This is a genomic window from Rufibacter psychrotolerans (genome assembly GCF_016924645.1).
GTDB lineage: Bacteria > Bacteroidota > Bacteroidia > Cytophagales > Hymenobacteraceae > Nibribacter > Nibribacter psychrotolerans.
In genome coordinates this window covers 1-57,671 of the sequence record NZ_JAFFJV010000023.1, presented here as the reverse complement: position 1 = coordinate 57,671, position 57,671 = coordinate 1, and the positions used below count along the sequence as shown (strand labels likewise).

Annotated in this window: 34 protein-coding genes and 1 tRNA gene (1 of these 35 running past the window's edge); 18 read left to right on the top strand and 17 right to left on the bottom strand. The window is 55.7% G+C overall.

Translation table 11 applies throughout. From position 1 onward, the window contains the following. From JT718_RS18815 to JT718_RS18775, 9 genes are all read left to right on the top strand, one after another. Positions 1–1,989: the 3' portion of a baseplate J/gp47 family protein gene (locus JT718_RS18815; RefSeq protein WP_205504342.1), read on the top strand. The gene continues 1,779 nt to the left of window position 1, outside the view; only the last 1,989 of its 3,768 coding nucleotides appear in the window; the start codon falls outside the window, past its left edge; it ends in the stop codon at positions 1,987–1,989. Positions 1,990–2,052: 63 nt separating this feature from the next. Then, positions 2,053–5,400, top strand: a complete 3,348-nt coding sequence (locus tag JT718_RS18810; RefSeq protein ID WP_205504341.1) for a baseplate wedge protein — start codon at positions 2,053–2,055, stop codon at positions 5,398–5,400. A gap of 293 nt (positions 5,401–5,693) precedes the next feature. Continuing rightward, complete coding sequence (locus tag JT718_RS18805; RefSeq protein WP_205504340.1) at positions 5,694–9,596, top strand: carboxypeptidase-like regulatory domain-containing protein; 3,903 nt, start codon at positions 5,694–5,696, stop codon at positions 9,594–9,596. Positions 9,597–9,600: 4 nt separating this feature from the next. After that, positions 9,601–10,890, top strand: coding sequence for a contractile injection system tape measure protein (locus tag JT718_RS18800; protein WP_240337174.1), 1,290 nt, complete (start codon positions 9,601–9,603; stop codon positions 10,888–10,890). A 15-nt stretch (positions 10,891–10,905) separates the two neighbouring features. After that, on the top strand, positions 10,906–15,924 hold the full coding sequence (locus JT718_RS18795) for an eCIS core domain-containing protein (protein WP_205504338.1): 5,019 nt from the start codon (positions 10,906–10,908) through the stop codon (positions 15,922–15,924). A gap of 59 nt (positions 15,925–15,983) precedes the next feature. After that, on the top strand, positions 15,984–17,306 hold the full coding sequence (locus JT718_RS18790; protein ID WP_205504337.1) for an ATP-binding protein: 1,323 nt from the start codon (positions 15,984–15,986) through the stop codon (positions 17,304–17,306). Between the two features lie 194 nt (positions 17,307–17,500). Then, a complete protein-coding gene (locus JT718_RS18785) occupies positions 17,501–20,320 on the top strand; it encodes a S8 family serine peptidase (protein ID WP_205504336.1) in 2,820 nt (939 codons plus the stop codon). Positions 20,321–20,326: 6 nt separating this feature from the next. Further along, positions 20,327–22,006: an amidohydrolase family protein gene (locus JT718_RS18780; protein WP_205504335.1), complete on the top strand. Its 1,680-nt coding sequence runs from the start codon at positions 20,327–20,329 to the stop codon at positions 22,004–22,006. A gap of 190 nt (positions 22,007–22,196) precedes the next feature. Continuing rightward, positions 22,197–23,117, top strand: a complete 921-nt coding sequence (locus JT718_RS18775) for a class I SAM-dependent methyltransferase (RefSeq protein WP_205504334.1) — start codon at positions 22,197–22,199, stop codon at positions 23,115–23,117. 260 nt (positions 23,118–23,377) lie between these two features. Here the strand turns inward: JT718_RS18775 and JT718_RS18770 are convergent, their stop codons facing one another. Both JT718_RS18770 and JT718_RS18765 read right to left on the bottom strand, forming a co-directional pair. Then, positions 23,378–24,103 (bottom strand): LytR/AlgR family response regulator transcription factor, encoded by a 726-nt coding sequence (locus JT718_RS18770; RefSeq protein WP_205504333.1) that lies wholly within the window; start codon positions 24,101–24,103, stop codon positions 23,378–23,380. Continuing rightward, complete coding sequence (locus JT718_RS18765) at positions 24,072–25,178, bottom strand: sensor histidine kinase (RefSeq protein WP_240337173.1); 1,107 nt, start codon at positions 25,176–25,178, stop codon at positions 24,072–24,074. The genes JT718_RS18770 and JT718_RS18765 overlap by 32 nt, the downstream gene beginning before the upstream one ends. Positions 25,179–25,630: 452 nt before the next feature. On the opposite strand from JT718_RS18765, the gene JT718_RS18760 reads away from it, so the two are divergent. The 3 genes from JT718_RS18760 (at position 25,631) to JT718_RS18750 (ending at position 30,964) form a co-directional block, all read left to right on the top strand. After that, positions 25,631–26,560 carry an ABC transporter ATP-binding protein gene (locus tag JT718_RS18760; RefSeq protein ID WP_205504381.1) on the top strand — a complete coding sequence of 310 codons (930 nt, stop codon included), beginning with the start codon at positions 25,631–25,633 and terminating at the stop codon, positions 26,558–26,560. After that, positions 26,557–30,174, top strand: a complete 3,618-nt coding sequence (locus JT718_RS18755; RefSeq protein ID WP_205504332.1) for an ABC transporter permease/M1 family aminopeptidase — start codon at positions 26,557–26,559, stop codon at positions 30,172–30,174. Before JT718_RS18760 ends, JT718_RS18755 begins: the two co-directional genes overlap by 4 nt. A 235-nt stretch (positions 30,175–30,409) precedes the next feature. Next, entirely contained in the window at positions 30,410–30,964 is a 555-nt protein-coding gene (locus JT718_RS18750; RefSeq protein ID WP_205504331.1) for a transposase, read from the top strand. 244 nt (positions 30,965–31,208) lie between these two features. On the opposite strand, the gene JT718_RS18745 is transcribed toward JT718_RS18750, so the two are convergent. The 9 genes from JT718_RS18745 to JT718_RS18705 form a co-directional block, all read right to left on the bottom strand. Then, positions 31,209–31,292: transfer RNA gene (locus tag JT718_RS18745), tRNA-Leu, on the bottom strand. A gap of 50 nt (positions 31,293–31,342) precedes the next feature. Next, positions 31,343–31,876, bottom strand: coding sequence for an iron-sulfur cluster co-chaperone HscB C-terminal domain-containing protein (locus JT718_RS18740; protein WP_205504330.1), 534 nt, complete (start codon positions 31,874–31,876; stop codon positions 31,343–31,345). 251 nt (positions 31,877–32,127) lie between these two features. After that, positions 32,128–32,649, bottom strand: coding sequence for an ankyrin repeat domain-containing protein (locus JT718_RS18735; protein WP_205504329.1), 522 nt, complete (start codon positions 32,647–32,649; stop codon positions 32,128–32,130). Between the two features lie 22 nt (positions 32,650–32,671). Continuing rightward, positions 32,672–33,775: a ferrochelatase gene (hemH, locus tag JT718_RS18730; protein WP_205504328.1), complete on the bottom strand. Its 1,104-nt coding sequence runs from the start codon at positions 33,773–33,775 to the stop codon at positions 32,672–32,674. A gap of 12 nt (positions 33,776–33,787) precedes the next feature. Beyond that, positions 33,788–34,543 (bottom strand): glutamyl-tRNA reductase, encoded by a 756-nt coding sequence (locus JT718_RS18725; RefSeq protein ID WP_205504327.1) that lies wholly within the window; start codon positions 34,541–34,543, stop codon positions 33,788–33,790. After that, positions 34,456–35,022 carry a glutamyl-tRNA reductase gene (locus JT718_RS18720; protein ID WP_205504326.1) on the bottom strand — a complete coding sequence of 189 codons (567 nt, stop codon included), beginning with the start codon at positions 35,020–35,022 and terminating at the stop codon, positions 34,456–34,458. The genes JT718_RS18725 and JT718_RS18720 overlap by 88 nt, the downstream gene beginning before the upstream one ends. Before the next feature lie 85 nt (positions 35,023–35,107). Then, positions 35,108–36,628, bottom strand: a complete 1,521-nt coding sequence (locus JT718_RS18715) for a catalase (protein WP_205504325.1) — start codon at positions 36,626–36,628, stop codon at positions 35,108–35,110. Positions 36,629–36,946: 318 nt separating this feature from the next. Further along, on the bottom strand, positions 36,947–37,243 hold the full coding sequence (locus JT718_RS18710; RefSeq protein WP_317195530.1) for a putative quinol monooxygenase: 297 nt from the start codon (positions 37,241–37,243) through the stop codon (positions 36,947–36,949). A gap of 134 nt (positions 37,244–37,377) precedes the next feature. Then, entirely contained in the window at positions 37,378–38,154 is a 777-nt protein-coding gene (locus JT718_RS18705) for an SAM hydrolase/SAM-dependent halogenase family protein (RefSeq protein WP_205504324.1), read from the bottom strand. Between the two features lie 110 nt (positions 38,155–38,264). Here JT718_RS18705 and JT718_RS18700 point away from each other — a divergent pair, with 110 nt between their 5' ends. Next, a complete protein-coding gene (locus tag JT718_RS18700; protein ID WP_205504323.1) occupies positions 38,265–39,305 on the top strand; it encodes a PhoH family protein in 1,041 nt (346 codons plus the stop codon). A 123-nt stretch (positions 39,306–39,428) separates the two neighbouring features. On the opposite strand, the gene JT718_RS18695 is transcribed toward JT718_RS18700, so the two are convergent. Beyond that, positions 39,429–40,469 carry a threonine aldolase family protein gene (locus JT718_RS18695; RefSeq protein WP_205504322.1) on the bottom strand — a complete coding sequence of 347 codons (1,041 nt, stop codon included), beginning with the start codon at positions 40,467–40,469 and terminating at the stop codon, positions 39,429–39,431. Between the two features lie 254 nt (positions 40,470–40,723). Between JT718_RS18695 and JT718_RS18690 the strand changes: the two genes are divergently transcribed. Both JT718_RS18690 and JT718_RS18685 read left to right on the top strand, forming a co-directional pair. Further along, positions 40,724–42,835: a ComEC/Rec2 family competence protein gene (locus tag JT718_RS18690; RefSeq protein WP_205504321.1), complete on the top strand. Its 2,112-nt coding sequence runs from the start codon at positions 40,724–40,726 to the stop codon at positions 42,833–42,835. Between the two features lie 100 nt (positions 42,836–42,935). Then, positions 42,936–45,494 carry an ATP-binding protein gene (locus JT718_RS18685; protein WP_205504320.1) on the top strand — a complete coding sequence of 853 codons (2,559 nt, stop codon included), beginning with the start codon at positions 42,936–42,938 and terminating at the stop codon, positions 45,492–45,494. Positions 45,495–45,548: 54 nt separating this feature from the next. Here the strand turns inward: JT718_RS18685 and JT718_RS18680 are convergent, their stop codons facing one another. Then, entirely contained in the window at positions 45,549–46,880 is a 1,332-nt protein-coding gene (locus JT718_RS18680) for a sigma-54-dependent transcriptional regulator (protein ID WP_205504319.1), read from the bottom strand. Between the two features lie 101 nt (positions 46,881–46,981). Continuing rightward, positions 46,982–47,305 carry a hypothetical protein gene (locus tag JT718_RS18675; RefSeq protein WP_205504318.1) on the bottom strand — a complete coding sequence of 108 codons (324 nt, stop codon included), beginning with the start codon at positions 47,303–47,305 and terminating at the stop codon, positions 46,982–46,984. A gap of 723 nt (positions 47,306–48,028) precedes the next feature. Here JT718_RS18675 and JT718_RS18670 point away from each other — a divergent pair. Together JT718_RS18670 and JT718_RS18665 are read left to right on the top strand one after the other, a co-directional pair. Then, complete coding sequence (locus tag JT718_RS18670; protein WP_317195529.1) at positions 48,029–48,832, top strand: hypothetical protein; 804 nt, start codon at positions 48,029–48,031, stop codon at positions 48,830–48,832. A 389-nt stretch (positions 48,833–49,221) separates the two neighbouring features. Next, a complete protein-coding gene (locus JT718_RS18665; protein WP_205504316.1) occupies positions 49,222–51,132 on the top strand; it encodes a RecQ family ATP-dependent DNA helicase in 1,911 nt (636 codons plus the stop codon). A gap of 163 nt (positions 51,133–51,295) precedes the next feature. Here JT718_RS18665 and JT718_RS18660 read toward each other — a convergent pair whose 3' ends face one another. Then, the gene (locus JT718_RS18660) at positions 51,296–52,507 is read right to left on the bottom strand and encodes a phosphoglycerate kinase (protein ID WP_205504315.1); all 1,212 of its coding nucleotides are present in this window, start codon (positions 52,505–52,507) and stop codon (positions 51,296–51,298) included. Between the two features lie 821 nt (positions 52,508–53,328). Here JT718_RS18660 and JT718_RS18655 point away from each other — a divergent pair. Further along, positions 53,329–56,031 (top strand): glucuronyl esterase domain-containing protein, encoded by a 2,703-nt coding sequence (locus JT718_RS18655; protein ID WP_205504314.1) that lies wholly within the window; start codon positions 53,329–53,331, stop codon positions 56,029–56,031. Between the two features lie 247 nt (positions 56,032–56,278). Here the strand turns inward: JT718_RS18655 and JT718_RS18650 are convergent, their stop codons facing one another. Both JT718_RS18650 and JT718_RS18645 read right to left on the bottom strand, forming a co-directional pair. Further along, positions 56,279–56,842, bottom strand: a complete 564-nt coding sequence (locus JT718_RS18650; RefSeq protein ID WP_205504313.1) for a DUF4256 domain-containing protein — start codon at positions 56,840–56,842, stop codon at positions 56,279–56,281. A 167-nt stretch (positions 56,843–57,009) separates the two neighbouring features. Continuing rightward, entirely contained in the window at positions 57,010–57,486 is a 477-nt protein-coding gene (locus JT718_RS18645; protein ID WP_205504312.1) for a DinB family protein, read from the bottom strand. Between the last annotated feature and the right edge of the window lie 185 nt (positions 57,487–57,671).

Below are 57,671 nucleotides of genomic sequence, written 5' to 3'. Positions count from 1 at the left end.
CCAGCGCAGCCGTTCATGCCATTCGGGCCGCTGCCGCAGAAAGATGCCTCGCTCATCATCGGTCACCCTGATGTGTATCTGAAGAAGAACGCCACCCTTTCGGCGCTCAGCATCAACTGGAAAGACAAACCCAGTGCGGTCTCCACCAAGTCCATCACCATCCAGAGTTTGCAGCAGGGGCAGTGGCAAACCAAAACTGCCTCGGCGGATCTGTTTGCGTTGCTGGCCGTTTCGCTCACCGCTGAGGACCAACTGCCGCTGGAGTACGGTCTCCGGCCCGACTACACCGCCGCCAGCGTGAAGGGATTCCTGCGCCTGAAACTGAACGATGACTTCGGGCACAAAAAATATCAGAAAGACCTTACCGATTACCTCATTGACAAGGCCGGAGGAGAGGCTAAAGCCAAGAAAGACGCCATCCAGGCCATCCTCAGCTCCAGTACCGAGGCCGCCGACAAGGTCAGCCAGATCCAGACCAGCCTCAACACCATGGCCCCGGCCCCCACGGAACCCTACACGCCGGTCATCGAGCAAATCGCCCTGGATTACTCCGCCACCGCTTCCTTGGATCTGACTTCCAAGGACAGCTTCGCCGGAAGGCAGGTGCAGTTCTTCCATGTGTATCCGTTCGGGCAGAAAGAGGAGCATCCCGCCCTGAAACGACCGGATCTGCGCGAGTCTTCCGTTTTGGGGCTGGTTCCCGTATTTCAGCGCAAAAACGTGGATGATCCTTTCTTTGAGGTGGAGGAAGAGGACGGTTCCATCCAGGACTGGCTCACGCATGAAGGGGAGTTTTACCTGGGCGTGGAGGGAGCCACGCCGCCGCAGACGCTTTCGGTGCTGTTCCAGCTGTTGGAAGGCTCGGCCAATCCGCTGGTGAAAAAGCCCGAGCAGCACGTGCATTGGAGCTACCTGGTGGGCAATCATTGGGTGTCGTTCCACAAAGAGCAGGTCAGTGATTTCACCGGGCAGTTGACCCGCTCGGGCATCATCCGGTTCCAATTACCCAAAGGAGCAAACCATGAACATAGCCTGCTACCCTCCGGCCAGGTGTGGCTGCGGGCGGCGGTGCATACGGCCAGCGAGGCGGTCTGCAGGGCGGTGGCGGCGCTGCCCCAGGCGGCGTTGGTGGTGTTCCAGGACCAGGACAACGCCCCTGATTTCCTGGCCCGTCACCTGCCTGCGGGCAGCATCAGCAAACTGGTGGAGCCTTTGGCCGGGGTGAAGAAAGTGGAGCAGCCCTTCGCGTCTTTTGGCGGAGCCCTGGCCGAAACCCCGCCCCATTATTACCGCCGGGTGAGCGAGCGCCTGCGGCACAAGGACCGGGCCATCACTATTTGGGACTACGAACACCTGGTGCTGGAGGCGTTCCCGCGCATCTACAAGGTGAAATGCCTGCCCCACACCCGCTACGAGCCCGCCGGTACCACCGGAATTTATAATGAAAAGGCGCCGGGCCACGTGACGGTGGTTTCCATTCCGGATCTTCGGCAGCGCAACGCCGTGGACCCGCTGCAGCCGCTCACCAGCGTGGGCGAGTTGGAGGAGATCAAAGCGTTCCTGCGCCAGCGGCTGTCTTGTTTTGTTACGCTGCATGTGCGCAACCCCATTTTTGAGCAGGTGAAAGTGAAGCTGGAGGTGAGCTTTTTTCCGCAGTATGATGTCTCGGCCTACTCCCAATTGCTTCGGCAGGAGATCACCCGGTTCCTGTCGCCGTGGGCGTACGGCGAGGGGCAGGACCTCCGTTTCGGGGGCAAAATCTACAAATCCACCTTAATTGATTTTGTGGAGGAACGTCCGTACGTGGATTTTATCACCCAATTTCGGCTGTACCATTTGCCGGGGCAGGGGCTGCCGGAGCAGGAAGTGGAGGAAGTCAGGGCCACTAAGGCGTGCTCGGTGCTGGTGTCGGTACCGGAGGAAGAGCACGGGATCACCGTTTTGGAAGAGGAACCCGAGGAACTGGAGAAAGAAAAGTGCGGCTGCTGAGAAACAAGTCCATCTGAAACACCCCACCGCAAATCCGCAGCAGGATTTCAAACCACAGGCAGGATGCAAGAGCCCATCACCATACCGCAGAATCCCCAACTGCTTCCCAGCGAAGACTATTACTTCCTGCGGCAGAAGGGCTTGGAGTATATTGAGCGGTTGGGTAGCCAGCACTGGACCGATTACAATATTCATGATCCCGGCATCACCATCCTGGAACTGCTCTGCTACGCCCTCACCGACCTGGGCTACCGCACCAGCTTTGACCTCAAGTACCTGCTGGCCGAGTCGCTGGCCGCCGGTGGCCGCGACCAGGCGTTTTTCACCGCCGCCGAGATCCTGACCAACAGCCCCTGGACCGTGACGGATTACCGGAAGGTGCTCATTGATTTGCCCGGCGTGCGCAATGCCTGGCTGTTCTGCAAGGAGTGTCCCTGCGAGGTGCCGGTGTATGCCAACTGTGAAGCCGGCACGCTCACCTACGCAACTAACGATCAACCCGTGATTCCGAAAGGAACGTACGACGTGCTGCTGGAAATGGAGGAAGACGCCCAGTTAGGCGATTTCAACAACGGCAAAGTGAAACAGACGTTCTCGGTGTTTCTCGCGGCCCAAAACCGGTTTGTGACCACGCTGCTGGAGGTTCGGTTTCCGGCATGGGCGCAGGTGTTGGAAGCGTACCCGCGGTTCAGAAATTTCCTGGCCGAGAAAAGTGCCCTGGTGGAGAACGGCGTCACCGTGACCAAAATCGCGAAACTGAACGCGCCGGATACAGACTTACTGGGCGGCACCGTTTCTGCCCGCGATCTGCGCCTGCCGCTGCTGGTTTCACTGGCAATCCGGTTCTTCCCCGATCAGGACGTGCCCGCCAATGAGGAAACGGTGGTGCTAGAAAACGTGCCTTTCACCGTTTTCCCCGATAGGGAAGATCTGCGCCGAAATTTCCCGGTGGCTGATTTCAGGGCAGAATTCGAAAATACGGCCCAAAATAGCCTGCTGCGCAACTATCACCGCAAATTGGCCCGTGTCCAAAACCTGCTCCAGGAAGCCAAAGGCACGCTGCACGCCCAACGCAACCTCTCGGAGGATTTTTGTCGCATAACAACGGTGGCGGTAGAGGACATTGCCGTCTGCGCCGATGTGGAACTCACGCCCGAAGCCGATGTCGAGAAAGTGCTGGCCTCCATCTTTTTCGAGATAGAGCAGTATTTCAATCCGGCGCTTAGGTTTTATGGCTTGCAGGAACTGCTGGACGAAGGGATGCGCGTGGAAGAGATCTTCAACGGTCCCACGCTGCAGCACGGCTTTCTCAAAACCAAGGAGGTAGAGGCGGCCCAGCTCCGGAAAAACCTGTACACCTCAGACATCATCAACCGCCTGATGGAGATTGAGGGCGTGGTGGCCATCCGGAACCTGGTGCTGACCCGCTACGATGCGCAGGGCCGGGCCGTGATGCCCAGCGATCCCTGGAACCTAGCTTTAACGTTCCGGCACCAGCCGCGGCTGTACCTGGAGCAATCCAAATTCCTGTTCTTCAAAAACGAACTGCCGTTCCTGCCCGCCAACTGGCAGGAGGTCTGGGCCACCCTGCAGCAGTTGCGCAGCACCGCAGACACAGAGAAATGGAACCACGGCCCCCTGGACCTGCCCGTGCCCACCGGCACCTTCCACGATCTGCAGGACTATTTCCCGGTGCAGTACTCGTTCCCGCTGGCCTACGGCATTGGCTACGAGGGCTTGCCCGAGCAAGCCACCCCTTTGCGGAAAGCCCAGGCCAAACAGCTCAAAGCGTACCTGCTGTTTTTTGAGCAGCTGCTGGTGAACTACCTGGCCCAACTAGCCAACAGCTACCGGCTTTTCAGCCTGGATCCCACCCAGAAACGAAGCTACTTCAGCCGGTTCCTGGACAATGCCCTCATCCAGAACATAGAAGGAAGCGAGGGGCTGTACGAAGGGCTGGACCTGAACCGACTGAACCAACTGGCCGAGACTAAGGAGGAAGGCCTGCGCCGCCGAAACCAGTTCCTAAGCCATCAACTGGCCCGGTTCGGGGAGCAGTTCTCTGAGTATGCCCTGCTGCTGTACACCTTTGACACTAACAGCGGAAACAACGGCGGTCCCATGGCCTGGGAGCGGCAGGTGCAGGAAAAACTGCTTTCTGATAAAGCCCTGTTTTTACAGAAACTGCCCCACATCAGTGCCCACCGGGCCCGCGCCAGTGACTACTACAATCCGCCAGCCTTGGGCGCCGCTGACAATGCCTCGGGCTTGGCACAGCGTCTGGTGCTTCTTCTGGGCTTGCCTGAAGACACCGTGCTGTTTGTGGTGGAGCATTTGCTGCTGCGGCCGCGCTACTACGGGCAGGTGCTGCTGCCCGTCTGCCTGCACCCCAACTGCGTAACCTGCGGCGAGGAAGACCCCTATTCGTTCCAACTCACGCTGGTGATGCCGGGCTGGTTGCCGCTGTTCCGCCACCTGGATTTCCGGAGGTTCGCCGAGCGGCAAATCCAACTGGAAACCTCGGCCCACCTGATGCTCAAGATCTGCTGGGTGGGCAACGAGGTGTGCCGGGGCGAAGGCGACGAAGCCATCCTCTGCCAGTTGCGCCGCAGCCTGGAAGATCACCTGACCGATCCTACCAGACTGGAGGAACTGGAACTGCCGCTTTGCCGCTACGCCGAAGCGTGGCTGGAGGCCTACAACGAAGCCTTCGGGCAGGAATACGTCATCGGCAATTACCAACCCCTCACTACCCAAGTGCTGGAGCGGCTGTTTGACGAATTGCTGCCCACCCACGGCCCTGACGAGGAACTAGAACCGGAGCTGCAAGACACCTTCGCGCAGGCGTTGAAAACCACCCTGACTACCTGTTTTCTGGGCAAGGAAAGCTGTTTTCAGTTCAACCTTTTCCGGAAACACTGGGCCGCTTGGGGCGCCGAGCTCCTGCTATTGGAGCCCAACGAACCTGCCCTGGAGAAACTGGTGGAAGCCCTTTTAACGACTCATTTTCTGGAAACAGGCGAAAAACAGAAACCCGAGACCCTCTGCCAATGTGCCGTGGCCTTGGCCTCCGCCTACGGCGATGGCCTGCGCTCCTGGCTGGAGATAAAGGAAAACCAGGAGACTGTGTTCAAAGCCGCCGAGTGGCGGAAGCAGATCGCTGATCTGTTCACGCTGTCGCCCACAGACAAGCCTGAGATCTGCCCCGCCTTGCCCGGCACCTTCTTTACCAAACTGAAGCACCTGCTGGTGGACTACTACCGCAACAAGCTGAACTTCCTGCAGACCCACGCCCGGCTGGTGCGCCTATTGGGGGAACTGAAAAGCATCTACCCGCCCGCCACCCTCCACGACTGCGAAGACGGAAACGATGACAACCCCGTACGGCTGGATGCCACATTCCTGGGGTGAGAGCTTTGAGCCTATTTTGTGGCTGTTTTAGGAAAATCGGCCTGAAAACAGAAAAGGCAATTGGGATTGGGCTTAGGGGAGCTCTTCGGGAATGGAGTACAATCGAAGAGAGGGCTGTTTAGGGGCTGTTTTCTTGGAAAAGGGCTTAAAACAGAAACAGGACATAAGAAGGCTCCAGTGAACGAATCGGAAAGACAATTGGAAAACCAGGATAAGCAGGAACGGAGGCTTTGAAGCTACATCGGACATGAGAGAAACCCGCCGCCGCGGAGGACATTTTAATACCCATCGCCATGGAACCCACCCAACTCACCTATCCGCAGTTTGTCGCCAACCAGGTGCTGAAAAAAGACCACCTGAACGACTTGTTCCACTACCTGGATGAGCAAAATCGGCTCACCCGAACGAACCTGATCGGGATAGGCGTGGTGTGCGGGCTGGAGGTGAAACCCAACGAGGCGCTCACCCAGATCACCATTCCCCAGGGCTGCGGGGTGACCTCGGCGGGGTACCTGGTCTCTTTGCCCGAGGTTGTCCTGAAGCGGTCCAAACCCTATGAACTGCCGGAGCAGCTGGACTATCCACCGTTCTACACCAGCGCCGTGCCCCGCCAGCCGTTTCCGCTGTGGGAATTGCTGCCCTCGGGCGGAACCCAGGACCTGTCGGCGGCTTTCCTGCGCGACAAAGTGGTGGTCATTTTCGTGGAATTGCAGGAAGAGAACCTCAAAAAATGCTCTCCCTATTCCTGCGATGACCGGGGCTCGGTGATTGAGGTAACCTACCGCTACCTGTTGCTGGAGAAATCCAACGCCGATCTGCTGAGGGAAGCAGAGCAGGCCAACGGACCCAGCCTGGAGCAGTTGCAGAACCTGCAGCAGGCGCAAGCCCTCATGGCGGAGTTCAAACTCAAACGCTTTGACGTGCCGGTCCAGAACCCGGGTATTTTCACCACGCAGGAAGTCATCAACCGGTTCCGGGATCTGCTCACCAAGCCCACCGTGGAGCGGATCAAAGAACTGTTGCTCAATGCCTATTCGCTGTACCAACCGCTTTTGTCCGGAGTTTCGGATACGGCCTTGCAACAGTTGGGGAACTCCTACACCTACGCGGGGGACAAACTCTCGCTCACCAATCCGCTGCTCTATTCCTATTACTATGATTTCTTCTCGGATTTACTGGAGGCCTACAACGAGATCAGAACCCGAGGGCTGGACATCACCAGTATCTGCTGTCCGGACGAGGACCTTTTTCCCCGTCACCTGTTCCTGGGCCTCGCCACCGAAGACACCACCCAAACCTACAGCCAGTACCGGCACTATTTCATTCCCTCGCCGGTATTCAGCCACCAGCAACACCTGGGCACCGAGCTGCGGCAGTTGTTCCAGCGCCTGATCCGGATGGTGGAGAATTTTAGCGTACCCTTCACCGCCGGCGCCGGGGACAGGCGCGGAACGGGCATCCGGATCACGCCCAGCTTTCTAGGCAAAACCGATCTCTCCGGGAAAGCCATTCCGTTTTACTACAAGATCCTGGACGGCAACCCGCCGTTGTACCAGCTGTGGAGCCCGCCGAAGACGCGCCAGAACAAGGCCAAGCACAACCTATCGTACCATGCGGCCAGTTACCCCGCCCCGGTGGAGGACTTCGTGCTGAATCCGCTGGAGTATGACCTGGAACAGTACAATTTCTTCCGGGTGGAAGGCCACGTGGGCCAGCCCTGGCTATATGCGCTGGGCCGGGTGCTCCAGCTCCGCCACCGGTACCGGCTGCCCTTTGACGTGCTGGTCCTGAAAACGGGCCGAAATCACAAAAACGTGCAGGATTGGCGCACCCACGCCTGTTCCTTCCAGGACCTGGAGGCCATTTACCTGACCCTGCGGGAAGAGCTGCGCTGCCTGCTGCAACGGGAAGTCGCCTATTTCTACAAACTCCGACCTGATAAGCGCCCCGTTTCCACCGTAACCGATGTCACCGGCAACCGTCCCGCCGCGGTGGTCTCCACCTTGCTGAACTCCAGGCTGTCCTATTTTGGCCGGGGAACCAATGGCCTGCTGTATGACGAGAACTCATTGGGGGCGCTTTATGAGCATGCTTTTCTGGTGAACAACCCGGCCGCCACCTACAGCCGAGTGCTGGCCCTGGGGCAGGACCCCAAAGTGCAGGCTGTGTTGCTTCTGATCCAGTACCTGGTGGAAATGGCCGAGTTCCTGGTGCAGGCGCCTAACTTGATGCAGTTCAACCTGGAGGCGTTCCAGAAGGTGAATCAGAACCTGGTGGCCTACGCAGGTTCCTTTATCCGGCAACTGAAAGAAATGCTGGCCCAGCCCGCAAGCCGGAACCAAGAGAACCTGTGGGAACTGGAAGACATCATTGACCACCTAGATGTGCTCATCAGCGCCTGCCAGAAAGAGGCGTTCAGTGCCCTGCTGGAGACGTACCGCAAGCGGCTAGAGGATATCCAGAAACAGCTCCTGTTTGGCAATTACATCCGGAAGCACCCAGGCATTACCCATAAAGCGGGCGTACCCGTGGGCGGCACCCTCCTTTTGGTTTACGCCGGCGAAGACGGGGAAGAAGAGCCCAAGCCTAAACAAGGGCGTTTTCTGTTGCGCGGCCAGGTGGTTGACGCCAACCAGAATCCCTTGTCCGGGGCAACGACGCTGGTGAAGGATACTAATTGCGGGACCACCTCCAACGCCGGGGGGCATTTTCTTTTGTACGCGGAGACGCTGCCCGCCACCCTTACGGTCAGTTTTGCGGGGTTTCCCACCCGGGAAATGGTGGTGAAAGAGCCCGATATGCCTGTGCTGGTGATCTTAGGGGAGGAGCCCGACCCAGAAGAATCAGCCGAGGTTCCGTTGGGGCACGTGTTCGTGGATTTTTACCTGCCGTATCTCTGCTGCTCAGATTGTCCGCCGGTGCAGTTTGCCCTGGAAGCGCCGCCGCAGGAAGAACCGGCCGATCTGGCGGTGGAGGTGTCTGAACCGGATTGTGACCGAACCGGCCGGTTCTTTACGGTGACCCTGCAGATCAGCGGCGGCACCGCGCCTTACACGGTAGAAAACAAACCCGCCAACCCCATGCCGTATCCGGTGCAGATTCCCGGCGGCGAGGGCAAAACCGTTATCGTGCGCGACAGTGACGGCCAGGAAAAAGCGGTGCAGATACCCGCCCATGAATGCGAGCCCGAAGCAGAACGGCTGCGCGTAGAAGTAAGCGAACCAGAGTGCGATGAAAGTGGTCAGCAATTTTCCGTGACGCTCACTATTTCGAGCGGGCAGACCCCATACACCGTCAACGGCCAAGCCGTGGCAGGGACGGAGCACGTGGAGACTATCCCCAGTGGCCAGGGAAAAGACCTGGAGGTGAAAGATGCGAGCGGGCAGGCGTTGAGCGTGCAGGTGAATGCCCACCGGTGTCCGCCCGCCGAGGAACCCTGTGACCTGCCCTGCGACGGCAAAGCCGAGCTATGCTGGTACCCGCTGTGGTTCCCCATGCCGGCCCGCGGTCAGGTGCTCTCCATAGAGGCTTCGGCAGGGCTGCTGAAAGTGGTAGACACCGAAAACAACCAAACCCATGAGGTGGACTTCGCCAGCGTTCTGAGGGAGATTTTCCACCAGGTGGAGCAGGAGGAATTCCACGAACGCGTGCAGAAACTGGTTGACGTGCTGAACGACCAGATGGCCCAGAAAATCGGCAACGCCGAGACCTTTATCCTGCGCTACAAACCCGAGGAGCGCGTGTTGGGCGTGGAGCATTACGTCTGCCACACCTTTGAACTCACCACCAAACAGACCCTGAGCCTGGGCGGCGACGCCTTCTCGCTGGAAACCCGCTACACCGATCAGGAGTGGCAGATCAGGGACCTGAGAAGGCGCACCCGGGCCACGGGCAAGAAGTTTGGCTGCGAGGAAATGGACAAATGCCGCCACACCCACAAGGTTCTTTGCGAGCAGGAAATCCCCAGAGACGCGGTGAACCTGGTGGTGGAACGGCAGGAAAACGGCATCGGCTTCAAGGTAGATACAGAGGAGGCCTTTGAGCAGGTGCTGTGGCTCTTCGGGAGCGGAACGCCGCTTTTCTCGCAGGATCCTAGCGGCCGGTTCGCCACACACACTGACGAAAGTCCGGTATGGTTCCTGGGCGTGCGCGGCGACTGCTACGTGGCGAAAGAAGGTTCTTTGCTGAACGGGTAAGCCGATGGCCACGCACCTGATCCGGAAACAGATAGTGGAGGTGGAGCTTCCCTTCCTGGAACCCGCCCCGGACCTTCAGCAACGGGTAAGCCGTTTGGTGCAGGAACAACTCAACCCCGCCTTGAACGAGCAGTTTGACCTGCTTTCGGGACCAAACCAGATTCTACGCCTGGACCAAGTTTCTGTGACGGTGCAAATTTCCAACACTTCTGCCTTGGAGGACCAATTGGTAGAACAGGTGCTTCAATCGCTGGAAAAAGTGTTGTCTGATTCGGAACTGAAGGAAGGAAAAGGGCTGACGTTGACGTTGGGGGAAAGAAACTTTTCTACTTCTGGAAAACCGCAGATCGACGAAGAACCAACACCGCTTACTAAAATTTCTGAGGAAGAGTCGCTTTGGGAAGCATTCGTGTTTTTCCTGCGAAAAGGGTATCTGCCGTGGTGGGCGTTTCCGGGCCGCTTTGAGGAATTCACCGCTAAAACGCACGATCTGCTGCAGACAGAACCTGGGCCACTTCTGAGGAGATCACTGACGCAGCTTCTCCAAACGAAAGAAGTGGTAGAGCGTTTGGCGTTTCAGTTTCCGAAGGATTTTCTGCGGGCGGTGCTTCAGTTCTGTGAAGAGAAATCAGGCTTCTCCCACCAACTACAGCAGGTCGTTTCCTCGCTTCCGCCGCAGGTACAAGAAACCTGGAAAAAAGCCGGGTTAGTTTTGCTGCCCGAGCCCAAAGCGGCTAAACCTAAGCTGCCAACACCTCAGGAGGATTCTTCCACTGGTCCCTCTGAAACAGAGGAAAAAGAAGGGCTCTACCTACAGAATGCGGGATTGGTGCTGCTCGCACCGTTTTTGGAGACGTACCTGCACACCGGGGGCTTGGTGGAAGACCACCTCGTAATAAAACCTTTGGAGGCGGTGCATTGGCTGCAGTTCCTGGTCACCGGGCAGACTCGCACCCCTGAGCCGGAGTTGCTGCTCAACAAGCTTTTGTGCGGAATTCCCCTGGATACCCCGGTGCCTGCCGAAGTGGATTTGCCCCCGATTTGCGAAAAAGAGGCCCAAAACGTACTGGAAGCGGTGATCCGGTATTGGGTTGTGCTGAAGAACACCAGTCCCGCCGGGCTGCGCGAAGGATTCCTGCAGCGGTCCGGGCGACTCTCCCGCAAACCCGATGGCGACTGGCTTCTGCAGGTGGAGCAAAAAAGCTATGACATGCTGCTGGGTTCGCTGCCCTGGAGTTACTCGCTCATCAAACTACCCTGGATGCCCCAAGCCCTATGGGTGGATTGGGCCTAATTTCCCAAAAACGGCATGAAAACGGGTTCTGAGAAATCTTCCTCGTCCGCGCTGCTGCAACGGAGCCAGCAATCGCCTTTCTTCAGTAAACGGGGGGAGGACAGCTTCTTTGCGGCCTCGGGGGTGCAGCGCAGCATTGAGGTGGGCCAGCCCGGTGACCGCTACGAGCAGGAAGCCGATGCCATGGCCGAGAAGGTTTTGCAGAAACCCCCAGCCGGATCAGCCGAAAAACAGGACCAGGAGAAACTCCAGACCAAACCGCTCGCCCAGGGCATTTCCCCGGTTTCCCCTCGGCAAAACCAGGACAGAGAGGAGATCAACTATCAGGAGGAAACTCAGCCAGAGATAAGCCGGAAGGAAAGTCCCACGACCGGGGAACCTGCCACCGTGACTCCCGCGGTGGAAGGGCAACTCCATAGTTCCAAGGGTTCGGGTGCCCCGCTGCCCACCAAAACCCGGCAGGAAATGGAAGAAGGCTTCGGGGCAGATTTCTCCGGGGTACGCACGCACACCGGGCCCGAGGCCGCGCAGCTGAGCCAGGACTTGGGCGCCCAGGCCTTCACCCACGGGCAGGACATTTACTTCAATTCCGGGAAATACGCCCCCGAAACGCAGGCGGGTAAAAAACTGCTGGCCCACGAACTCACCCACACCGTGCAGCAAACCGGCGGGGGAAATGTGCAGAAGAAGGATTTCATTCAAAAAGAGGAACAACCTAAAAAGAGCTTAGGTGAAGCTTCTGCAGATGAGTTAAAGGCCTATGCAGCGGAGCCGACGAGTAAAAAGGGTGCAAAATTTGACACTGGATATATTACAAAAGGGGGAAAAGGAAGAATTGAATTCCACATCACGAAACTTAAAACAGAGAAATACTACATCACCGAGCAGGAGGCAGCCTGGTTGGACGAGTTCAAACCCATTACCGCCCCCAAGGGAGAGCGGGCAACCAAGCAGGCCTCGGTTTGGAAAAGCAGCGTCAAGGAGGGAGTCACCAAAAAATTGAAGACCCTGGGCAAGATAAAAGAGGGGGAGGAAGATAAACTGTTCACTTTTAACCTGGTCCAAAGCAAACAGAAAGGCATAGTAGGCACCCTGCACCAGATTGTGCAGGAAGTCATGGTACCCTTCTGGGATTTCACCGGAAAGCCTGCGCATTATGATATTGAACACATGATAGATTGGCAGATACTGGGGAGTAAGGCCGATAGGATAGATAACCTTATTCTGTTAGAAAGATCCAAAAACCGAAAGCTAGGTACAGTAGTACGGACTGCCATTGAAAAGGACCTTACCAGCATTGGGGTGCATTACAGCAAGAAATTCAAAAGGGTGCCCTCTAGTGGTGCCGATATCAGAAAGAAATATACTACCATTATTGATGACATGAACCTGAGCGGGGATGACCTGGATCCTAAGCATTATTACTATTGCAGTGAATTAGCTTCGGAATCGGGCGAGGGAAATCCCTTTAAACAGGAGTTCGTCACTGTGAAGGAAAAAGAAATCCCCCTGAACCATTTCCTACTTTCCACCAGTGACAAGAGAGCCTCTTACATTCTTCCCTATACCACCAAAACCACCAATATTGGCGCCTTCAAGGTTGACGTAGATTATGACTCCAAAGCCAAAAAGCTCAAGTCTATTGAACTTACCTATCTGGACGCCGGCGACCAAACCCCGCTGAAAGCTAAAAAATTTAAAAAGCAGCAGGTAGACGTAGATGAGCAAGCGCAGGACCGGTACATTATCCAAGGCAAGGGACCCAAGGCCGTCATGGGACCTGTCCTCAAAAGCCTCACCCTAGACAAAATGAGTCCCATTTTGATCAACGAGGAAGACGTGGTGTTCAATGGGCTGGACATTAGCGTGAAAGGAAAAGTAGATCCGTCCATTTCTGTCCTGAAGGGGGTGGATATCTCCTTTGAATTGGAAAACAAAGAATTCACTGTTCGGGCAGAAGTGCCCCTGGATAAAATAGCGAAAAACATCCCTAAGCCTTTTCAGGTAGAGTACTGCTCCATTGTGCTTGCGGCCAGTACCAAAAGCGGCTTTTCCGTGGCCGGGGGGCTGGGCTTCAGCATTGAGAACCTGGGCCGGGGCGATATTTTCGCCAAGGTGGGCAAAACCGTGGGCTTTGACGGCACCTTCAGCTTTGATTCCCGCTGGTTCAGCAAGGCCGACATCAAAATAAGTTACGACAACGGCGACTGGAGCATTGGCGGCGACCTGCAAGTGAAACCCGATGCCGTGAAAGGCCTCAAGAGCGCAGGCCTGAAAGTAAGCTACACCAAAGACGTGTTCTCCGCCGAGGGCGACGCCAAACTGACCGTACCCGGGATAGACACCGTGAAACTGGCGGCCCAGTTCAACGACACCGGCGAGTTCAAGTTCCTGGCCAGCGTCAGCCTGAAAGCCCTGCCCGGCCTCAAAAGCGGTTCCGTGGAAGTCACCATGATGGCGAAGAAGGGCGAAGACCTCAAACTGGGCGTGAAAGGCGAGGCCGAGCCAGACCTGCCCAACGTTCCCAACCTGAGTCCCAAACTCACGGTGTCCTATTTTGACGGCGTTTTTGACGTGCGGGCCACCGTCAACTATACAAAAGGCCGCTTTGACGGAGGGCTGGAGGTGGGCGTCACCAACAAAACCGTCAATGAGAAAGGGGAGCCGCAGGGCGAACCCGACCAGGCCGGGGCGGTGGTGGTGTTTGGCTACGGAAAACTCAAGGTAAAACTGTTCAAGGACATTACCGGCGAGGTGCAGGTACGCCTCACCCCCGAGAAACAGGTACTGGTGGCCGGCGAGGTGGTGGTGAAAGACCTCAAACCCTTTGGGGAGGGATATCATTTCAACAAAGAATTATTTCCCTTCCCCAAGGTAACCATCCCCCTGGTCGGTATTCCGGGTATGAGTGTATCGGCGTTCATTACCGGTGGCGTATATTTCAAGTTTGAATGGGATCCTCTGGTGCTGAAAGAACTAAAAGTGGGGTTCAAGGAGATCAACATCAATGAAATAGAAAAGGTAACACTGGATATTTCCGGATCAGTTGGATCCATGGCCAGCGCCGAAGTGTACATGACGGTTGAGGCCGGGCTGGAAGCGCGGGTCTTGATTGCTAAATTAACGGGGGGCATTGGCGGTGAGGCTGGCTTAGGGCTGAAGGCCGAAGCCGGCGGGGGAGTGAGCGCGGGTTGGAGCATGGAAAAAGGCCTTCTTTTGAAAGAAGTGCGGGCTTTCATGAATGTAACCCCGAAAGCTATTTTTCGGCTCACCGGCTATATAAGCGTAGACCTGGACCTTTGGATCACTTCTGTGAACCTGTATTACCATAAGTGGATTCTAGCCGAAAAACAATTGGGCATGGGGAACCTGGGGTTGAAACTTGATTTTCCCATCAAGTTCAAAGAAGACAACTCCCTCATTCTGCCCGAGGTGAAAGACATGAACTTGGAAAAACCTAATTTCTCCGGCGATCAGGGGAAGGAAATCCTGAACAGTGCCATCAACGGCGAGGCCGAGAAAAAGCTGGAGGAGAAAAAGCGGCAGATCAGGGAAACCATTAAAAGCGACCTGCGCAACCCCGAGACCCAGAAGGAGATGACGCCCACGCAGTACACAAACAAAATGAAGAAGAAGTACGCCAAATCGCCGGACCTGCAGGAATTTGTGGTGAAAACCATACAGGAGGAATCGCGCGCCCTGGAGTACGAGCAGTTTGAGCAGGAGAAGGCCGCCATCCGGGGATTTAAAACGCCGCTGGCTAACAAGCTCTCCTTCGTGGATCTGTTTACCATGTGGCATCAGTATGTCACCCAAGCCGATGTGGATGCGTTCAAAGTCGAACTGACCAAGGAAGACCAGGCGAAAAAAGCCCAGGCCAGTTTACCCGCCTCCAACGCCTCCATGAGCAGCGCCCCGCCCCAGAACCAAACCTCAACCCCGGTGAACCCCAAACCCAAAAGCCTCCGCCGGAAACCCATACCCAAAGAAGAACCGGACAACGACAGCGCCTATTTTAGGCCCGTTTTCGCCAAAATACCCCAAAAACAATCCCCCGAAATCGTTAGTTTAGAGGAAGATTATTCTAACCTTGAAGTACACGAAACTGCCTGGTTCATACCCCAGCCCTCACATGCAAACGAAGGAGATTTTCCCGACTCAGAGGAAGAGCCTTTGGACCTAGACCGTGAACTGATGCCGGTGCTTGACGAGGCAGGCGAGCCGAATAGCATATTTTCTGATTCCTTCGGCGGTGATAAAACACCGCGTTCTGGATCTCCCTTTGGTTTCCCCATCGGTCTCGCGGGAAACTCGCCTTATGCGCAGAGCCGTATTGCCCCATCCTTCATTTCAGACGATATGAGAGTTTATTCGCGGCGAGCCAAGCCCAACCTCAAAGACCAGCAGCCCTTTTTCGGGGGCAAGGGAAAGTCCCAGGACAGCGCGCATCCCTTCGTGACCAAATCGGGTATCCAGCGGAAAAAGGAAACGGTGCGGAAAGCCGCCGAGGAAGAACAGAAAAACCAGATGCCGCCGGAAAGCACCAAGCGCGACGAAGACACCGTGCAAACCAAGGGCAAAGAAGACGAGCAGAAACTGCAGACAAAATGCAAACCCGATGAGTTGCAGAAAGCGGAAAAGCCCGAGAAGGAGAAAGAGAAACCCGTGCAGAAGCAAACCATTCGGCGGAAAGAGAAATCCGTTTTGCGGCAGATTCAGGCAAAAGAGCCCGAAAACGGGAAGGTGGCCTCGCCGGAGGTGGAGCAAAAGCTGCTGGCTTCCAAGGGGAAAGGCTTCGCCCTGCCGCCCGCGCTGTTGCAGGAGCTGAACCAAAAGATGCGGTTTGACTTCTCGGCGGTGCGCCTCCACACCGATGCCGAGGCGGCCGCCCTGGCCGAGGAGCTGAATGCCCTGGCTTTCACCCATGGGCAAGACATTTACTTCAACCAGGGGCAATATGCTCCCCATACCCAAGCCGGCCGCCAACTGCTGGTGCATGAACTGACCCACGTGATGCAGCAATCTCAGGAATAAAAGCTGCGTTTCCGCAAAACAGACTCTCCCGTACCTGTGACCTAAACCAACCGCTACCCGTGGGATTTCACCAACAGCTCCTGGATTTCACGTCCCTGGTCATTGACCACCGGCTGCGCCACTTCACCGGCAGTGTCAACGGCGAACTCCTGTATGACAAAGCCCAACTGCGGGCTCTGTTGCAGGCCGATTGTTTTCAGCGTGTTTTCAGGAAAACGGCCCTGAAAGACGAGGAGCTCCTGATAGTGCTGCTAGCCCTGGCGCCGCACCTGAACCCCGGCTTCTACACCAACATCATCCTAAATTTTCTGCCCGACGGTGGCGATTTCCCCGAATTTGGGGGCGTGAAAGGCACCAACCACCGCGGCATCCTGCCCACCGGCGAAACGGCCTTGTTTGTGCTGGCCGGCGAGAACGTGGAGAAACGCCTGAAAGTGCAGGAACTCCTAAGCCATACCGGGCCACTGGGGCAAAACGGTTTCCTGCGGCTGGAGGCGGTGAAACCCGGCGAACCGGTCATGAGCGGCCGCCTGCTGCTGGACGAGGAAGTGGTGGAACAACTCACCCTGGGCAAAGTTTCTCCGCCCCGGTTCTCCACCGAGTTTGCCGCCGAACTACTCACCACCGAGCAAGACTGGACCGACCTTATCCTCAATGAACATACGCGTTGTCAGGTCCAGGAAATCCTTACGTGGCTGCAGCACAATGACACCCTGTTGTACTCATGGGGCATGCGCAAAAAGATCAAACCCGGTTACCGCACGCTCTTCTACGGTCCGCCCGGCACCGGTAAAACGCTCACCGCCACCTTGCTGGGCAAACATACCGGGCTGGACGTTTTCCGGATAGACCTCTCGCAGATGGTGTCTAAGTACATTGGGGAGACCGAGAAGAACCTGGCCCGCATCTTTGACAAAGCCCAGCACAAAAAGTGGATCTTGTTCTTTGACGAGGCCGATGCCCTCTTTGGCAAACGCACCAACGTGCGCGATGCCCTTGACAGGTACGCCAACCAGGAAGTCTCCTATCTGTTGCAGCGCATTGAAACATACGCGGGCGTGGTGATTCTGGCCTCCAACATGAAAAGCAACCTGGACGAGGCCTTTCTGCGGCGCTTCCACTCCGTCATACATTTTCCCAAACCCTCGGCGGCGGAGCGCCTGGTCATCTGGAAGAACTCGCTACCCAAGCAACTCAAACTGGCCAAACAGGTGGAACTGGAAAGCATCGCCCAGAAGTACGAACTCACCGGGGCCGGCATCCTCAACGTGGTGCAGCGGGTGTGCCTGGAGGCGCTGGCCCAGAAACGGAATACCCTCACCGAGGAGGGCCTGCTGGCGGGCATCAGAAAAGAGCTGGAGAAGGAGGGTAAAATGGGCTAGACCCAGCGGGATGGCTTTCTCACCAGAATCAACTTTCTGTGCTTGAACTTGCCTGATTGACAGAACTTTCTGTATCTTAATGGAAGGCAGCCGCCAGTCTTTTCTTCGCTTGAGTCCATTGCCATTTTCAGTGCATTTTCCCGAAAGCGTGCCTTAAGCGCTCGGGTTGTTTCAGACGCTTAACCTGGTACACCATGATCACCCACTGGGAAGTAATTCAAGAAGTGGCCTGCCGGTACGGCAGCAAAGAGCCAAAGTTTGAGGAAGGCGCCCGCAAGCTGGCGCTGGTGAAAGAGGGCAAGATTCCGCTGGTCAGCATGGAAGATGACCTCACCCGGGTGCAGTACCGCATCGCCCGCGAGGGAGAATCAATGCCCCAGGCGCTGGAGCGGGTCATGGAGCACGCCAATTTCCAGGACAAATTCGTGCTGGACAAACTGTCTGAGATGGCGCGGGCCGTGTGCCGCCTTCTGCACAAGGGCAATCCCGTGGGGACCGGTTTTCTGGTGGCCGAGGACATTCTGCTCACCAACCACCACGTGCTGGAGACCGCAGCCGCGGCCAAAGACCTGCTGGCCGAGTTCAACTATGAGCTGGACGCGAACCAGGTGCCTAAAGACTCGGCCTGTTTCCGGTTAAATCCCGGCAAATTCTTCCTGACCTCCACTTTAACCGAACAAGCGGGGGAGCCCCACTCGGGTTTGGATTTCACCCTCATTGGCGTGGAACGGACGGGCGAGGCGGGGGAGAACCTGAGCAGCTTTCCGCCGGTGTTCCTGGACGGCAACCTGGGCAAAATCATTAAGGGCGAAGGCTGCGTGATCATCCAGCACCCCAAGGGTTTGCCCAAAAAGATCGTCCTGAAAGACATTGCCTTCTTCTCCGAGACCGGCACCCGGCTGGTCTATGAATCAGATACGCTGCCGGGCTCGTCGGGCTCCATGGTGGTGGGCCTGGGCACCTGTGAGGTGATCGCGTTGCACCATTCGGGCCTGCCCCGCACCGACAGCCAGAACCGCGTGCTCACCAAAACCGGAGCCGTGGCGTCGCCCACCACCCCCGACGGGGAAATCGCCTGGCTTGGGAACGAGGGCATCAAAATCAGCCGGATTGTGAAAGCCGTTGCTGAGGCGGTTTTGCCCCCCACCATGGAAAACGGCCGCAAGACGCTCCTGACCAAAACCCAGGCCGTGGCCCAGGAGATCAGAAAAGCCACCGCCGGGAGTTCCCCTTCACCGGCATTGGCTTCGCTGTTGGTTTCTTCCGGAAATGCATCGGACTCAAGCTTTACACCTAAAACCACCGCCCCTGAGCCCAAAGCACCCACCTCCCCAGAAACCACCCCCTCCCGAAAAACGGCTGATTTTCTGATTTCGGCCCTAAACAAACCAGAAACCATTGAACAGCTGGAAGCTTTCCTGTTGCAGCGGTACGGCGCTGGGGTAGTCCTGCAGTTGTCCATGCCCGCCTCGGCCACGGAAGGCGAGGTAGAGTTATTTCACCTGCAGGTTTCCTTCCAAGACAATCCGCAGGAAGAGGCCCAGAAACTTGTTTCGTTCCCCCAGATTTTAACCGCCGAGGTGGATATGCCGCTGCGCCTGAACGCCGACCCCAATCTGGTGTTGGGCTCCGGTGAAACCAGTTCCGTGCTGGAGTCCACGGGGAGTAAAACGTTGAAGTCTGACACCGTAGAGGAGGCCGATTTCCTGAAGGCGAACCGGCAAAGCGACTATGTCAAAGACAAAACGCCGCTGGAATTCAGGAAATGGAATTGGGCCGCCACCGGGTTTGACCAGGCGCTCACGGCGCAGAACCTGCGGCTGCCGGTGGAGAAGGGAATCAGGGTGGTGCAGTTTGACACCGGCTACTCCCGTCATCGCAAAGTGCAGGGCGGTTTTGACTTTGAGTTAGATGTCAACTTTGTGGAGGCTTCCCGGGAAACCGATGCGCTGGACCAACTGACCCAGGGTTTCGGGAAGTTTCCGGGGCACGGCACCCGAACCGGCAGCCTCTTGATTGGGCGGGAAAACACGCTCATTCCCCAGGAAGGGAACGTGGGCCTTTTGACCCGCTCGGGCGCTAAACTGGTCCCGTACCGCATCGCCGATTCGGTCATCATCCTGGACCGGCAGCAGCAGTTGGCGGCGGCGCTGGACCGGGCCATCAGCCAGGGATTTGACGTGATTACCATGAGCATGGGGCTGCCGCCCACCACAGGCACGGCCCAGATGGCGAAAAAGGCCTATGACAAAGGCGTGATCTGGTGTTGTGCCGCGGGCAACGTGGTGCAGGCCGTGGTGGCGCCGGCGGTTTTTCCAGGAGCTATCTCGGTAGCGGCCTCCAATCCGCTGGACCGCGACTGGGCCGGCTCCAGCCGGGGTGACCGGGTAGATATCACCGCGCCCGGCGAGGCTGTTTACGTACCCATCTGGAAAGAAAACCGGTTGGGAGACCCCTTGCAGGAGGCGTTCGCCTACGGGAACGGCACCAGTTACGCCACCCCGCACGTTGCCGCCGCCGCCGCGTACTGGCTCGCCGCTTACCAGGATACCCTCAACTCCCCCGCCTATGCCGGCTGGCGAAGGGTGGAGGCTTTCCGGCAGGCGCTGAAAAGTTCGGCCCGCAGGAAAAACCGATTGCCCCGGAAAGGCTTCGGGGCCGGAATCCTGGACATGGAGACGCTCTTGGCCACTCAGCCTCTGCCGCCGGAAGAGCTGGAATACGCCTACAACAGCTGGAACGAGCACGCCTTCTTTGCCTCGCTGCAGGGCTACCAGGAACTGGTGAAAACCTATTGGAACAGGGTGCACGGCTGGATCTTCGGGGTGCGGCGCGGAAACCAGGAAGCGTTGATGGGGGAGGAAGCAGGTTTGTCTGAGTTCTCGCAGGAGCTGGAGAAGACTCTGTTTCCTGCAGGGTTTCGGTCCGTGGAGTCAGAGGAGGCTGTGGGGGCACCCACTTCGCTGGAGCGCTACCAGTTTCTCCATGAACTAATCCTTTCATCCGCTAAATAGAGGCCCATGGAGAAGCTATTCGACTTTCATTTCCATCTGCTGTTCAAACACTACATTGGCGTAGACCTCCAACGGGGCGAACTGGACCTGAACGAGGACCTGAAAACTACCGGCGTCGCCAATCTGTTGAACGATGTGCTGGGCGGGCCCTTTGACAGCCAGTCCTCGCCGGGCAAAGTGAAGAACAGTGCGCTGGCGTTGGGTGTAACGGGCATCCTGAGCGTGGAGCACGCCTTTGCCAACCGCATTCTGCAGGTGGCGGGCGTGGACCTATCGGGCGTTTTGCCGCTGAAATTCTCCATTTTTGAGCAAACCAGAAGGAGCCAGGTTTCCTATTACCAGGAGTTCAAAAACCAGGTGGACTTTCACCTGAAGCAAGAGGCGGAACTGAAGGAGAGATACGGCATCAGGTTCTTAAAACGGGAGGACTGGACCGGCAAAACGCCGCAGGAAATTGAAACGGGTTTGGCCGCAAACGGCACCAAATGGCTGGCTTTTTCCATGGAAGGCGGCCACAACCTCTCCGACGTGCCCATCCGGAAAGGCGCGCTGTCCCGCAACCCGGAGGTGCAGCTGCGTGAAATCCAGGACCGCACCGACATTGACTTTATCAGCCTGAACCTGTGCCACCTGAGTTACATTCCAGAGCAGCCCCTGGGTGGGTTCGCGCAAGGGTTGAACAAGATGTCGCAGCTGGCGTTCCATAGCGAAGACTTCATGCCCAAACTGGGGCTGGGCCTCACCGAGCTGGGGAAAAAGGTCATCACCCAGGCCCTGACCCACGCAGCCAAGCCCATTCTCCTGGATGTGAAACACATGAGCCTGTACACCCGGCTGGATTTCTACCAGTACCGCGAAAAGCTGCTGGTTCAGTACCCGGCCGCCGAGCGCCTGCCTATTATCTCGTCGCACACCGGGTTTACCTTCACCACCGTGGCCGATTACCTGGAGCGGAAGCAGTTTCGGTCCTCGCATTCGGTGGTGGCGGGGGTGCCTATCAGCCTGGTGGAGCCGGAGAACCGGAAAATAGGGCGGACCAATGACCTCATCAACCGCGGGCTTTTTGCCAATCCGTGGACCATCAATCTGTTTGACGAGGAGATTGTGGAGATCATGCAGTCGGGGGGCATGATGGGCATCAGCCTGGACCAGCGCATTTTGGGCGCCTCCAACCCGGCGGTGGACAGCGCACGCGACCGGTACTACGAGGGCGAGTTTGTGGCCCGGGCCGAGTGGGAGCGGATGTTTAGGGACGGAAAACTGCCCGGCGAGGAACGGGCCGAGCCCCGGAAGAGCCTGACGCCCTCCAAGCAGGAGCGCCACGTGATGCTGCTTTGCCTGCACCTGGTCCACGCGGCGCGGGTGGGCTATGCCAACTTGAACTGGGTGGAAGGCACCTCGCCCTGGAACCACCTCTGCATCGGCTCAGACTTTGATGGGCTCATCAATCCCATCAACGGGTGCGAAGACGTGACGCAGCTGGGCAGGCTCAGGGGCCAGTTGATGGTCTATCTGCCCCAGGCCGATAAATACCTCCTGCCAAACCCCGAGGTGAAAGCCCTGCGCTACAACCCCAACGGTACGGTGAACCGGGCGTTCCTGGAACAGGTGATCCAGGATTTTCTCTTCGGCAACGGGCAGCGGTTCATGATCCGGTACCTGTGCAACTGGCATACGGTGCTGTAGCGCTGGTTAGCTTGTTTTAGGGCTGTTTTCAGGAAAACGGGTCAAAATCAGCAACGGGAAGTTTGCGCCGTAAGTGAGTTACGTAGGGATAGTTGAATAGTAAATTGTATTTAACCCTATTATTGTATAACTAAAGGAGTGATAAGCTAAAAGAGGAACCCCTTTATTAAAGACCTACTAATTCAAATAAATGATACAAAAACTCAAGCACACAGTTAGAACCAAAATGGGCAATGCGGTGCAGCCCTTGGTGGAAGGAATGGTAAAGCAGCGCCTGTTGCCCATGGACGGCCGAATTCTGGACAACTCCTTCATCACCGGTAAATTGTTGCCCTACAACACGGCCACCGCTGACTATATGGTACCCGTTGAGAAAGACGAAAGAGCCTCTGCTTCCTGCTTGCCCGTTCCTCCCCAAAAGTATTGGGAAGGCTACGCCGAAAGGGAGGAAGAATATCTGCAAGGCGGCGCAAAGGACATGGGCGTGATGCTAAATATCCTGAAAAACGCGAACGAAACGCCCCAAACCCTGACCAAAGTGCTGGATTTAGGTTGCGCCGCCGGGCGCATGTTACGGCATTATCCTATCACCCAAGGTAAAACTGAGCTCTGGGGCAGTGACATTAATGCTCAGTACATCAATTGGTGTCAGCAGAACTTTGAGGAGCCTTTTTATTTCCTGACTAATACCACGGCTCCGCACCTGCCCTTTGAAGACAACTCTTTTGACCTGGTGTACTGCGGCTCGGTTTTCACGCACATCACCGACCTGGCGGATGCCTGGTTTCTGGAGATAAAACGCATCCTGCGGAAAGGTGGGTACGCCTATCTCACCATTCACGACGAGCACACGCTGGACCTGATGTTCACTAAGTATAAAGACGATCCTTTGTTCTGTGACTTCGTGGAGGCGGTGCGGCAGTTTTATGAGAAGCAGACGGTGCAGGGGCAGGAGTATGTGTACTTCACCATCTGCTCAGACCCGGCCTCACAGATCTTCTACAATAGGGAGTACCTGGTGAAGAAATGGTCCAGGTTCGCGAGGGTAGTCTCGGTCACCCCGGCAGCCCACGACCACCAAACCGCCCTTCTGCTGCAAAAACCAAACTAACTACAGCAAAGGTATGTGCTGTTTTGGAGTCTTTTCTGGCAAAACGGGTGAAAAACACTGTGAGGCGAGCAAGTACGTTTTCCACCCGTTTTGTCAGAAGTAAAGGCAAACAACGTCCCATTCACCTCTAGCAAACCACAGCAAAATCTTTTTAGTGGAGCATTAGTAAGATAGTATCAGATTTTACGATGATCATGAACACTTACTTATTTCTAGTGGAATTTCAATCATAACAGGGAAGCTAGGAAGGACCTTTCTACTTAAATCCCCTTCAGCCTTCTATAAAATGCATCGGCGTAGGTATCACTGATGGGGATGATTTGATCCCCGATGCTAATCCTGTTTTTCTCAATGTGGTCAATCTTGTCAATGGCCACCATAAAAGACCGGTGTACGCGCGCGAAATTCTGGGGCGGCAGCAGTTCTTCCAGTTTGGCGAAACTGGTGAGGGTCATGATCTTTTCCTGGACGGTATGCACCCGGAGGTAGTCCTTCATTCCTTCTATGAAAAAGATGTCCCGGATGGCAACTTTCTGGATGCGGTGACCCACCTTCAGGAAAAGGTACTCGGGCTCGTTTTTAGACTCGGCGGTTACTTCTTTCTTTGCAGGTACCTGACTGGCGCTATGTTCCTGGTACAGCCTTAGCACCCCTTTGTAAAAACGCTCAAAAGAGAAAGGCTTCACCAGATAGTCCTTCACCTCCAACTCAAAGGCTTTGAGCGCATATTGGTCGTAAGCCGTAGTCAGGATGATCATGGGTTTGGGGTTCAGCAAGGGGATGAAGCTGAGCCCATCCAGGTCCGGCATGTTGATGTCCAAGAAGAGCAGGTCTGGTTTGTCTTTTTTCAGGTTTTCCGCTGCTTCCAAAGGACTCATGAAGGTGCCCTTCAATTCCAGGAAAGGAACTTTGGCTACGTATTCTTCCAGAATCTCCTGGGCCAAAGGCTCGTCATCAATGATGTAGCAGTTGAGTTTCTCTTTCATGGATGTGCGCGTGCGTACCGTTAATTTCCAGATTTACCCCAAACGTTTCACCGGTGTGATGGATCTCCAGGCGGTGTTGCCCCGGGTATTGTAATTGCAGCCTCTTCCGGACATTGGCTAATCCGATACCGCCGGGTTCCTCTACCTCCATCTTCTTCTGGTTAGTACTAATTGGGTTCTGAATTTGAAAGGTAAGCGAATCAGCTTTTATTTCCACCTTGACCTTTATCGCGCCGGGTTCCAGCCGGGCAGGACTGTGTTTGTACGCGTTCTCCAGGAGGTGAATGAACAACAGGGGAGCAATTTCACAGGTTTCCGGCGTACCGTGTACAGTCAGGTCCACCACTGGTGAGTTTTTGTACCGGAGCTGCTGCAAGCCTATATAATCCTGCAGGTAGTTGATCTCCCGGGTAAGTGGCACCGTGGGCGCGTTGGATTCATAAATCATGTAACGCATCAGGGAGGCCAGGCGCAAAACGGCCTCAGGAGCCGTGGGCAGTTGTTTGTAGACTAGCGTGTGGATGTTGTTGAGGGTGTTGAAGAGGAAGTGGGGGTTTATCTGTGATTTCAGGTAGTGCAGTTCTGTTTCCGCCGCCTGTTTCTCCAACTGCTCTTTTCTGATGGTATTCAGCACCAGCGTCTCGGTGACCCGGGCCAGCCAACCGAGAAAGAGAAAAATGGGAACTATGGTCAACAACGTTACAGGATAATATCCCAAGAACAGGTCCCATGTACCAGAGGTTTTAGGATGTAAAATTACGAATGGGAAAGGGCCGGTGAAGAAAATTGCTGCCAGCTTTAGAAAATACTCCTTCCTCTTTTTCTGTCCTGAGTACTTGGTCAGGAGATAGAAGTGGCTGTAAAAAACATACAAAGCCGTCAGCATAAACCCTGTTGTTAGGGGTAGCCAGTAAGATTGGTCATCCGTCCGTAATTGCAGGCCCACCAAAAAGGTGAACAGCGTCCAGACGAAAAGGTGAATCAGCCGGAAGATTTTTTTGACTCTCTGCATAAAACAAAGATACCTTTTCCCCGCCGCCCCTGTACCTCTACTCGACCAGTTCCTCTTCTTCATCTATGAAAGGCAAACCCCAACCTGCCAGTGCCCTCAAGGATGAAAAGCCGACCTTCGTCGATTGGTTTCTAGTAGCTGCATATCAGTTTTTGCGCTCAGTTAGGAAGTCGGTTCTTTTACCCAAGAAAGGAGCGGGAAAAGGATTGTCATTCTGATTTCTCAAAGGCAGGTCTTGCATAAAGAGCCCTCGCTCGCCTCTGGCGAGTGTGAGTCATTAGGCGGCGTCCCGCCGCTAAGGAATGGATTGAATTTGCAGACAAGCGGCCAGAGGCCGCGGGTAACTCACACTCGCCAGAGGCGAGCGAGGGGGTACTAGCTAAATGAATCAGAGTTGCTTTTAAATGGCTGTGAACTACCTGGATTTGGCATGATTCTCCAAAAACAAGCCAGAACCAAAAACTGAAATAATAAACCTACCTCTGGAAACATTCAACTGCACAAGCATGAAAAATATGGAAAACCACACCGAGAGCCTGCTAATTAGGAACGTTTCTAAAACCTATGCCAACGGCGTTCAGGCTTTGACGAACATTTCGCTGACCATTCCGCCCGGCATGTATGGTTTACTGGGGCCTAATGGGGCGGGCAAATCTACGCTCATGCGCACCTTGGCCACGCTGCAGGAGCCGGACCACGGGCAGATATTCTTGGGAGAGTTGGATGTGGTGAACCAGAAGGAGGAAGTGCGCCAGAGTCTCGGCTATTTGCCGCAGGATTTCGGGGTGTATCCCAAAGCCACCGCTGAGGAATTGCTGGATTACTTCGCGGTGCTCAAAGGCTTTACTAACCGGGCCTCCCGCAAGGAAGTGACCGAGGGACTGCTGAAACAAACCAACCTCTGGGACAAGCGCAAACAGAAACTGGGCGGCTACTCGGGCGGCATGCGGCAACGTTTCGGGGTGGCGGTGGCGCTGCTGGGCAATCCCAAACTCTTGATTGTGGACGAACCCACGGCCGGACTGGACCCCGCCGAGCGCATCCGGTTTTTGAATTTGCTAAGTGAGTTGGGCGAGAACAGTGTGGTGATTCTCTCCACGCACATCGTGGAAGATGTGTCTGAACTGTGCACCAACCTGGCTATCATTAACAAAGGCAGAATTCTGCTGGAGGCACAGACGCACGAGGCGGTGGCTTCGTTGAGAGGGAAGGTATGGCGCACGCTCATTGAGAAAAATAAGTTATCTGCCATAGCACAGGAGCACCAGGTCATTTCTGCCAAGTCCCTGGGTGGGCGCACCTTGGTGCACGTGTATAGTCCGGTTGAACCCGGCAACAGTTTTGAGCCCGTAGCCCCAGATCTGGAAGATGTGTACTTCAGCGCCATGACCGGGGTGCAGGGGCAACACGCAACGCTGAAAGAAGTGGAGGAGGTGCAGCCATGAAGTTCCGGAAGATTTTTCACCTGGAGTTTACCTACCAACTCAGGCAGGTGTCTACGTGGGGGTACTTTGCGGTCGTGTTCGTGCTGGCGTACCTCTTCCTCACGGCCAACTACGCTTCTGATGCGCGGGAAGGGTATGTCCTGCTGAATGCGCCCATTGTTATTGCGGCTGTCACTGTTTTATGCTGCGTTTTCTGGCTGTTGATGAGCGGGGCAGTAGCGGGCGATGCGGCGGCGAGAGATGTGCAGACGGGCATGTTCTCCCTCACCTACACCTCGCCCGCCAGCAAAAGGAACTACCTGGGCGGGCGGTTTCTGGCAGCCTTTCTGCTCAACGTGCTCGTCCTGCTGGGCATTCCGGCGGGTATCTTCCTAACTATTTATTGCACTGGCATAGAGGCCGAAATCTTAGGTCCGTTCCGGCTATCGGCCTACCTCAGTTCCTACTTCTATCTGGTGTTGCCCAACGCTTTTATCGCCACAGCTATCCAGTTTTCTATGGCGGCCCTTACCCGCAAAGCCATGGCCAGTTATCTGGGTGGTATTCTCCTTTTTGTGGCGGCCTACGGGGTGGGGCAGGGGTTGGGCGTTATAAAGGGCCCCGTAGATTGGGGAACGCTCGTGGATCCCATGGGTTTTACGCCAGTACTAAGCCATTTAAGCCTTGAATGGAGCCCTCTGGAGGCGAATACACGCCTTCTTACCTTGGAGGGAGCCTTTCTGGCAAACCGTATTCTATGGTTAGGCTTGGCGATGGGTATGCTGGTGCTCATCTATTTCCGTTTTCAGTTCATTTTACCGGAAACAGGCCAAAAACGGAAACAGACCCTTCAGCCAACTACTACAAAAGCTGCACTGCCGTGGCTGACCTGGGAAAGAGCAGAATCGTTGCCGCAGGGGCGGGGAAGCTTCGGTTTCAAAACCCACCTGCACCAGTTGAAGCTTCTCACTTCAAACTCCTTCTGGGCACTGGCAAAAGGCAAGTCCGGGTTGCTGCTGTTGGGTTTTATTGCGCTGGTGGTAGGTCTGGCGATGCCCGGAAATCTAAAGAACAAGGGCGTTCCTATGCTGCCCAGAACCGACCAAGTGTTAACGATTCTGGCGGCTCCCTTCACCGAGCCCGGAAAGTTCTGGATGGTTATTTTCCTGCTCGTCATTTTCTACGCCGGCGAGTTGGTTTGGCGCGAACGGGAAAGCGGCCTCCACCAGCTTTCTAATGCGGCACCGGTGCCCGAATGGGTGCTTTTCCTGAGCAAGTATGTATCGCTGAGTTTCATGCTAGTGGCCAGCCTCGTTTTCCTGCTGTTTTCCGGAATTCTGGCCCAAATCAGCATCGGCGGAGCCGAGGTGGAGGTAGGCCTGTACCTGAAAGTGCTCTTCGGGTTTCAGTTAATAGAATGCCTGCTCTTTGCCCTGCTGGCGCTGGTAGTGCACGTGATGGTCAACCAAAAGTACCTGGGGCATTTGGTGATGCTACTTGTTTTTGGTCTCCTGATGTATGCCCCGAGTCTGGGGCTAGAACACAAGCTCCTGGTATTCGGGTCTAGCCCCAAATGGTCATATACCAGCATGGGCGGTTTTGGCCCATCGGTGGCGCCTTGGCTGTGGTTTAAAGCCTATTGGGTAGCGTGGGCGCTGCTGCTGGCGGTAGTGGCAAGGTTGTTTTGGGTACGTGGCCAGGAACAAAGTGTAAAGGCGCGGCTGCAGTTGGCCCGTCGTCGCTTTACCCGCACCACGGCGGTGACCACGGCCGTAGCGGTAGAAGGGATTCTCCTGTTGGGCGGCTATATCTTCTATAACACCAACGTGCGGCATGACTACCTCAACTCCTCCGCCTTAGAGGCGCAACGGGCGGCTTATGAGCATCGCTATAAGCTATACCAGAACATGCCCCAGCCTTTGCTCACCGGTGTAAACCTGCAGGTAGAAATGTACCCTTCCCAGCGGAAGGTGGAGATTGCGGGCACTTACCTGCTGGTGAATAAGAGCCAGGTGCCCATTGACTCGGTGCATCTGGCGCCGGGGACGGGCGTTGAAACAACATCGGTTCACATTGACCGACCCGCCAGGGAGGTGCTCTTGGATGAGGAGCTCGGCTTCCGTATGTACGCCCTGGCAAAACCCCTTCACCCCGGCGATTCGCTGCGCCTCCGCTTTCAGGTAACCTATAATTCCCAGGGTTTTACCAATAACGGAGCCGATGCGCAGGTGCGGGAAAATGGAACCTACTTCCGGAATATGGAGTGGCTTCCAGTCATCGGGTACCAGCCCTACCGGGAACTGGATGAGGCTGCCGCCCGAAAACAATATGGTTTGGCACCCCGGCCCGCCACCGCCTCGCTTTACGATGTGGCCGCCCGACGGTATGCCACTTTTCCCGAGCGAATCAGCTTTGAAGCCACTGTAGGTACCGAAGCCAACCAGCATGTAGTGGCACCGGGCACTTTGCGCCGAACCTGGACCAAAGACGGCCGCCGCTACTTCCATTACGCCACAGAGGCGCCAATCCGGAATGAATATGCCTTTTTTTCGGCAAACTACGCAGTGCAGGAGGGGAAATGGCGAAACCCATCGGCTGGTTCGGGGCAGGAGGTCTCCATCCAGATTTACTATCCGCCGGGGCTTACAAAGAACCCCGAGCGGATGGTCAAGAGCGCAATTGCTTCGCTGGACTACTACACGAAGCAGTTTGGGACCTACCCGCACCGTCAGCTTCGGTTTGTGGCGCATCCCGGGTACAGTTTCGGGAACCACGCCGCGCCCATCAATATTACAGCGGAGGAAAGCTTTTTCCTCCTGAACCCGGAGGCGGATGAGCGTGGCTTTGACCTGGTGACGGCCGTGGTGGCGCACGAGGTAGCGCACCAGTGGTGGGGAAACCAGCTCAAGCAAGCCTATGTAGAGGGAGCCGGCCTGATTTCCGAGAGCCTTGCCTGGTACTCGGCCATGGGCGTGCTGGAAGCAGCTTACGGGCCAGCGCACAAGAAAAAGCTGTTAAATTTCTTGATGGAGGAGTACGAGAACCCGCAGACGAAAGCTGCCTTGCCGCTCCTGCACGCCGACGATTGGTATCAAAGTTACCGCAAAGGCCCCATGGCGCTGTATGCGCTGAGCCAGTACATCGGTAAAGACAAGGTAAACGGGGCGCTCCGAGGCTTGCTTCAAAAGCATCCCCCAGGCAAAGTTCCGTTCGCCACTTCGCTTGACCTCTATCAGAAACTGCAAGCGGCCACCCCAGACTCGCTCCAGTACCTGCTCCACGACCTCTTCAAGGCCAACACCTTCTGGGACCTTAAGGCAAACCAAATTACTGTGAAGCAGACCAAAGCAGGCACTTGGCAGGTGAGCTTCCACGTACAAGCCCGCAAAACGGTGGTAAGCGAAGCCGGGTTGGAGAAGGAAGTTCCTTTAAAGGATTGGATGGAAGTAGGAATTTACGCTCCTGCCAAACCAGGGGAGGAACTAGGCAAACCGCTTTACCTGCAGAAGCATTTCATTCATTCTAAACAGCAGACCATCACGGTGACAGTGCCAGACAAGCCCTCACAAGTGGGTATAGACCCCAATCACCTGCTGATTGACTGGAACCTGAAGGATAATGTAATAGAACTGTAGCGTCGTTACCCTGTAACGACGTGTCTCCATGCAACAAAAACGGCTCTTCTTGAACATTCCGTTTTCCTGGGCAAAAATGTTAGTTTCAGTTGCAGGGAGCGGCATAAGAGGGAGGTATGGTTGGTGCTGCGAACAACCACGTCGTTACAGGGTAACGACGCTACAGTTCTGGTTATGGGCTTATTTTAGAAAAGGAGGCTGAAAACAGGAGGACAGTCTTTTCGTTTATTCTTCCATGTCAAAATATGATGCTTTCAGCAAAAACGCCCGTCGCCTGAGGGGCTATGATTACCGGCTTGGAGGTTTGTATTTCATCACCATTTGTACGCAAGACCGCTTTCCATATTTTGGCGAGGTGGTGAACGGGGAGATGGTTTTGTCTGATGAGGGGCAGATTGCCCATGATTATTGGCTTGACCTGCCAAAGCATATACCTCCCGTATTTTTGGGCGAATTTGTGGTGATGCCGAACCATGTGCATGCAATAATTGGGCTGGAGGCTGAATCCATTTTGAGGAACGAGTTGTTAATATTGCCCAATAAACCTGCTACCAGCAAAAACGAGTTTATGGCCAAATTAGCCCCGAAGGCAGGTTCCATTTCTCATGTGATTGGCTTATACAAATCTACCTGCACCAAAATGATCAGGAGCGTGAGCACCGAACCGTTCGGGTGGCAACCCCGATTCCATGACTGCATTATCAGGAATCAACGAGAGTTGATTCTCATCGAAGATTATATCTTAAACAACCCATCCAAATGGCAAGAGGATCGGTTCTATAAACCTTGAACCGGAGAATAACCAAATGCAGCGTCGTTACCCTGTAACGACGTGGTTCCATGAAACAAGCCTGGTGATCTAGGATTAAGCCTTTCTCCTGGGCATTGATAAAAGAGCTCATCTGCTAAGGCGGTTCAAGCAGATAGAAACGGTAACCGGTGCGTAGCACCACGTCGTTACAGGGTAACGACGCTACAAATCCTATGATAAACAAAAAAAGCCTTGCAAACTTTCGTTTACAAGGCTTTGGGAGTACCCAGGGCCGGAGTCGAACCGGCACATCCGTGAAGATATTGGTGTTTGAGACCAACGCGTCTACCGATTCCGCCACCTGGGCAAGTACTCTTTCGGTAGAACCTGGTAAACGGTGCGTTTCCGCGGTGCTTATCAGGAATGTGGTGCAAACTTAGCCAATGAATCCTGAATACGCAAGAGGTACCGGCGCTTCAAATAATAATTTTTTACCTGCTTCAGGGCTTCGGACTGAGCCTCAGGGGGTAGCGTTGGATACTTTTCCAGTACCGGCCAGATCTCGGCTTTCAGTTCGCCCTCCAGTTGCATGGTTTGGTCAGAGACAATCTTGTACTGCAGCGGATCCGGGTCCATCTCCAGCTCCATCAGCTGTTCGTTCAACTCCATCACCTCCATCAGAAAGTTCTGGGGCAGGTCATTGTCACCGCCTTCTTCCAGCAGGCCGTGCTGCTCCAGAATGTACTGCATGCGGCGGTCAAAGTGGGAGAGCGTGCGGTAGGCGTTGGTGTTGAGGGTAGACTTCTCCAGTATCTCCTGCTGCTTTTCTTGTGACTCCAGCGTGTAGAAGTCGGGGTGGAACTCGCGGCTCAGGGCGTAGTATTTGGTCTGGATGGCTTTCTCATCGGGCAGAAAGCTTTCCGGTATTTCATAGAATTGGAAGTAGTTCATGGGCTACCTGGGTTAGGATGCGTGTTTAAGGGCAAGGCTCATCAAAGCCGTGCTGGGTAAAATTACTTCTTTCCCGCTGAATTGTTTTGTTTTAGGGATGATCTGGTAAAAACAGCCTTGAAACAGAAGGAGCAACGGGGATAGCAGATTGGTTCCTAATTGCTTGTAAAAGCAAACGGCCGGGGCAGCGCCCCGGCCGTTTGCGGATCTATGGAAAGGGAGTTTGTTCTGTTATTAGAACGTACTCCTCGTTATTTCTGCAGCAGGACGGCCGCCTGGGTATTGCCTTGTTGCTGCGCCAGCGCCAGGGCAGTGAGTCCGCGCTGGTCTTTGAGCGAGGCATCGGCGCCGTGCTGAAGCAGCAGTTGCACCAGGTCATTCCGCCCGAACATGGTGGCGAACATCAGGGCGGTACCGCCGTTTCCGTTCTGCAGGTTCAGGTTGGCTTTGTGGTCAATCAGGAGTTGGGCAATGGCAAGGTGGCCTTTGAACGCGGCTCCCATGAGGGCGGTGTTGCCGGTCAGGTCCTGGTGGTTCACGTTGGCCCCGGCTTTGAGCAGGGCAGCGGCAGTTTCCGGCTGACCGTTGTACACGGACAGGATCAGGGGCGTGAAGCCTTTGGCATCGGTGGCGTTCACATCGGCTTTGGACTGAATCAGTTGCTGAATAGCGGCCACGTTGCCGGTTCTGGCGGCGGAGAACAGATCTGCGCTCTGCGCGAATAGGGTGGCGGGTAAAAAGAAGAAAGCTAATTTTAATAAAAGGGTTTTCATGAGTATGGACTATTGGGTCTTATCAGTTTAGGGAAATGGAATGGATGCTGGGGTAGCGTTTAAAGGCGTGAAAGGCTTTTTGGGTCGTTTTCTGCGAAACAGGGGTAAACTGGGTTACAAGTTGGTGGAGGCAGGCAATCCAGGAGGCATTGTCGTTGAGGCTTTCCACCAGTTGCCAGTGGGGGCCGCCCAGCTCCTCAAACAGCTCTTTGTATTCCCCGCCCACTTCAATGGTGGTTTCCAGGCAATCGGCGATGAAGGAAGGCGCAAACACCAGCACTTTTTTGGTGCCAACGGCGGCTAACTTACGGATCACGTCCTCGGTGTAGGGCTGAATCCAAGGATCTTTGCCCAACCGGGACTGGAAACAGACGGTGTATCGGTCTTCTGGAATGCCTAGCTCCAAGGCAATGGCTCGGCTGGTGGCGTAGCACTGTGCCCGGTAGCAGAACTGGTTGCCTTCGTGCAGCGAATGCTGGCAATGGGCCTCTTCGCAGCTTTTGAATTGCTCGTCTTTGTGCAGTTGCCGCTCGGGCAGGCCGTGGTAAGTGAACACCACGTGGTCGTACGTTTGTTGGTCCAGGTGTTTTTGGCCTAGTTTCGCGAAAGCCCTTATAAACTGCGGATGCTCCCAGAACTGGTTCACAAACCGGATCTGGGGCAGAACGGTCCAGTCTTTCACCGTCTCCATCACCTTCTGGTACACCGATCCGGTAGTGGCCGAGGCGTACTGCGGGTACAGCGGCACTACCACCAGCGAAGTAATGCCCAAGGCTTTGAACTCGGCCAGCGCACTTTCAATAGAAGGGTTCTGGTAGCGCATGGCCAGCTTTACCACGTAACTTTTCCCCAGCGAAGCCTGCAGCATATGCACCGCGCGGTATCCGTATACTTTCAGCGGCGAGCCTTGAGAGGTCCAGAGCTGGCGGTACACCTTCGCGGATTTAGGAGCCCGAAACGGCGCGATCACCAGGTTCACCAAGGGCCAACGCTTCAGGAACGGAAGGTCAATAACCCGTTCATCCATCAGGAACTGCCGGAGGTATTTGCGCACATCGGCAACGGAAGGGCTGTCTGGGGTGCCTTGGTTCACTAACAAGACGCCGGTTTTGGTGATCAGAGACATGGGTATATGGGTTTAGGCAAGTTGGAATAACGTCTGCAAAGATTCCAGCAGCACTTGCCGGTTTGGGCCCTGGCTGGTTTTCAGGGTTTTGGCCGGACGGCGGAGCAGCTTTTGGAGGGCGGCTTCGGCCAGTGACTGGGAGAGTTGGGGGGTGGGGGTTTGGGAATGATTCTGGAGTTCAGCTTCCAGCACGGTGGCAAAGTAGCGCTTAAGTTCCTGAAGGGCTTGGGTCACGGGTACATCCTGCAACCAATCTTCAAAGGTGCCCACGTCTTCCCGAATGATTCTTATTACCTCCGCGATGGCGTCTTCGCGCACTTTCTGCACCGCCTGGGTTTTAGAGAGAAGTTCATCCATGTTTACCAGGGAAATGCCCGGCAGTTGCCCCACTTCCGCAGGAAAACTCAGCGGAACCGCCAAATCCAGCAACACGCGTCTTTTTTCCGGTAAGCTCTGGAAGCTCTGTAATGAGAGGACTTCGCCACCGCTCACGCAGGAAACGATCACGTCAAACGAAGCAATTTGTTCTGCGAATGCCGCAAACGGCAGCACGCTGGCTTTCACTTCTGAAGCCAGAGCTTCGGCTTTGGCAAGGGTTCGGTTGCTCAGGGTGATTTGGGTAAACCCGAACGAAGCGGCGTATCGGGCTACATCGGTGCCCAGTTGGCCGGTACCTATAATCAGCAGTTTCTTCTGGGCAAGTGTTTTGCGCGGGAAGAAATCAGTGACCCGCTCCAGCGCGGCGTAGCCCACCGAAGATGCTCCCAACCGGAAAGAAGTCTCGTTATGCACCCGTTTGTGGGTCTTGAACAAGGATTGAAACCCCTGTGCAAAAGCGGACTGGTCACCTGAAGGGCATGCGCCTGTTGGTAGCTGGCCTTTAATTGGCTGATGATCTGCCGGTCGCCCAGCACCTGGGAGCGTAGGCCTATGCCTACTTCCAGGAGGTACTGGAAAGTGTCTTGGCTCTGACGAATGTTTTTGAACAGTTTTTGATAAATCGCGCGGTTTTCAATCTTCTTGAAGGAGAGCAGTTCCTCCTGAATCAGGGTAGTAGGAGTGCCTTCAGACTCAAAGTACACCTCGGTGCGGTTGCAGGTGGTGACCACTACCAACCCAGTCACCAGATCCCTCTGCTTTAAAGACAGCATGAATAGGTCTGCTTCAGGCGCGGAAAGCTGGAGCGCCTCGCGGTAGGCCAGGGAAGCGTTTTCATGGGAAAGGGAGATCACCTGCAGAGTGTTCACGGGAATTTAGTTTTGGAGGTTGAAGCAAAGGAAGTAGGCAGGCCGGACAGAAACTGCCCGGCTTGACCCGGTATGTTTAGTAGAATTATTTCTGGGTAAGCGCCTGCACCTGGCTTTTCTCCAGTTTCAGGGCTTTGATCAGGCGGGTACCGTAATCGGCATCGGCCTGGTAGAAGTAATTCACCATTCTATTCACTATTTCTTTGTTTCGCACCTGGCTCAGGTCGCCGGCCAGGTTATTGATGAGGTGGTCTTTCTCCACTTTTGAAAGGGAGCGGTACAGATCGCCGGCCTGCTGGAAATTGTTCTGCTTGCCAATGGCCCGCTGCATGGTCTCGGCGTTGATTTTCTGGCTTGAGTAATTGAACTGGCTGTTGTCCACGAAGCTTGGCTGCGACGTGCTGGGCTGGTAGTTCACCTCTGACTTGGTGGTGCGGTTGCTCATGACCCCATTCTGGTTGAAGCTGTTCACTTCCACTTTGGGCGCGTTCACGGCAATGCGCTGGAAGTTTCCGCCCAGGCGGTAGCGTTGCGTATCAAAGTAAGAAAACACTCGGCCTTGCAACAGACGGTCCTCTGACGGCTCAATACCCGGTACCAGCGTGCCCGGCGCAAACGCGGCCTGCTCCACAGATTCAAAGAAGTTATCGGGTACCTTGTTCAAGGTCATCTTGCCAATTTTCTTGCTAGGTGCGATGCTCTCCGGCCAGATTTTGGTAGGGTCCAGCGGGTTGAAGTCAAACTTGTCCAAGTCTTCCGGTTTGATCATTTGCACCGACAGCTCCCAAGCCGGGAAGTTGCCTTTGTTGATCTCGGTGTACAGGTCCTGGGTGGCGTGGCTGTGGTTCTGGGCCTGTACCTGCGCGGCTTCGGCGCCGGTCAGGGTTTTCACGCCTTGTTGCGAGGTCCACTTGTATTTCACGTAGGTTACTTCGCCTTTGGCATTCACCCATTTGAAGGCGTGTACCCCATGACCATCCATCTGGCGGTAGTTAGCCGGAATGCCCAGGTCCTGGTACAGGTAGGTGAGCATGTTGGTGCTTTCCGGTACGTTAGACAGGAAATCGAACACGCGGTTGTTGTCCTGGCGGTTGTAAATAGGAGAGGGCTTGAACGAGTGCACCATGTCCGGGAACTTCATGGCGTCTCTAATGAAGAACACCGGCAGGTTGTTGCCTACCAGGTCATAGTTGCCTTGATCGGTGTAGAATTTCACGGCAAAACCGCGCGGGTCACGCAACGTTTCGGGCGAGCCTTGCTCGTGCACCACGGTAGAGAAGCGCACAAACACCGGCGTTTTCTTGCCTGGCGTGTTGAACAGAGAGGCTTTTGTGTAGGCCGAGAAGTCTGCGTAGTTCTCAAATTCCCCGAAGGCTCCGGCTCCGCGGGCGTGTACCACGCGCTCCGGGATGCGCTCACGGTCAAAGGAAGCGAGTTTCTCAATCAGGTGCACATCTTCCAGCAGCACCGGACCGTTCTCGCCGGCGGTTTTGGAGTTCTGGTTGTTGCCTACCGGAGCACCAGTGTTGGTGGTAAGCGGTTTCTGCGCAAAAACCAACTGGCTACTGGCCAAGAAGGTTAATAAGAGTAATGGTTTTCTAAGCATTTTGGGCTTGGTTAATGAATCAATGCCCCAAAGGTGCCGGGTTACTTATGATAGTTCAAATTGATATTATTTATACTATTATAGATTGTTGCTATAAAGTTGTGTGAGGGCTTGAGAGTCAGAAACTCAAGAAAAAGAGGTGAAGAGAAATTTTATAGATTGGGAGTGAAAAACGTTTCAGGGCTGATTTCCATAAATCAGCCCCGAAACGCAGTAGAAAGTTAACCTGACTGCTTGAAGTCAAGCATCTAAAATGAAAGCTAAATTGGTGAAGCCGTTTACAGGCTAAATCTAGGAAAACAGCTCTAAAACTTTAGCCTACAATTCAGCAGGCTTGAAAGAGAAAGTCTGCGCCGGCTCCGCGAACATGGCTTTGGTTGGTTTCCAGACACTCCCGAACAATTCTGATTTGCGGTAGTTGTTCAGGGCTTCGTCTGAGTCCCATTGGCTGTAGGTGCTGTAGACATGGGGGAGGTGGTAGTCCTGCAACAGCTCCAGGCTTCGGCACCCGGGAAACGCGCTGTTCTTGTCTCTGGAGGCCCTGAACAGGTCCAGAAAATCGGGTACCTTTTTCTCCCTGAACGTCATGCGCACCACTCGTATCAACATGGCCATTCCTTGAGCATTACGAAGTAAGATGTATGAGTTAAAAACCCTGCCGAGGGGCTCTTGCGGAAGTGGGTGAAAGTTGGAAAGGGTAACGGTTGATGCATCCGGTAAAGCGTTTCTTCATTCTTACTTCTAAATTCCTAAGCCGGGTCTCTGGCGAATCTGATTTCCACCGGCGAGTCAAAGTACATGCCCAGCAGCTCAGAGGCGTGGCCTTTGTTGATGCCAATGGTCAAGACATTCTGCCGGTTGAAGAGGGCCACGCAATCGCCTTCGTTGGTCTGGTTGTAACGGGTGCTGATTTTGTTTACCACCTCGCGGTTGAAGTGGATGGAGAACCGGCGGCCGTGCCCTATGGCGTCTACGCTGTCGCGCGTGATGTCGGTGATAAGGTTGCCGTAGTGGTCCACGTGCACCACGTGGCCAATGATGGAGTGGTCGTTGAGGCGAAGCTGGCGGTTGAGGAGCTGCACCATGCCGGTGGCCAGCTCCCCCAGCTCGGCCATGGTGGCGCCCTGCGCCAGGGCCACGGCGGCGGGCACCATGATGTCACGGGCCGGCGAGGAGGTGTCGGGCTGCTCGGGCAGGTCAATCAGCTGCTCGGGTTCGTTGTCAGTGAGCAGCGACAGCAGCCCGTTATCGGCGCAGACAAAGTAGTGCCCGTGGTGGCGGGCCACCTGGTACTTTCCGCTGCTGGTGCCGTGGGTGTCCACGCCAATGAGGTGCACCGTTCCTTGCGGAAAGTCCCGGTAAATGGCATTGATCACATGGTACCCGTGCGCAATATTGTACGGCTCAATGTGGTGCGAGATGTCTACAATGGTTTGTGCGGGGTTGATTGTCAGGATTTTAGCTTTAACGGCGGCCACGTAGTGGTCTGTGGTTCCAAAGTCTGACAAGAAGGTGAGAATTCCCATGGGAACGGCTGGTCAAAAGAACTTAATTATTTCTAGTTTTGTCTTATAACAAATCTACTATATTTTCAGTAGATTGGTTTTAAAACCACTTTAATAAACGGAAATAGCCTTTGGTAGAAAAAACGATAACCCTGGAGAATGTCTCTTTAATAGATTTCCTAGGTCTTGAGAATCAGAATATTAAGCAGCTGGCCGCCGCATTCCCCAGCAGCAAGATCATTTCACGCGGCAACGAGATTAAGATTCAGGGCCAGACCCCTGAGATCACCAAAATCCACGAAATCCTTTCTTCCCTGATTGAACATTATCACCAGTACGGGAAAATCACCGATAAGAGCGTGCACAAGTTCCTGACCGCTGATAACGATTTTGAGGATGACGTGGTCATTACCTCGCCCGATGTGATTGTCTACGGCAGCAAGGGCGGCGTGATCAAGGCCAAAACGCCCAGCCAGCAGAAGTTGGTGGAGGCCGTGGCCAAGAACGACCTGGTGTTTGCCCTGGGGCCGGCCGGTACCGGTAAAACCTTTATCTCGGTGGCCATGGCCGTGCGCGCGCTCAAGAACAAAGAGGTGAAGAAGATCATCATCTCGCGCCCCGTGGTGGAAGCCGGCGAAAGCCTGGGGTTCCTGCCCGGCGACATGAAGGACAAGGTAGACCCGTACCTGCGGCCCATCTATGACGCGCTGGAGGAGATGATTCCGGTGGAGAAATTGAAATATTACTATGAGAACAAAATCATAGAAATAGCTCCGCTGGCCTACATGCGCGGGCGTACCCTCAACAACGCCTTTGTGCTCCTGGACGAGGCCCAGAACACCACGCCCATGCAGATCAAGATGTTCATGACCCGGATGGGACCTACCTCCAAGGTGATGATCAACGGCGACCGCACGCAGATTGACTTGCCGCGCAACCAGAAATCGGGCTTGATTGAGGCCATGCACGTGCTCAAAGACGTAAAAGGCATTGGCTTTGTAGAGATGCAGGCCGAGGACGTGGTGCGTCACCGTTTGGTGAAGAGCATTGTGGCCGCCTATACCAAGCACGACGAGCAGAAGCAGAAGGAGCGTGAGGAACGGGAAAAGTCGGAGACCGATTTTCAGGATGCGCCCCGCCGCCGCCAGAACTTCCGCCGGTACGAGGACTAAGGAAACGGGCGTACATCAGCTCTAAAAGGGCTGGGAAGAGGGCTGCACACGCCTTTTCTTCCCAGCCCTTTTTTTAGTGCTTTTTTGGGAAACAGACCAGAAACGGCCGGCCTGTTTTGGGCTTTACCCTGCTTTTGCAGTGAGCACCTTTACATCTTTCAGGAACTGCTCCACGTGTTCCGGCGGCGTTGCCCACGAGGTAATGAGCCGGATGGCCGAGTGCCCTTCCGGCATCTTTTTCCACCGGAAGAACCCGTATTTTTGGTTCAGTTGGGTGATGATGTCGTCTGGTAAGATAGGGAAGATCTGGTTGGTTTCGGGTTGGGTCAGGAACGCGTAGCCCAGTTCCTGCAGTTGCGCGGCGATGCGCTGGGCCAGGGAGTTGGCGTGGCCCGCCAGTTCAAATATAAGGTTGTCGCGCAGCAATTCAGAAAACTGGATGCCAAACAATCGGCCTTTCGCCAGCAGGGCGCCCCGCTGTTTAATGTAGTATTTAAAGTCTTTCTGCAGGCTTTCATTGGCAATCACAATGGCTTCCCCAATCAGGCCGCCGCATTTGGTGGCTCCCAGGTAAAACACATCCGTGAGGGAGGCCAGGTCGGCTAAGGTGAGGTCATTGCCGGGGGCAGCCAGGGCCATGGCAAGCCGGGCGCCGTCCATGAACAGCAGCAGGTGGTTCTCCTGGCAGAAGTGGTACAGCTCCGTGAGTTCCTGCTTTTTGTAGATGGTGCCAATCTCGGTGGAGTTGGAGATGTACACCACCCGGGGCTTTACGGTATGGTACTCGGGGAACTTGTTGATGAGGGCCACCAGGTCCTGCGGGCGCAGCTTGCCGTCTGCAGTGGGCACGGTCTCAATCTTGTGGCCCGTTGCCTCAATGGCGCCGGCCTCGTGCTGGTTGATGTGCGCGGTCTCGGCGGCAATCACCGACTCGTAGGACTTCAGCAGGGCGCCCAGCACAATGAGGTTGGCCAGGGTACCGCCGGCCACTAGGTGCACGTCTACGGCTGGTTTTCCGCACAACTGCCGTAGGGTCGCTACCGCCTCCTGGGTGAACTCGTCATGGCCGTAACCCGGCTGCTGCGATACGTTGGTCTGGGTCAGTTTCTGAAGGATGGACGGGTGGCAGCCCTCGCTGTAATCATTGGTGAAGTTATAGAGCATGGTTTTGGTTCTGCTAGCATGAACGTTTGCCCAAAGATACAACTCCACAAAAATCACCCACGGTACTGGCCAGAAAACTATGGCGGCCCTGCCGGAGCGTTTGCCGGTTTTTCTTTGCTGCCCGACGGTACGCAGCCATCGGTTTTGCAAGGAGTTGACTTTTAACAGGACAGCTTTATCTTTTTCTGGAACAATCCGTTCTTTCTGATGGGGCTTGCCCCCGCACCTGCCTTCCACCTTACCCGATGTACTGAATGGCTGACGTAAAATTGACCGGCTCAATGCGTCTCTTGCTGGCCCTGGTGGCCGGAATCCTGCTGTACCATTCCCTGGGCTTCCGGTTTCCCTATGCCGCGCAGGGTGCCGCTGGTTTGGTCTTCCTGTTCCTGGGCGGCTGGTGGTGGGCGAAAAAAAGGCCCCTGGCCCGCAACCGGGCAAGGGCCGGCGCTCTGGGAGTTCTCTGTGTAGTGGGGTTGGCGTTTTGGGCCACTTTTCAGAAAAACAGGCCCGAAGCGCTGCCGGTACCCGCGGCAACCGTCACCCACTACAAAATCACCCTGGTGAAAGCGGTGGCGTTGAAGCCTACTTCAGTTAGTTCGGTGGGCAGGTTGGAGGCCGTGCAGGCCCACGGAAAATGGTACCCGGCCCGGGGGCAGGTAGCGGTTTTCTTTCCGCACTCGCCCAAAGCCGATTCGTTGCGATATGGGGCCCAGTTGCTGGTGAAAGGAGCTTTGCAACCTCCCGCCCGGCCCGCCAACCCGTTCCAGTTTGGCTACCGGCGCTTCCTTGCCCTCCGGCACATCCAGTGGCAGGCGTACCTGCCCGAAGCCACCTGGCTGCTGATGGGCCACGCGCCGCCCAGTACGGTCACCGCCCTTAGCCTGCACGTGAGAAAAAGGCTGGAAAAAGCCTTCAGGGAGCACCTGGCCGCGCCCCGCGAACTCACCATTGCCCATGCGCTGGTGTTGGGAGTGCAGGATGATCTGGATGCCGCCCTGCGCAACGCCTACGCCCGCACCGGCACCGTGCACGTGCTGGCGGTGAGCGGCCTGCACGTGGGCTTGCTGTACGGCGTGCTGCTGTTCCTGCTGCAGCCCCTGCGGCGCGACCGCACCAGCCGGTTGGTGGTGTTCCTGGTGATTGTGGGCGTGGTCTGGTTCTACGCGTTTGTGACGGGCTTGTCGGCCTCGGTGCTGCGCTCGGTGTGCATGTTCTCGCTGGTGGAGCTAGGCCGGTTGATCCAGCGTAAATCCTCTATCCTGAACACGCTGGCCGTGGTAGCCCTGGTGTTGCTGGTGTATGAGCCCAACTTTCTGTTTGACGTGGGTTTCCAGCTTTCCTTTCTGGCCGTGGCGGGCATTGTGCTGCTGCAGCCTTTGTTCCTGCAACTCTGGAACCCGGAGCAGAAACTGGTGCGGATCATCTGGGAGTTGCTGGCTATCTCGGTGGCGGCGCAACTGGCTACTTTTCCGCTGAGTCTGTACTACTTCCATCAGTTTCCGGTGTACTTCTGGGTGGCCAACCTGGTGGCGGTGCCGCTTTCGTCTTTGGCGCTTTACCTGGGCGTGGCGTTCATGATGCTGTTCTGGCTGCCGGTGGTCAATGGCATGGTGGGCCAACTGCTGGAGTGGACCCTCTGGCTCTTGAACGAACTGTTGCTGTGGCTGGAACGCTGGCCCCACGCGGTGCTGGAGGGGTTTGTGGTCACGCCCGGGCAAGTGCTGGCCCTTTACCTGTTCCTGATTGCGGTGGTGGTGTTCCTGGTCCGGAAAAAGTTGGTTTGGCTGGCCGCCTCGGTGCTGTGCCTGGCTTTTATCTCCGGCACCGAGCTCGCCGAAGCCTTTTACCAGCGCCACACCCGGGAACTGGTGCTCCACAGCGTGCGGCGGAGCAGCGCGGTCAGTCTGGTGCAGGGTAGGCAAGTGATTTTCTCCGCCGATTCAGCTTTTTACGCCCAACCGCAGTTATTTTCGTACCAGGTGCAGCCCTATTGGTGGGCGAAAGGCGTTCGCGCCCAAAACCGTTTTGGGGCAGATTTTACCCAAACAGGCCTAAAACAAGAGATGCCATTCACCGTCACGCCCGAAGGAAACCAACTGCTGGTCTGGCAGGGCAAGAAACTACTTTGGCTCAGGCGTTTGCCCCGGGGTATTATCAATCCAGTAGTACTGGATGCCGTGGTGTTACAACACAACGTATGGGCGCCGGCAGATAGACTGAAAAAAGTGGTAACCACCCGATCTGTAGTCCTGGACCAGACCAATTCGCGCCGCTACACCGCCAGAAAAGCCGCTGAACTCAGGTCCGCCGGTTACCGGGTGCACGTGCTGGAAGAGGAGGGCGCCTGGCGGATGAAGCTGCGGTAACCGGGCCGGTTCTGGGGCCTTTTCATGGGTTTCTGGCCGGTTTTCTGTACTTTTAAGTTAGAATGACCGTTTGGTTGATGAACTTAAACACCTGTCAGGAATGCCCAAGGTCAAAGAAACGTTCTCTCTCCAATCCATCCGGGGTAAGATAATTGCCGCGGTGCTGTTGGGGGTCCTGGCGGTGGCCATGTCCTGGTCCATCACGCACAAAGGCTTCAACAACATCCTGCAAACCGTGGCAGATGTCTCGGCGCCCAATGAGAAACTGCGCACCGTTAATTCGCTGTTTCAGAGCCTCGCCCAGCTAGACCAACTCCAACGGGCGCACGCCACGCGTACCCCCACGCAGCCTCAGAACCGCTCAAAAGCCAAGATAAAGCAACTGCAGCTCACGCTGGATTCCCTGCGGGGCTACTGCGCCGGCAACCCCCAGCAACTGCGCCTGCTGGATTCCATGGAAATCAAGCTGCTGCAGCGCGAGAAGCTCTACAACGGCTACATGAAGCTGCGCACCGATATGAATCGCAACGAGGCCCTTTCCCGCCGGATTGCGGCTATTTCCCAGGAGATCGCCAAGAGCAAACCGCAGATTGACAGCACCGTGGTCACCGCCCGCAAGAAAATCACCACCACTACCATCTGGCCCCCCGGCAACGATTCCGCCGAAACCCCCAAGAAACACAAGCAATCCTTCTTCGGGCGTTTGTTTGGCGGCAGGAAAGAAGAGGAACTGCCCGCCGCTCTGAAGCAGGTGCAGGAAGAACTGCAGGTACAGGTAGATACCCTCACGGTGGCCCGGCAGGACAGCATTATCTGGCGGGTGGAAAAGATGATGCGCCGCGTTGAACGGGAGCACCACCAGCGCACTACCCAGCTCCTGAGCCGCGAGATGCAGTGGGTGACGGCCAACAGCCAGCTGCACAGCCAATTGCTGGGCATCCTGCGCACCATTGAGGCCGAGGAAGTGGCCGCCATGCAGCAGAACAACCGGGCCGCCAAGGAGCTGGTGAACGGCAGCATTGACCAGATTGACCATATCATGGTCCTGTTTTCGCTGGGCTCGGCGCTGTTCGTCTTCCTGATTTTCCTGGACATTTCGCGCAGCAACAGGTACCGCAAAGCGCTCATCGCCGCCAAAGAAGAGGCCGAGCAGTTGGGCCAGGTGAAGCAGCAGTTCCTGGCCAACATGAGCCACGAGATCCGCACGCCCTTGCAAGCCATTCTGGGGTTCTCTGAGCAGATCAGGACCCAGGAAAAACCTTCGCGTAAAGCCCTGGACGCCATTTACCAGTCCTCAGAGCACCTGCTGCACATTGTGAACGAGGTGTTGGATTACAGCCGCATCGTCTCGGGGAAATTCACGTTTGAGCAACGCCCCTTTGACATGCAACAACTGGTCACCGAAGTGGTGGAGACCATGCAGGTAGCCGCCCATCAGAAAGGGTTGCCACTGGAATTGGAATATGGGGTTCACGGAGGGCAACGCTACGCGGGAGATCCGTTCCGGCTGCGGCAGATGCTGTACAACCTCCTCAGCAACGCGATCAAATTCACCGATGCGGGCGGCGTCACCGTGTCTGTTTTTGCTGAGGATTTCCAAAAAGAGACCCATTTCAGGTTCCAGGTCAGCGACACGGGCGTGGGCATTCCAGTGGATAAACTGGAGGCTATTTTCCATTCCTTTGAGCAGGCGCATGACGCCGTGGGCCGCACCCGCGGCGGTACCGGGCTGGGGCTGAGCATCGTGAAAGCCCTGGCCGAGGGGCAAAACGGAACGGTGGAGGTGCAGAGCGCGCCGGGCAAAGGCTCGGTTTTCCAGCTTCAGCTGCCGTTTGCCAAAGCACCGCAGCCACAATCCGTGCCCACGCCCTTGCTGCTGCCAGACCAAGGCAAAGCGGTCCAGACCGGCAAAGTATTGGTGGTAGACGATGATGCGTTCATCCTGGAGTTGTGCGGGGCCATCCTGCGGAAACATGAAGTGGCCTGTACCTGCACGCATGACGCCGCCTCGGTGCTGCACCAGGAGTGGGATGAGGCCATTGGATTGGTGTTGCTGGACATCCGCATGCCCGGCATGAACGGGATGGACGTGTGCCGCGCCCTGCGGGAAAAGATCAGCGCAGACGTCCAGATTTTCGCGTTGACCGCCGAGGCTTTGCCCGAAGAAAGGGAATCTATCCTGGCCCAGGGCTTTGACGGATTGCTCATGAAGCCTTTCCGGGAGCAGGAATTGATGGCGGTGGTGCATGGCATTGCGGTTACGGGTCCAATGCCTGCGGGGGAAGCCCCGGTGGTGGGCGTAGAGCTTGACCTGAGCCCGCTCCGGCAGATGCTGGGCCACGACGAGGAAATGTTGAAAGCGGTACTGGCGCAGTTCATCACCGAGACCGGCCAGGACCTGGAGGGGCTGACGCGGTCACTTTCCGCACAACACCCTGCCGAAGTACAGGAGGCCCTGCACCGGCTCGCGGGCCGCACCGGGCAAGTGGGCGCCAAAAAGCTATCAGGTCAATTGCGGAAAGTAGAAACCTTACTGCGGGCACAGGAACCGCTCCAACTCCTGCAACCCGAGATCCTGCAACTGACCGAAGACGTGCTGCTCCTGAAAAAAATCATCCAGGAGAAAGCGGCCTCGGCGGAGGTATTGCTAGAAGAATAAACTTCAGTTTTAGGGCTCTTTTCCCCAAAACAGGCTGAAAACAACTTTCCCAACTTACTCCAGAAGATTGTATTTCTCCAGCTTGCTGTACAGCGTTTTGCGGTCTATGTTGAGCAGCCGGGCAGCTTTGGATTTGTTGTAGCGTACCTCCTGCAAGGTTTTTAGAATCAATTCCCGTTCGTGGGCTTCCTGCAGGGCTTTCAGGTCGGGGCCGGCGGGAAGAGAGGCCGGTTGGGACAGGGCGTACATTTCATCGGGCAGGGCCTGTTTCTGGATTTCCTCCTGCGGCGTCAGCAGCACGGCCCGTTTCACCACATTTTTTAGTTCGCGCAGGTTGCCGGGCCAGGCGTAGTGCCGGAAGATATCGGTAACGTCAGGGGAGAGGCGGCTTACCTGGCGGGTGAGTTCCAGGTTGGCTTGCCCCATGAAGTGGTCCACAAACAAGAACAGGTCCTCGCCGCGTTCGCGCAGGGCTGGCACCCGCAGTTTGAACTCGTTCAGGCGATGGTACAGGTCTTCCCTGAAATCTCCGTTCTTCACGCTGGCAATCAGGTCATCGTTGGTGGCGGCAATGACCCGCACATCCACCGGTACGGTCTTGGTGGACCCCAAGGGCTGAATGACGCGTTCCTGGAGCGCCCGCAGCAGCTTCATCTGAATCTCGTAGCTCAGGTTGCCCACCTCGTCCAGGAAAAGGGTGCCGCCCTGCGCGGCCTCAAACAGGCCTTGTTTGTCATGCAGGGCCCCGGTGAAGGCCCCTTTCACGTGCCCGAACAGCTCGCTATTGGCAATTTCGCCGGAGATGGCGCCACAGTCAATGGCGATGAACGGGGCCCCGGCGCGTTTGCTGTGGTCATGGATGGTGCGGGCCACGTACTCTTTGCCCGTGCCGCTTTCGCCCTGGATGAGCACCGACATATCGGTGGGCGCTACCAGCTGGATCATCTCGTGCAGGCGCTGGGCCACGTCGCTGTGGCCGGTGATAAAGGCAGGAGAGGGAGTGACGGGAGAATTGGCGGGCGGGTCTTTTTCGCGCAGCGCCTCCTGCACCACCATCAGCAGCTCGTCTGGGTTTACGGGCTTGGTGATGTAGTCAAAGGCCCCCAGGCGCATGGCCCGCACGGCGGTGCCCACATCCTGCAGGCTGGTCATCATGATCACCGGCGGTACCTCCGCTCCCGGTTGGCGGGGCTGGAGCAACTCCAGGCCGGTACCGTCGGGCAGGCGGTAATCGGCGAGCAGCAGGTGGTAAGAATGTTCTATCAAGGCTTTCTGGGCGGCTTTCACCCGGTGGACCACCTGTACCTCAAATCCCTGTTTCTTAAGGAAGCTTTCCAGGATCATGGAAAAGGTAAGGTCGTCTTCTATGAGTAGTATGCGCGTCATGCCTGGCTTATTGTCCCGTGGGGTAAAAATAAAGAAAGCCGGGAAAACCCAGCTTTCTTTACTTTCATAGTTTTACTTTGTCTAACGGGAGCAGTAAGCGCTTATTTTACCTGGTTGCCGTCTTTGTCTAGTTTGATGGCGCCTTTTTCCTCGCCTTTCTTCATTTCAATGGCGTAATACTCCTTGCCGGCTGCGTCCTTCACCAGGAAAGCAGTGGTAGGCGTCCATTCTTTCAAGCCTGAGTCTGAGGAGAGGGCAGTTTTCACGGCCTCGGGGAGTTCCTCAACTTTTACCGGAGTCTTGTTGTCTTGCGCGGCGGCAGCGGTAGTCTGAGTTGGGGCAGTCTGCGCGGCTTGCGTTTGGGCGTTGGCAGAAACAGTGGCAAAAACAAAAAGTCCGAAGGCTGATAAGATAACTTTCTTCATTGTTCAATTTTTTAGGTGATGAATAAGTCGGTTGCTTTCTTAGTTGCCATTGCCGTGCCAAAACCAGCTTGTTTGGCGTAGTATTCTGACTATCAGTTATTTGTATTTAATTGTCTGATTTGCTGGATTTCCAGAGGTGTGGAATTATTCCCCAGGTTGGGGAGAAGAGTGTGGCAAAACCGGGGCAATCAGCTACTATACGCCGGAGCATTTTCTCGTTCCAGACTTTAGCAGTAACAAGGGCTCTGGCTGTTCATTGACAACGGGTCCTTTATCCCTCCTTGCCTTAGCAATTCTGAGTTGTTTTAAACCCGTTTTCTGAAAAATAGCGTAAAAACCAATTCCCCCTTTTGCTTCTGAACCAGCCTGGGCAGCTACGGTGTAAGCAACTGCGCGCACTTGCGGGCCGCCTGGAGTTACCCCGGGTTGCCCGGTGCAGGCCCGAATCAGGAGCGTACTGAGGGTGCCCTACGTGGCCTCCTAAGAGGCGTTTTTGGTGGAGTAGACCTACCTTCGTCACGCGCAGGAAAGTGGCCGTTCCTGCTTACGCAGCTTTGCTAAAACTTTTTTAGCAAAGCTGCGTAAGTAATTGATAATCAGCTAAATTATTTAGTGTTAAAAAGAGGAGATCTGGCACTTTTGTCCTGGTAGTTCTGTTATGATTTTGAACGAAACGATTGGAAAATGCAGACAAAGACGAATCAAGTGACAAACGAAGAGAGAGTGCAGAAGAAGCACAAAATTGAGAGTTTTGACATCTCCCGCTCTGATGAGACGATGCACTTGGCCGTCGACTTAGCCAAGTTCATCAAGGAGAACCGACTCTTCCAGAACATCCAGGGCAAAGAGTACGTGAACGTGGAAGGTTGGCAGTATGCTGGTTCCCGTTTGGGTATCTTGCCGGTGGTTGAGGAGCTCGTGAACATGAGCGACAGCTCTGAGATCAAGTATTTGGCTAAGGTGAATTTGCTGAACCTACGTACCGAGCAAGTGGTAGGGGCTGGTTTTGCCATCTGCTCTAACAAAGAGCAGGGCCGCAAATATTACCAGGAGTACGCCATTGCCTCCATGGCTCAGACCAGAGCCATCGGGAAAGCCTACCGGAACATTCTGGCCTGGATTATCCGCGCCGCCGGTTATGAGCCAACCCCCGCCGAGGAGATGGACTACCAGGGTAATGTGCCGGAATCAAAAGTGGAGCATCAGGTGAAACCCGCGGCTCCTGCCAAGACCATGAAAGCCGTTCCGGCCGAACCGGTGGCAGAAGCTGCTCCGGCCCCAGCAGTGACCCCGGCTGCCGCTACTCCGGTTGCCGCCGCCGCTGAGGAAGCCACCGTGAAGTATGCCACGGCCCGGCAGAAAGAGGAGATCATCCGCCTGCTGAACAACCCAGTGATCACCCGTCAGGAGAAAACCAAAATGCTCCTGAACATCAACAAACTGGACGAGGAACGCGCCAAGCAGTCCATTGAGAAACTGAAGAAAGTGATTGAGGAACGTGAGCACGCGCAATCTGCCGCTGCGTAAGTTGATTTACATAGAAGTGAATGCCAGAAACCCGGCCCCAAGGCCGGGTTTTCTGTTTTAGGGCAGTTCTGTGAAAAAGAGCCCCAAAATTGCTGCAGCCCAAGGCTTCTCTACCACTAACGCAGCTATAAACTGCTGTGGAGGCGTACGGCCTAGGGCCGAGTACTTAACGTTGGTGGGCTGTTTACTCGCTGGCGCGAGTTTCCAAACTCGTGCCTACAGATGCCGGGTAGTTTCCAGACTACCCTCGCTGCCCCGCAGCGAAACAGAGTTGCAGAACAAATTTCCCCTCGCTCTTCTCCAGAGGTTACGCCCGGCAGACCACCACCGCTCACGAGGGCAATAAATGAAGCCCTCCCGCACCCAACAATTTCGTATTTTTGGGGGCTATGGCAGACCTAAAGAGCATCCTGAAACAGTATTGGGGACATGACGACTTCCGCCCCGGGCAAGAGGAGATCATTGTCTCGGTGCTGTCGGGCCAGGACACGTTGGCCATTCTGCCCACGGGCGGCGGTAAATCGGTGTGTTTCCAGGTGCCGGCCCTGGCGCAGGAGGGCGTGTGCCTGGTGGTATCGCCGCTGGTGGCCCTCATGAAAGACCAGGTGGAGAACCTGCGCAAGCGTGGCATCTCAGCGGCGGCGCTCCACGCGGGCCAGCCCGAGCGGGAGCGCGACCTGATCCTGGACAACTGCGTGTTTGGCGGCGTGAAGTTCCTGTACGTGTCGCCGGAGCGCCTCAAGACCGAGCTGTTCCTGGAGCGGGTGAAACGCATGAAGGTGAACCTGCTGGCCGTGGACGAGGCGCACTGCATCTCGCAGTGGGGCTATGACTTCCGGCCGCCCTACCTGGAGATCGCCAGCCTGCGCGAGTTGTTGCCCCAGGTGCCGGTGCTGGCGCTCACCGCCTCGGTCACCGAGGCCGTGAAAGCAGACATCCAGGAGAAACTCCGGTTCAGTCAGCCCAAGGTGGTGCAGCAGAGCTTCGCCCGTAAGAACCTGTCGTACTCGGTCCTGCCCACCGAAGACAAGGAAGGCCGCCTGCGCGAGATCCTCCAGAAGATGAACGGCACCGCCATTGTGTACGCCCGCAACCGCCGCCGCACCGAGGAGTTGGCCCAGTGGCTGCAGAAGCAAGGCATCAAAGCCACCGCCTACCACGCCGGCCTGCCCCACCAGACCCGGGCCGCCGCCCAGACCGATTGGATCATGGACCGCGTGCGCGTGATAGTGGCCACCAACGCCTTTGGTATGGGCATAGACAAACCCGATGTACGCCTGGTGGTGCACCTGGACCTGCCCGATTCGCTGGAAGCCTATTACCAGGAGGCCGGCCGGGCCGGCCGCGATGGGCGCTACAGCTACGCCACGGTGCTTCTGGGGCCCGAAGATGCGGGCTTGCTGCTCCGGAAAACCGCGGAGGCCTATCCGCCGGTGGAAACGTTGAAACGGGTGTACCAGGCCCTGGCCAATTTCTACCAACTGGCCATTGGCAGCGGCGCCTTCCAGTCCTTTGACTTTGATTTGAGCGAGTTCAGCCGAACGTACCAATTATCCCCGCTGGAGGTGCATTTTGCGCTCAAACTCCTGGAGGGCGAGGGCGTGCTGCAGATGAACGAAGGGTTTTACGCGCCCTCCAAGGTGAATTTCCTCCTGGGCAACACGCAGCTGTACGAATTCCAGCTGATGAACGAAACCCTGGAGCCCCTTCTCAAAGGCCTGCTCAGGCTGTACGGCGGCGAGATGTTCCGTGACTTTGTGAAGATCTCAGAGGCCGGGCTGGCCAAGCATTTGGGCGTGCCGGAGGCAACCGTGCGGCAGCAGTTGCAGCACCTGCACCAGCGCAAAGTCCTGGTCTATGAGCCCCAGCACGATGGTCCGCAGGTGCAGTTCACGGCTCCCCGGTACGATGCCGCCTCCTTGCCCGTAGACCAGAAGCGGCTAAACCTGTTCCGGGACCGGGCCCTGGAAAAGGCCCAGGCAGTGGCCGACTACATGCAGAACGGCAAGCAATGCCGTACCCACCAGATTCTGGCCTTTTTTGGCGAAACAGCAGACAAACCCTGCCGCATTTGTGACTACTGCCTGGCCCAGAAAAAGAAAAAGAAGCTGGACGAGAACAAGTTGCACATGGAGGCCCGGGTGCTGCGGTATCTGAAAGAGTTTCCCCTGCACCCCAAGTCCATCGCCATTCACTTCAGTTCCTCAGAGCAGGAACTCCTGGGCGATCTGCTGCAGGAAATGCTGGAGAGCGGCCTGGTGGCCTACACCCCCGAAGGCAACCTGACGAAGAAGAAATAAGGTGTCTTTGGGGTAAATACTATGTTAAGTAGAGTAGCCCCGTATCACTCGCGTTAGGCAGGGTTGGTTTTGGGGCGTTTTCCAGAAAACGGCCCCAAAACAGAAAGGCGGCAAGTGATCTTGCCGCCTTTCTGTTTTTATCTGGTGTAGGAACGGGTAAGGGTTAGGGCAAAGGGGTTTCCTCGGCCTGCAGGGCTACCACGCCGGGCAGGGCTTTGCCTTCCATGTACTCCAGCAGCGCGCCGCCCCCGGTAGACACGTACGACACATCATGCGCATGGCCCATTTGGGTAACCGCCGCCGCCGAGTCGCCGCCGCCTATGAGCGAGTAGGCGCCGTGGTTCCTGGTGGCGTCTACCACCGCTTCGGCAATGGCCTTGGTGCCTACGGCAAAGTTAGGGAACTCAAACACGCCCATGGGGCCGTTCCACAGGATGGTTTTGGAATTGCGGATCACCTCGGCGAATTGCGCGCGGGTTTCGGGTCCTATGTCCAGGCCCATCCAGCCGTCTGGAATGGTGCCGCTGGCCACTACCTGCGACTGCGCGTTGTTGTCAAAGGCATCGGCAATGACAGAGTCTACCGGCAGGTAGATCTTGACGCCTCTTTCTTCGGCTTTCTTGAGCAGCTCAAGGGTTAGCTGTTGCTTGTCTTCCTCCAGCAGGGAGTTGCCAATGGTGCCGCCCTGGGCCTTGGCGAAGGTGTAGCTCATGCCGCCCCCAATAATGAGGTTGTCTACGCGGTCCAGCAGTTGCTCAATGACCAGGATTTTGTCTGAGATCTTGGCGCCGCCCATGATGGCGGTGAACGGGCGGTCTACAAACTGCAGCACACGGCGGGCATTGTCCAGCTCGGCCTGCATCACGTAGCCGCACACCTTGTCGTGCGGGAAGTAGTCGGCCACGATGGCGGTGGAGGCGTGCGCGCGGTGGGCGGTCCCGAAGGCATCGTTCACGTACACGTCGCCCAGCAGGCTCAGCTTCTCGGCGAAGCCCTGGTTGCCCTGCTCTTCCTCTTTGTGGAACCGCAGGTTCTCAACCAACAGCACCTCACCCGGCTTCAGGTTATTGGCCATCTCCACGGCCTCGCTGCTCACGCAGTCGGGCGCAAACTGCACCGGTACGCCAAACGCCTGCTCCAGGGGGTTCACGAGGTGCTTGAGCGAGTACTTCTCGTCTGGTCCGCCCTTGGGCCTACCCAGGTGCGACATGAGCACCACTGCGCCGCCGTCGTTTAAAATTTTCTTGATGGTAGGTACCGCCGCTCTAATGCGGGTATCATCAGTGATCACAAAGTCACTGTTCAAGGGCACGTTAAAGTCAACGCGCACCAGGGCCCGTTTGCCCCGGAAGTCATATTGGTCAACTGTTATCATAGTCTGTAGGTTTGGTTTAAGCTACGGATTCCGGCCAAAACAGGCCAAGGCAAATATAGTATTTATATTTTTCTCTGGTCTGCGGGCGCATTGTTTGGGTGAAAAGGGCAGGACCGGCCTTGGGGTGGGCCCTCTCCCGGGGCAGGGCTTCCTATCAGTCCGTGAACCCGTTAGGTGGCGTTCTGCCGCAATTCTTACTAGCAGGCTTCTGTTGGGACTGAAAGAAATTAATGGTATCGGTTGCAATATTGAATTTACAGTTCCTGCGCTATTCTAAGGCAGAAGCCTTAACCTGATGCCCATATTAGAGTCTTGTGCTAGGGATATCATCATTCTGTTTGCCTCTTGTTTTTGAAAATACCTTAATGTTGGAAACTTTTTATCGCAATCGGTTGCAATTTTGATAAAAACAACTTAGGTTTATTTCAACTAACCGGGTTGGAGCGCCTGCCTTAAGCGCCTGAATCCCGGCCAATGCTTGCAGAAAGGGAAAGATGACCGCAATGCCCCACCTGTAAACGGAGGGTGCAATGATACTGCCTGAAAAATATCGCAAACCTTCTGGATGGTGCGCTTATGGGCGAACGGGGTTGGGCAGCATTGGTTTGGAGGGGCGAACGCCGAAGTCGGCCTTTCAGGCGAGGACGGCAAGGCCTTACCCAATGGGGGTGAGGGGAAGCTTTGAAATTACATTGGACGCCTGGTAAACCGTAGTGCCAGGCCGGAAGGGTAGTGGTGGTAGATAGAGTGGAATAACAGTGAATACATATAATATTTCCATTATTTCCTTTAATCATTTATTAACCACTAACTAAAAAAAGATGAGAAAAAAGATTACCGTCTTAGCCCTCTTTCTTGCCGCCTTCTGCCAGGGAGTAAAAGCCCAGATTCCCCTGGTGTACACGGTAGAGAATACCGGATCTGGTTTCGCGCCCCCGCCTTTGCCCTCCTTTGACCAGTTACCCGCCATTGAACCCTTAACAGACCCCTTTATGTGGTCAGACGGCAGCGGTCGTTCCACCAGTTTCAGTGACTGGGCGCGCCGCCGCAATGAAATAAGGGCCGAAATAGAGCACTATGAGATTGGCACCAAACCCAGTCGCCCGGAGACCATCACTGCCTCGTTCGCGCCCGGTACCAACGGCGGGGTGCTTACCGTGCATGTAATGGTGAACGGCCAAACGCTCACGCTGACCTCTCAGGTGATTCTGCCTGCCGGAAGCGGTCCTTTCCCGGCGGTGATAGGGATGAACAGCCAGAACGGAAGTGTGCCCGCTGATATCTTCTCTAGCCGCAACATTGCCCGCATCGCCTTCAACGCCAACCAGGTAACCACGTACGGCAATCCGCGGATAACAGATCCTTATTTCCGGCTTTACCCGGGGCAGAACCTGGAGAACTCGGGCCAGTACAGTGCCTGGGCCTGGGGCGTTAGCCGCATCATTGACGGGTTGGAACTGGTACAGGCGAGCCTGCCCATAGACCTTAGCCACCTGGCGGTTACTGGTTGTTCCTACGCTGGCAAAATGGCTCTTTTCTCCGGTGCCCTGGATGAGCGGATTGCCCTTACCATTGCTCAGGAATCGGGTGGGGGAGGGGCGCCGGCCTGGCGGGTGTCGGAGACCCTGGGCAGCGTGGAGAAACTGGGCGCCACCGATTACCGGTGGTTCAGGGACGACATGCGCCAGTTTGCGGGGAACAACGTGGCCAAACTGCCCCATGACCACCATGAGTTAATGGCCATGATTGCGCCCAGAGCCTTGCTGGTAACGGGTAACACCGACTTTGAGTGGCTGGCCAACCCGGCGGCCTACGTATCGGCCAGGGCTACCCATGAGGTGTACAAGACCTTGGGCATTGGTGACCGGTTCGGGTTCTACATAGACGGCGGCCACGGCCACTGCGCCATTCCCACTACCCAGCGCCCGGCCATTGAGGCGTTTGTGGACAAATTTCTGCTGAGTAAACCCAATGTGAATACCAACATTACCACTCACCCGTACGACGGCATTGACTACCAGCGCTGGTACAAGTGGTGGGGAACCGGCAACCCGGTGCTGCCCGCTGAGCCGCTAGGCAAAAGGATCTGGCTGGAAGCCGAGTGTGCCACCGTGGGGTCTGACTGGGAAGTGGTCACAGATGCCGCTGCGGCCAATGGGTCGTATGTTACCGTAAAAAGCGGCCTGAACAGTACCGCAGCTGCCCCGGCGGGGGCCAGCGGGGCCGTGGTTTTTCCGTTCACCGTTGATAGCGCCGCCACCTATAACTTTGTGGCCAGGCTGAATGCTCCCACCGCCAACGACGACAGCTACTGGATAAAAATTGACAACGGTCCCTTTGTAACGGTCAACGGACTGGCTACCTCGGGTTGGCAGTGGCTAAGAGTCTCCAGTGCCATACTGGGGGTAGGGCCGCACACCATCACCATTGCCTACCGCGAAGACGGGGCCCACCTGGACAAACTGCTGGTAACCACCTCCGGGGCCTCCATCACCGGCCTGGGGGCTCCCGGCCTCAATTGTGGGCAAGCGCCCGTGATTACGCCAGCGCAGGTATTTTCAATAAGCGAAACGGCTGCTCTTAATGCTGTGATAGGTTCAGTAGGGGCCACGGATGCTGATGCGGGCTCGGTGCTTCAAAACTGGCAAATTACCGGAGGTACCGGCGCCGGCGCATTCGCGGTAGATGCCCATACCGGGCAACTGCGGGTGCTGGACAATGCCGCTTTTGATTTTGAGTCGGCTACCCGGTCGTTCACGCTTTCCCTCACCGTTACCGATGGCTATTTTACCAGTGCCGCAGAAACGGTAACCATCCACCTCACCAATGCCAATGACAATGCGCCGGTGGTGAGCGCCGGAATGAGTTTTGCGCTGGATGGCGGAATTTGCAGTGAGCTTGGGAGCATGACGGCCACCGATCTGGATGATACCCAGGAGCCGGGCTTTACCACCTTGCAGAACTGGCAGATTGTGGGCGGCACCGGGGTTGGTATCTTCGGTATCAATCCTGCAACCGGCATGGTTTCCATCCAGAACCTGGCGCAGGCCGATCTCTCGCAGAGCGCCTTTACACTGTCTGTTACCGTGAGCGATGGACTGAATACCAGCGAGCCGCAAACCGTTACGGTGACCATCCCAGACAAGATCACCGTTTGCCATAAGGGCCAGCTGATCTCTGTTTCTAAAATGGCGGCCATGGGGCACCTGCAGCACGGCGATTGCATAGGAACCTGCGGAAATGAGGTAAGCAGTGCTGAGGCGCTTGCCGCCAAGGCCGGGCTTCAGGGTGCCATCCAGATCTATCCTAACCCCAGCACAGACAAGATAGAGATCAACCTGGGGGCCAATGCCCAGAACATCCGGACCATTCAGGTGCTGGAGCTGTCTGGAAAAGTAGTGCTGGAAATTGCCGCCGGAAATGCTTCTGCGGTGTCTATTCCGGGCAAGCACTTGCGGGCCGGAACCTACCTGGTGCGCATGCAAGGCGATCAGGTGGTGACCCAACGCATTGTGGTGCAATAAAACCCACCTGTACAAACCAGGAAGGCGCCGCAAGGCGCCTTCCTGGTTTTATTTCTGCCCCAAAGAGAGTTGGGGCAAAGTTGAGGCCTCAGGATCAACCGGATGTTATAAAGGAGAAACTCACTAAGTGATGTTGGTATAAGCTGGAACAGCAGAGGAGGGAGGCGCAGGCTGCCGCAACCCGAGGGCTTTTTAGCCCAGCGCTGGTCAGGAGTACCTCATGGGCAGCGGAGCGGTTCTGCCAGCATCAGACGGTAAGTGCGCCCCGGAACCCCCTGGCGCTGTAGTACGACTGGGCCCCGTTATGGTACACAAAAACCTGATTGTAGCGGAAATCACCAAACAGGGCTCCGCCTAGCTCCCTGATGTGGGAAGGGGTTTTCAGCCAGCTTGACGTTTTTGCGTCAAAATTCCCAAAACGCTGCAATTCCCGGTATTGTGCCTCGGTTAACAGGTCAATGCCCATGGCGGCCGCCATGTCCAGGGCACTGCTGGCTGGTTTGTGCTCCTTTCTTGACTCCAACCCTGCGCGGTCATAACAAACGCTCCGGCGGCCCTTAGGGCTTTCCGTTGAACAGTCATAGAACGTAAACTCGCCGGTCTTTTCATCATAGCGTACCACATCTGGTTCGCCGCCGGTTCTTTCCATTTCATGCAGCGACCATACCTTTCGGGGGTAGGCCTCCAGCCTTGCCGCTACTTCAACCCAGTCCAGGCCTTGGTGGCGGTGCCTGTTCTTCTCAAAACGGGCCTTGAGGGTGCGCAGTAGTTCTTCCTGCAGGTGGGGTACTATCTCTGTTTCCTTGGTCATGGGTTGGTAGGTTAGGGCCGGACTAACAGGTATTGAGGATTGGGTGTACAGGCCTTTGAATGCTCTCTTGAACGATGCCCTCCTGAAAGCGGTCTGCAGGGGCAGGGACCGGCGCTGCCAGGGACACAAGGGCTGGTACCGTTTTTATCTCTTATTTCTGGATTGGCTTATGCGCTACCGTGCAAGATCAATTTTCTTAGTAGAGAAATTTGTCCTAAATGATAGTAACTGTGCTCAATAACCCCTTCAATGTTTCGTAAGTAAGTGCCGTATTTTTCGTCTACAAAGGGCTGGCCAAGCAGATTATCGGGCATTTGTTCAACGCAGCTTGCAAATTTTTCAGAATTACTTAAAAAATCATGAACTAACCTATCCCAGTCTTCGGCAGATGTAAGTTCCGGAAGGTCAAAGCTGTACTTGTCTCTAATATCAAGTTGCCCGCCCTGAAAGACTTGTAAAAGACCAGCCAGATAATAATTTACATGAAAAGTAAGGGCTGCAATGGTATTTAGATTGCCAACTTTCTGAATGGCATGCGCCCAGCTTACACCTTCTAGTTGTTCCTTGTAGTTTGTGTTGGCAATCCATTTTCCATTAAGAAGTACCTCCCGAAGTCGGTTTGCCAGCAATAGAGTTCTTGTCATTGGAGCTATCTATTTGAATGCTTACGATCACTACGTATTGTGTTAAACGGTGGCGCAGCTAACCTTTAGCTTAGCGCAGTTTCATTTTTCCAATAGTCCTACTTCCTATTTGCCAGGTATAGGATTAACTTGCTGTACCTGAAGAGGCAGCCAGTGCACTACCCGCTAACGAGTCGGAAAGGTCT

Bases quoted from the DNA above. Each gene is read 5' to 3' on its own strand.
- JT718_RS18765 (WP_240337173.1), bottom strand. From the start codon at position 25,178: ATGAAGAAGAGGAACTGGTCGAGTAGAGGTACAGGGGCGGCGGGGAAA.
- JT718_RS18785 (WP_205504336.1), top strand. From the start codon at position 17,501: ATGATCACCCACTGGGAAGTAATTCAAGAAGTGGCCTGCCGGTACGGC.
- JT718_RS18775 (WP_205504334.1), top strand. From the start codon at position 22,197: ATGATACAAAAACTCAAGCACACAGTTAGAACCAAAATGGGCAATGCG.
- JT718_RS18685 (WP_205504320.1), top strand. From the start codon at position 42,936: ATGCCCAAGGTCAAAGAAACGTTCTCTCTCCAATCCATCCGGGGTAAG.
- JT718_RS18710 (WP_317195530.1), bottom strand. From the start codon at position 37,243: ATGGCCATGTTGATACGAGTGGTGCGCATGACGTTCAGGGAGAAAAAG.
- JT718_RS18660 (WP_205504315.1), bottom strand. From the start codon at position 52,507: ATGATAACAGTTGACCAATATGACTTCCGGGGCAAACGGGCCCTGGTG.
- JT718_RS18650 (WP_205504313.1), bottom strand. From the start codon at position 56,842: ATGACCAAGGAAACAGAGATAGTACCCCACCTGCAGGAAGAACTACTG.
- JT718_RS18805 (WP_205504340.1), top strand. From the start codon at position 5,694: ATGGAACCCACCCAACTCACCTATCCGCAGTTTGTCGCCAACCAGGTG.
- hemH (WP_205504328.1), bottom strand. From the start codon at position 33,775: ATGTCTCTGATCACCAAAACCGGCGTCTTGTTAGTGAACCAAGGCACC.
- JT718_RS18675 (WP_205504318.1), bottom strand. From the start codon at position 47,305: ATGAAGAAAGTTATCTTATCAGCCTTCGGACTTTTTGTTTTTGCCACT.
- JT718_RS18740 (WP_205504330.1), bottom strand. From the start codon at position 31,876: ATGAACTACTTCCAATTCTATGAAATACCGGAAAGCTTTCTGCCCGAT.
- JT718_RS18645 (WP_205504312.1), bottom strand. From the start codon at position 57,486: ATGACAAGAACTCTATTGCTGGCAAACCGACTTCGGGAGGTACTTCTT.
- JT718_RS18655 (WP_205504314.1), top strand. From the start codon at position 53,329: ATGAGAAAAAAGATTACCGTCTTAGCCCTCTTTCTTGCCGCCTTCTGC.
- JT718_RS18680 (WP_205504319.1), bottom strand. From the start codon at position 46,880: ATGACGCGCATACTACTCATAGAAGACGACCTTACCTTTTCCATGATC.
- JT718_RS18715 (WP_205504325.1), bottom strand. From the start codon at position 36,628: ATGCTTAGAAAACCATTACTCTTATTAACCTTCTTGGCCAGTAGCCAG.
- JT718_RS18705 (WP_205504324.1), bottom strand. From the start codon at position 38,154: ATGGGAATTCTCACCTTCTTGTCAGACTTTGGAACCACAGACCACTAC.
- JT718_RS18695 (WP_205504322.1), bottom strand. From the start codon at position 40,469: ATGCTCTATAACTTCACCAATGATTACAGCGAGGGCTGCCACCCGTCC.
- JT718_RS18755 (WP_205504332.1), top strand. From the start codon at position 26,557: ATGAAGTTCCGGAAGATTTTTCACCTGGAGTTTACCTACCAACTCAGG.
- JT718_RS18800 (WP_240337174.1), top strand. From the start codon at position 9,601: ATGGCCACGCACCTGATCCGGAAACAGATAGTGGAGGTGGAGCTTCCC.
- JT718_RS18780 (WP_205504335.1), top strand. From the start codon at position 20,327: ATGGAGAAGCTATTCGACTTTCATTTCCATCTGCTGTTCAAACACTAC.
- JT718_RS18795 (WP_205504338.1), top strand. From the start codon at position 10,906: ATGAAAACGGGTTCTGAGAAATCTTCCTCGTCCGCGCTGCTGCAACGG.
- JT718_RS18665 (WP_205504316.1), top strand. From the start codon at position 49,222: ATGGCAGACCTAAAGAGCATCCTGAAACAGTATTGGGGACATGACGAC.
- JT718_RS18690 (WP_205504321.1), top strand. From the start codon at position 40,724: ATGGCTGACGTAAAATTGACCGGCTCAATGCGTCTCTTGCTGGCCCTG.
- JT718_RS18810 (WP_205504341.1), top strand. From the start codon at position 2,053: ATGCAAGAGCCCATCACCATACCGCAGAATCCCCAACTGCTTCCCAGC.
- JT718_RS18735 (WP_205504329.1), bottom strand. From the start codon at position 32,649: ATGAAAACCCTTTTATTAAAATTAGCTTTCTTCTTTTTACCCGCCACC.
- JT718_RS18750 (WP_205504331.1), top strand. From the start codon at position 30,410: ATGTCAAAATATGATGCTTTCAGCAAAAACGCCCGTCGCCTGAGGGGC.
- JT718_RS18760 (WP_205504381.1), top strand. From the start codon at position 25,631: ATGGAAAACCACACCGAGAGCCTGCTAATTAGGAACGTTTCTAAAACC.
- JT718_RS18770 (WP_205504333.1), bottom strand. From the start codon at position 24,103: ATGAAAGAGAAACTCAACTGCTACATCATTGATGACGAGCCTTTGGCC.